Annotated in this window: 51 protein-coding genes and 1 pseudogene (1 of these 52 cut by a window edge); 24 read left to right on the top strand and 28 right to left on the bottom strand. The window is 55.1% G+C overall.

Annotated elements, in window-relative coordinates; genetic code table 11:
- The 3 genes in view from CC94_RS0111050 to CC94_RS0111040 are tightly spaced (at most 11 nt apart) and all read left to right on the top strand, a layout consistent with a single transcriptional unit that may run on beyond the window.
- Positions 1–602 carry the final stretch of a MutS-related protein gene (locus CC94_RS0111050; protein ID WP_005369806.1) on the top strand. It extends 970 nt beyond the left edge of the window, so only the last 602 of its 1572 coding nucleotides appear in the window; its start codon lies off the left edge, out of view; it ends in the stop codon at positions 600–602.
- Positions 599–1801 carry a formate-dependent phosphoribosylglycinamide formyltransferase gene (gene purT / locus CC94_RS0111045; protein ID WP_005369805.1) on the top strand — a complete coding sequence of 401 codons (1203 nt, stop codon included), beginning with the start codon at positions 599–601 and terminating at the stop codon, positions 1799–1801. Before CC94_RS0111050 ends, purT begins: the two co-directional genes overlap by 4 nt.
- A gap of 11 nt (positions 1802–1812) precedes the next feature.
- On the top strand, positions 1813–2424 hold the full coding sequence (locus CC94_RS0111040; protein WP_005369798.1) for a transglycosylase SLT domain-containing protein: 612 nt from the start codon (positions 1813–1815) through the stop codon (positions 2422–2424).
- A 228-nt stretch (positions 2425–2652) separates the two neighbouring features.
- Here the strand turns inward: CC94_RS0111040 and CC94_RS0111035 are convergent, their stop codons facing one another.
- Both CC94_RS0111035 and CC94_RS0111030 read right to left on the bottom strand, forming a co-directional pair.
- Positions 2653–3309: a class II aldolase/adducin family protein gene (locus CC94_RS0111035; protein ID WP_005369797.1), complete on the bottom strand. Its 657-nt coding sequence runs from the start codon at positions 3307–3309 to the stop codon at positions 2653–2655.
- The gene (locus CC94_RS0111030) at positions 3288–4127 is read right to left on the bottom strand and encodes a c-type cytochrome (RefSeq protein ID WP_005369796.1); all 840 of its coding nucleotides are present in this window, start codon (positions 4125–4127) and stop codon (positions 3288–3290) included. Before CC94_RS0111030 ends, CC94_RS0111035 begins: the two co-directional genes overlap by 22 nt.
- A 252-nt stretch (positions 4128–4379) precedes the next feature.
- Between CC94_RS0111030 and CC94_RS0111025 the strand changes: the two genes are divergently transcribed.
- Positions 4380–5909, top strand: coding sequence for a hypothetical protein (locus tag CC94_RS0111025; protein WP_005369795.1), 1530 nt, complete (start codon positions 4380–4382; stop codon positions 5907–5909).
- Between the two features lie 303 nt (positions 5910–6212).
- Here CC94_RS0111025 and lipA read toward each other — a convergent pair whose 3' ends face one another.
- The 12 genes from lipA to CC94_RS0110965 all read right to left on the bottom strand — a co-directional run bounded on the left by lipA (position 6213) and on the right by CC94_RS0110965 (position 17933).
- Positions 6213–7175: a lipoyl synthase gene (gene lipA / locus CC94_RS0111020; RefSeq protein WP_005369794.1), complete on the bottom strand. Its 963-nt coding sequence runs from the start codon at positions 7173–7175 to the stop codon at positions 6213–6215.
- Positions 7172–7780 (bottom strand): lipoyl(octanoyl) transferase LipB, encoded by a 609-nt coding sequence (lipB, locus tag CC94_RS0111015; protein ID WP_005369789.1) that lies wholly within the window; start codon positions 7778–7780, stop codon positions 7172–7174. Before lipB ends, lipA begins: the two co-directional genes overlap by 4 nt.
- A 33-nt stretch (positions 7781–7813) precedes the next feature.
- Complete coding sequence (locus CC94_RS0111010; protein ID WP_005369786.1) at positions 7814–8077, bottom strand: YbeD family protein; 264 nt, start codon at positions 8075–8077, stop codon at positions 7814–7816.
- Positions 8074–8916: a D-amino acid aminotransferase gene (locus CC94_RS0111005; protein ID WP_005369779.1), complete on the bottom strand. Its 843-nt coding sequence runs from the start codon at positions 8914–8916 to the stop codon at positions 8074–8076. Before CC94_RS0111005 ends, CC94_RS0111010 begins: the two co-directional genes overlap by 4 nt.
- Positions 8906–10084, bottom strand: coding sequence for a D-alanyl-D-alanine carboxypeptidase family protein (locus CC94_RS0111000; protein ID WP_005369778.1), 1179 nt, complete (start codon positions 10082–10084; stop codon positions 8906–8908). Before CC94_RS0111000 ends, CC94_RS0111005 begins: the two co-directional genes overlap by 11 nt.
- A gap of 34 nt (positions 10085–10118) precedes the next feature.
- Entirely contained in the window at positions 10119–10997 is an 879-nt protein-coding gene (locus CC94_RS0110995; protein WP_005369777.1) for a septal ring lytic transglycosylase RlpA family protein, read from the bottom strand.
- Complete coding sequence (gene mltB / locus CC94_RS0110990) at positions 10990–11961, bottom strand: lytic murein transglycosylase B (RefSeq protein WP_005369776.1); 972 nt, start codon at positions 11959–11961, stop codon at positions 10990–10992. The genes CC94_RS0110995 and mltB overlap by 8 nt, the downstream gene beginning before the upstream one ends.
- Before the next feature lie 441 nt (positions 11962–12402).
- Positions 12403–13533, bottom strand: coding sequence for a rod shape-determining protein RodA (gene rodA, locus CC94_RS0110985; protein ID WP_005369775.1), 1131 nt, complete (start codon positions 13531–13533; stop codon positions 12403–12405).
- Positions 13523–15367, bottom strand: coding sequence for a penicillin-binding protein 2 (mrdA, locus tag CC94_RS0110980; RefSeq protein WP_005369771.1), 1845 nt, complete (start codon positions 15365–15367; stop codon positions 13523–13525). Before mrdA ends, rodA begins: the two co-directional genes overlap by 11 nt.
- 13 nt (positions 15368–15380) lie before the next feature.
- Positions 15381–15869 carry a rod shape-determining protein MreD gene (gene mreD, locus CC94_RS0110975; protein ID WP_005369769.1) on the bottom strand — a complete coding sequence of 163 codons (489 nt, stop codon included), beginning with the start codon at positions 15867–15869 and terminating at the stop codon, positions 15381–15383.
- The gene (gene mreC, locus CC94_RS0110970; RefSeq protein ID WP_169740990.1) at positions 15856–16743 is read right to left on the bottom strand and encodes a rod shape-determining protein MreC; all 888 of its coding nucleotides are present in this window, start codon (positions 16741–16743) and stop codon (positions 15856–15858) included. Before mreC ends, mreD begins: the two co-directional genes overlap by 14 nt.
- Positions 16744–16886: 143 nt before the next feature.
- The gene (locus tag CC94_RS0110965) at positions 16887–17933 is read right to left on the bottom strand and encodes a rod shape-determining protein (protein WP_005369767.1); all 1047 of its coding nucleotides are present in this window, start codon (positions 17931–17933) and stop codon (positions 16887–16889) included.
- Positions 17934–18149: 216 nt separating this feature from the next.
- On the opposite strand from CC94_RS0110965, the gene gatC reads away from it, so the two are divergent.
- The 4 genes from gatC to CC94_RS0110945 all read left to right on the top strand — a co-directional run bounded on the left by gatC (position 18150) and on the right by CC94_RS0110945 (position 21890).
- Positions 18150–18437, top strand: coding sequence for an Asp-tRNA(Asn)/Glu-tRNA(Gln) amidotransferase subunit GatC (gatC, locus tag CC94_RS0110960; protein WP_005369766.1), 288 nt, complete (start codon positions 18150–18152; stop codon positions 18435–18437).
- Between the two features lie 14 nt (positions 18438–18451).
- On the top strand, positions 18452–19903 hold the full coding sequence (gene gatA / locus CC94_RS0110955) for an Asp-tRNA(Asn)/Glu-tRNA(Gln) amidotransferase subunit GatA (protein ID WP_031430855.1): 1452 nt from the start codon (positions 18452–18454) through the stop codon (positions 19901–19903).
- 12 nt (positions 19904–19915) lie between these two features.
- Positions 19916–21349, top strand: a complete 1434-nt coding sequence (gatB, locus tag CC94_RS0110950) for an Asp-tRNA(Asn)/Glu-tRNA(Gln) amidotransferase subunit GatB (protein ID WP_031430854.1) — start codon at positions 19916–19918, stop codon at positions 21347–21349.
- A 91-nt stretch (positions 21350–21440) separates the two neighbouring features.
- Positions 21441–21890, top strand: a complete 450-nt coding sequence (locus CC94_RS0110945) for an Rsd/AlgQ family anti-sigma factor (protein WP_031430853.1) — start codon at positions 21441–21443, stop codon at positions 21888–21890.
- 145 nt (positions 21891–22035) lie between these two features.
- Here CC94_RS0110945 and CC94_RS0110940 read toward each other — a convergent pair whose 3' ends face one another.
- Positions 22036–24675 carry a UPF0182 family protein gene (locus CC94_RS0110940; protein WP_031430852.1) on the bottom strand — a complete coding sequence of 880 codons (2640 nt, stop codon included), beginning with the start codon at positions 24673–24675 and terminating at the stop codon, positions 22036–22038.
- A 579-nt stretch (positions 24676–25254) separates the two neighbouring features.
- Here CC94_RS0110940 and fusA point away from each other — a divergent pair.
- Positions 25255–27339 carry an elongation factor G gene (gene fusA / locus CC94_RS0110935; protein ID WP_031430851.1) on the top strand — a complete coding sequence of 695 codons (2085 nt, stop codon included), beginning with the start codon at positions 25255–25257 and terminating at the stop codon, positions 27337–27339.
- Positions 27340–27546: 207 nt separating this feature from the next.
- On the opposite strand, the pseudogene CC94_RS23065 reads toward fusA, so the two are convergent.
- Positions 27547–27693, bottom strand: a pseudogene (locus CC94_RS23065) (transglycosylase SLT domain-containing protein); the annotation flags it as partial.
- Positions 27694–27895: 202 nt separating this feature from the next.
- On the opposite strand from CC94_RS23065, the gene CC94_RS0110920 reads away from it, so the two are divergent.
- Positions 27896–28429: a hypothetical protein gene (locus tag CC94_RS0110920; protein ID WP_031430848.1), complete on the top strand. Its 534-nt coding sequence runs from the start codon at positions 27896–27898 to the stop codon at positions 28427–28429.
- Between the two features lie 12 nt (positions 28430–28441).
- Here the strand turns inward: CC94_RS0110920 and CC94_RS0110915 are convergent, their stop codons facing one another.
- Together CC94_RS0110915 and CC94_RS0110910 are read right to left on the bottom strand one after the other, a co-directional pair.
- Positions 28442–28627, bottom strand: a complete 186-nt coding sequence (locus CC94_RS0110915; RefSeq protein ID WP_031430847.1) for a hypothetical protein — start codon at positions 28625–28627, stop codon at positions 28442–28444.
- A 2-nt stretch (positions 28628–28629) separates the two neighbouring features.
- Complete coding sequence (locus CC94_RS0110910) at positions 28630–31008, bottom strand: DNA translocase FtsK (RefSeq protein ID WP_031430845.1); 2379 nt, start codon at positions 31006–31008, stop codon at positions 28630–28632.
- Between the two features lie 214 nt (positions 31009–31222).
- Here CC94_RS0110910 and trxB point away from each other — a divergent pair, with 214 nt between their 5' ends.
- The 4 genes from trxB to infA all read left to right on the top strand — a co-directional run bounded on the left by trxB (position 31223) and on the right by infA (position 34031).
- Entirely contained in the window at positions 31223–32176 is a 954-nt protein-coding gene (gene trxB, locus CC94_RS0110905; protein ID WP_031430843.1) for a thioredoxin-disulfide reductase, read from the top strand.
- A gap of 69 nt (positions 32177–32245) precedes the next feature.
- Positions 32246–32941, top strand: coding sequence for a leucyl/phenylalanyl-tRNA--protein transferase (aat, locus tag CC94_RS0110900; RefSeq protein WP_031430841.1), 696 nt, complete (start codon positions 32246–32248; stop codon positions 32939–32941).
- Positions 32938–33660, top strand: a complete 723-nt coding sequence (locus tag CC94_RS0110895; protein ID WP_031430840.1) for an arginyltransferase — start codon at positions 32938–32940, stop codon at positions 33658–33660. Before aat ends, CC94_RS0110895 begins: the two co-directional genes overlap by 4 nt.
- 152 nt (positions 33661–33812) lie before the next feature.
- Positions 33813–34031, top strand: coding sequence for a translation initiation factor IF-1 (gene infA / locus CC94_RS0110890; protein ID WP_005369748.1), 219 nt, complete (start codon positions 33813–33815; stop codon positions 34029–34031).
- A 37-nt stretch (positions 34032–34068) separates the two neighbouring features.
- Here the strand turns inward: infA and clpA are convergent, their stop codons facing one another.
- Both clpA and clpS read right to left on the bottom strand, forming a co-directional pair.
- Positions 34069–36339 (bottom strand): ATP-dependent Clp protease ATP-binding subunit ClpA, encoded by a 2271-nt coding sequence (gene clpA, locus CC94_RS0110885; protein ID WP_005369746.1) that lies wholly within the window; start codon positions 36337–36339, stop codon positions 34069–34071.
- 13 nt (positions 36340–36352) lie between these two features.
- Positions 36353–36676, bottom strand: coding sequence for an ATP-dependent Clp protease adapter ClpS (clpS, locus tag CC94_RS0110880; protein WP_005369734.1), 324 nt, complete (start codon positions 36674–36676; stop codon positions 36353–36355).
- A 256-nt stretch (positions 36677–36932) separates the two neighbouring features.
- Here clpS and CC94_RS0110875 point away from each other — a divergent pair, with 256 nt between their 5' ends.
- The 8 genes from CC94_RS0110875 (at position 36933) to mtaB (ending at position 45760) form a co-directional block, all read left to right on the top strand.
- The gene (locus CC94_RS0110875) at positions 36933–37394 is read left to right on the top strand and encodes an NUDIX hydrolase (protein ID WP_031430837.1); all 462 of its coding nucleotides are present in this window, start codon (positions 36933–36935) and stop codon (positions 37392–37394) included.
- The gene (gene mnmA, locus CC94_RS0110870) at positions 37387–38478 is read left to right on the top strand and encodes a tRNA 2-thiouridine(34) synthase MnmA (protein ID WP_031430835.1); all 1092 of its coding nucleotides are present in this window, start codon (positions 37387–37389) and stop codon (positions 38476–38478) included. The genes CC94_RS0110875 and mnmA overlap by 8 nt, the downstream gene beginning before the upstream one ends.
- Complete coding sequence (locus CC94_RS0110865; RefSeq protein WP_005369731.1) at positions 38475–38900, top strand: hypothetical protein; 426 nt, start codon at positions 38475–38477, stop codon at positions 38898–38900. Before mnmA ends, CC94_RS0110865 begins: the two co-directional genes overlap by 4 nt.
- Positions 38897–40192 (top strand): KGGVGR-motif variant AAA ATPase, encoded by a 1296-nt coding sequence (locus CC94_RS22350; RefSeq protein WP_005369730.1) that lies wholly within the window; start codon positions 38897–38899, stop codon positions 40190–40192. The genes CC94_RS0110865 and CC94_RS22350 overlap by 4 nt, the downstream gene beginning before the upstream one ends.
- Positions 40189–41643 (top strand): hypothetical protein, encoded by a 1455-nt coding sequence (locus CC94_RS0110855; protein WP_005369728.1) that lies wholly within the window; start codon positions 40189–40191, stop codon positions 41641–41643. The genes CC94_RS22350 and CC94_RS0110855 overlap by 4 nt, the downstream gene beginning before the upstream one ends.
- 50 nt (positions 41644–41693) lie before the next feature.
- Positions 41694–43058: an adenylosuccinate lyase gene (purB, locus tag CC94_RS0110850; protein ID WP_005369726.1), complete on the top strand. Its 1365-nt coding sequence runs from the start codon at positions 41694–41696 to the stop codon at positions 43056–43058.
- A gap of 179 nt (positions 43059–43237) precedes the next feature.
- Positions 43238–44467, top strand: coding sequence for a nucleoside recognition domain-containing protein (locus CC94_RS0110840; protein WP_031430831.1), 1230 nt, complete (start codon positions 43238–43240; stop codon positions 44465–44467).
- On the top strand, positions 44468–45760 hold the full coding sequence (mtaB, locus tag CC94_RS0110835; protein WP_031430829.1) for a tRNA (N(6)-L-threonylcarbamoyladenosine(37)-C(2))-methylthiotransferase MtaB: 1293 nt from the start codon (positions 44468–44470) through the stop codon (positions 45758–45760).
- A gap of 1220 nt (positions 45761–46980) precedes the next feature.
- Here mtaB and CC94_RS0110830 read toward each other — a convergent pair.
- The 3 genes from CC94_RS0110830 to CC94_RS0110820 form a co-directional block, all read right to left on the bottom strand.
- A complete protein-coding gene (locus CC94_RS0110830; protein ID WP_031430827.1) occupies positions 46981–47352 on the bottom strand; it encodes a hypothetical protein in 372 nt (123 codons plus the stop codon).
- Positions 47353–47561: 209 nt separating this feature from the next.
- On the bottom strand, positions 47562–47900 hold the full coding sequence (locus CC94_RS0110825; protein ID WP_031430825.1) for a hypothetical protein: 339 nt from the start codon (positions 47898–47900) through the stop codon (positions 47562–47564).
- 357 nt (positions 47901–48257) lie between these two features.
- The gene (locus tag CC94_RS0110820) at positions 48258–48602 is read right to left on the bottom strand and encodes a hypothetical protein (protein WP_031430823.1); all 345 of its coding nucleotides are present in this window, start codon (positions 48600–48602) and stop codon (positions 48258–48260) included.
- Between the two features lie 394 nt (positions 48603–48996).
- On the opposite strand from CC94_RS0110820, the gene CC94_RS22345 reads away from it, so the two are divergent.
- Positions 48997–49479 (top strand): helix-turn-helix domain-containing protein, encoded by a 483-nt coding sequence (locus CC94_RS22345; RefSeq protein WP_051911467.1) that lies wholly within the window; start codon positions 48997–48999, stop codon positions 49477–49479.
- 325 nt (positions 49480–49804) lie between these two features.
- Entirely contained in the window at positions 49805–51325 is a 1521-nt protein-coding gene (locus CC94_RS0110810; RefSeq protein WP_036303917.1) for a lipopolysaccharide biosynthesis protein, read from the top strand.
- Between the two features lie 316 nt (positions 51326–51641).
- Here the strand turns inward: CC94_RS0110810 and tadA are convergent, their stop codons facing one another.
- The 5 genes from tadA to CC94_RS0110785 all read right to left on the bottom strand — a co-directional run bounded on the left by tadA (position 51642) and on the right by CC94_RS0110785 (position 57654).
- Positions 51642–52103 (bottom strand): tRNA adenosine(34) deaminase TadA, encoded by a 462-nt coding sequence (gene tadA, locus CC94_RS0110805; RefSeq protein WP_031430817.1) that lies wholly within the window; start codon positions 52101–52103, stop codon positions 51642–51644.
- Entirely contained in the window at positions 52094–53680 is a 1587-nt protein-coding gene (gene guaA / locus CC94_RS0110800; protein WP_031430815.1) for a glutamine-hydrolyzing GMP synthase, read from the bottom strand. The genes tadA and guaA overlap by 10 nt, the downstream gene beginning before the upstream one ends.
- Before the next feature lie 117 nt (positions 53681–53797).
- The gene (gene guaB / locus CC94_RS0110795) at positions 53798–55264 is read right to left on the bottom strand and encodes an IMP dehydrogenase (protein ID WP_031430814.1); all 1467 of its coding nucleotides are present in this window, start codon (positions 55262–55264) and stop codon (positions 53798–53800) included.
- 816 nt (positions 55265–56080) lie between these two features.
- Positions 56081–57457 carry a methanethiol oxidase gene (mtoX, locus tag CC94_RS0110790; protein WP_031430813.1) on the bottom strand — a complete coding sequence of 459 codons (1377 nt, stop codon included), beginning with the start codon at positions 57455–57457 and terminating at the stop codon, positions 56081–56083.
- Between the two features lie 8 nt (positions 57458–57465).
- Positions 57466–57654: a (4Fe-4S)-binding protein gene (locus CC94_RS0110785; RefSeq protein ID WP_031430812.1), complete on the bottom strand. Its 189-nt coding sequence runs from the start codon at positions 57652–57654 to the stop codon at positions 57466–57468.
- Positions 57655–57671: the final 17 nt, after the last annotated feature.

Here is a 57671-nt window from a genome sequence, read left to right as displayed (position 1 = left end):
TCGGCAAGGCGAATCCGAATTATGTTCCGAACGACTTCATGCTCGACGACGACAAGCTGGTCCTGATCACCGGCCCGAACAGCGGCGGCAAGACCGCGTTCTGCAAAACGCTCACCCAAATCCAGCTGCTCGCGCAGATCGGCTGTTATGTACCGGCCAAAGCGGCGACGCTGACCGTCGCGGACCGGATCTTTTACCAGGCGCCCGAAATCAGCCATCTGGTCGACGGCGAGGGCCGCTTCGGCACCGAACTGAAACGGACCAAGGATATTTTTCTGGCCTCGACCGCGAAAAGCCTGGTGGTACTGGACGAGATGTCCGAAGGTACTACCTTCGAGGAAAAAATGGAATCGTCGATCAACGTGTTGACCGGCTTTTACCGGAAAGGCAACAGCACCGTGCTGATCACTCACAATCATCAACTGGTCGATCATTGCATCGCCCAAGGCATGGGCATCGCCAAGCAGGTCGAATTCGCGCATGATACCCCGACCTACCGGCTGATTCCGGGCATTTCGCGGGTCAGCCATGCCGACCGGGTCGCCAAAAAAATCGGCTTTTCGAAGGAAGACATCGACAACTATCTGGCAGGATCGTCATGAAACTAGGCACCGCACTATCGAACAGCGCCACCAAGGCGCTGCTGCTCGGCAGCGGCGAACTGGGCAAGGAACTGGTCATTTCGCTGCAGCGCTACGGCGTCGAGGTGATCGCCGTGGACCGCTACCCCGATGCGCCGGCGATGCATGTCGCGCACCGCAGCCATGTCATCGACATGACCGACGGCGAGGCGGTCAAGAAAATCATCGCGCTCGAAACACCCGATTACATCATTCCGGAGATCGAAGCGATCGCGACCGACGCGCTGGCCGAAATCGAACAGGAAGGCCACAGTACGATCGTCCCGAATGCGCGCGCCATTCAACTCACGATGAACCGCGAAGGCATCCGCACGCTCGCCGCGGAACGGCTCCAACTGCCGACCTCCGCCTATACGTTCGCGGAAAGTTTTGCCGAGCTGAAACACGCCGTCGAGCAAAAAATAGGCTATCCTTGTTTCGTCAAGCCGACCATGTCGTCCTCGGGCAAGGGCCAGTCGATGGTCAAAAGCCCGGAAGAGCTGGAAGCGGCCTGGAACTACGCGAAAGTCAGCGGCCGGGTCGATACCGGCAAAGTGATCGTCGAATCCAAAATCGACTTCGACTTCGAGATTACGCTGCTGACCGTGCGCGCGCTGAATCCGAACGGCGAGATCGAAACCCGTTTTTGCGAGCCGATCGGCCACCGGCAGGAACACGGCGATTACCGCGAAAGCTGGCAGCCGCAGCCGATGGCGCCGGCCGCCATCGGGGCGGCACAGCAGATTGCGCTGAAAGTCACCGGGGCGATCGGCGGACGCGGCCTCTTCGGCGTCGAGCTGTTCGTGAAAGGCGACCATGTCTGGTTCAGTGAAGTGAGTCCCAGACCGCACGACACCGGCATGGCTACAATGATTACTCAACAGCAGAACGAATTCGAGCTGCATGCGCGCGCGATCCTGGGCCTGCCGGTCGACACCCGCCTCTTGAGAGTCGGCGCGAGCGCGGTCATATTGAGCCAAACAGAAGCTGACGATGTCGTTTATGAAGGGCTTGACGCCGCGCTGAACGTACCGGACAGCGAAATTCGCCTGTTCGGCAAGCCGCGCGCCCTGGTCAACCGGCGGATGGGCGTGGCGCTGGCCAGCGCGGAAACGATTGAAGAAGCAACGCAAAAAGCGGTGAAAGCCGCGAGTCTGGTTAGTATTAATGCAAAACAATAAAAGGGGGAGCCATGCTGAGATGGACCACAATCCTAATCACCTTAAGCGTGTCCGGCGGCGCGCTGGCCGACATTTATAAATATGTCGACAGTGCGGGCCGCACCTACTATACCAATATCAAACCCAAACCCGCCAACAGCAGCCTATACAAGCGCATCATGGAGACGAAGCCGTATCGTTATATGCGGCCCGCTCCGACGATGGCCGGTTACCGGGGCTATTTCGGCCGAAACAAGCATAAATTCAGCGATTTGATCAACCAGGCGGCCTATCGGCACCAGGTCGATCCCAAACTGGTCCATGCGGTGATCCAGACCGAATCGGCCTACAACGCCGGCGCGGTTTCCTCGGCCGGCGCGGTCGGCCTGATGCAGCTGATGCCGGACACCGCCCGGCGCTACGGCGTGGACGACCGCCGCGACCCGCTCCAGAACGTCGACGGCGGCACGCATTATCTGCGCGACCTGATCGAAATGTTCAGCCCGAATCTGGAACTGGCCGTCGCGGCTTACAATGCCGGCGAAGGCGCGGTGATCAAATACAATTACTCGATCCCGCCGTATCCCGAAACCCAAAACTACGTCAAGCAGGTTTTGGCGGCTTATAACCGGTCATCCCTGTAAGCCGCGTAATATACTCGCGCTGCAGGCAGATAATAGATTACTTTTTCCGATAACGGTATACGTCGAGCCTGAGCTGCACCCATGCCGTTAAGTTGATGGAGCGTAGGGTGGATAAGCGAAGCGCATCCACCGTATGATCGCCGGATGCGCTTCGCTTATCCGGCCTACACAATATCTTAACGGCATTGGTCGTCATCCCCATTAGACAGAACCTTACCGCCTCTCTAATTACCGGTCTTCGGATAAATCCGCCAGCGCCCAGGCGCTGGCCAAACTCCGCACCATCTGCCAGCAGGCAATCTCCGGCGTCCTGCCGTACGTCAACAACCCATCAAGGTGGCCCCGCATCACGATAATACCCTGCTCCGGATTCGTTTCAGCAATCGCGCTGACCGCCTGGGCCATTGCCGGCGTGCCGTAGGCAATCGCTTCCGCTACGCAGGTGAGCCCCAGGGTCTCGGCATGCCGCCAGATTTCCGGACTATGTCCGTGCGCGACGCAACACACCTCCGGCGCCGCACGATAGATCGCCGCATGCGTGAGAGCTTCCGAAGACGGCGCCAGCGGGCCCTCGGCCTGCAGATAATTTTCTTCGGGAAGCGCCTGGCTGACATAAGCATAATGGTCGGCCGTCAGATGCGGCAAATGGCCGGTTTGGGTGCCGGTCACCGTAAAACTCTCGCCTTTCAGCCGCAGGCTGAGATTGCCGTAGCCCAGACCGTCATAGCGGGCATCATCCTGCCCGATCAGGCCGATCCTCCACAACAGACCGCGCCAGGCGTTCAGCTCGGCAAATCCGGCGATGGTTCGGGAGGGTGCAACCCGGTAATCCAGGCGGTATTTGATCACGCCTTCCCGTTCGCTCATGGCGCCGGTCTTGCGCATGCTTCCGGAGATTCAACTTTCATCGCACCCAAATACCCCACGATGCGCCCGATCATCCGCTGACGTTCCGCTTCCGGCAACAGGCGGGCCAAAGGCGGCATGGCCGTGCCGGGCTTGACGCGGCTCGGCGAATCGATCCAGGCTTTCAAATCGGGCTCCTGCCAACGGCATAGGGCGCGGATCAGATCGACCGGATATTTTTTACCGCCGATACCGCGAATGTTATGGCAGGTCAGGCAATATTCCTTGGTTTCCGCAAAACCTTGCTCCAGCATGGGGGAGGCGCGAGCCGGAAGCAGTGCCCGATCCTCGCTTTTACTGTGCCATTCGACCGCGGTAACCTGGTAAGGCCAGCCATAGGCTCCCTGGCGCAAGAGCTCCGGCTCCTTCTTATTGTCCCAGACGAGATAATACGGGCTGAGCGGGATTTTACGCTCGTTCTGGCTGCTGTTGTCGACGGTGAAAGGCGCGCCGTCGGAGCGGGCAAAGGCCAGAAAAGCGCGGTATTTTTTCAGTTTCGGGCCGGGAACGACCGAGCGGTAGCCGTCCTTGGCGAGAAACACGATCTCCGCCTCTTCCGACGTCCAGCGGTCGCCGAACCAGCGCGTCAAAAGCCCGTCGATCGGTAGCGCCGTATATTCGACCCGCTTCTGCCGCTCGTTCGTCGATTCATGCGGCTCGACGACGATCACCTGTCGGCTCGGAAGCGCATATTGACTCGACAAATCGGCCGGCGGCGGCAGTTCCACGGCTCCGGCCTTTCCGAAAACGGCCATTGCCAGAAAGACTGGCAGAATGCATTTCAAACAGTACGCCATCGGTTATTCACCCTCAAAAATAAGAAATTTGTGCACGCTATCGTACAGAACTATCCCTGATTTATGGGTACAGTCATTATTCGACTATACGCGAGAATGTTGATTTTGTCTTTTCACCGTTGCGAATGCATCGTTTCCATTAATTGAAACATAAATTAGATGCCCGGCTGAGTAAATGTTCTGCCGCTTATGGCCTCAAAGCGCCACGCGGCGATTTTGAAACGTTTCTTAAGCCTCATTAAGGAGAAGACCATGACGTCCAAAAGGATAATGAAAATATCGTCGGGCCTGTTACTGCTGGGCGGTTGTTTCGCCGCGACAGCCCAAGCTCAGGGAGAGAAACGGCTGTTTGACGCCATCGCCGAAGCACAGACGCCGCGCACGGTTCGAAGCACCAGGCCTGAACAGCAAAAAACCGAGCACGACCGTTCGGAAAGGTTCACTCCGAACCAGCCTTCGCCGCTGTCGCCGGCAGTCAAGAACCAGCCCAAAAGCGGCAGGATCTCGGGCTTCGATTTTTACCGCGACCCGTTGAACGCGGACCAGCCCATGCAAAAGCCCGAAGACATCATGAAAAAAGAAACCGCCGGCAAAGCCGACGTCATGGCTGCGCAAAAACAGCTGCTGGAGCAACGCTATGACCTCAACGTCAAGACCGATCCGTCGGCCAAAATGTCGCGCGGCAAACCGCTGGCGGTGGGACCTACGGCAAGGCTGCCTTCCGGCATGACCTGGGACAAGCTCGGCGAAGCGGCTCCCGAGGAAATCAGGGCACAAGGCATTTTCCCTTACCCGTCACTGCCGCATCCGTTACAGTCGAACGGCGGCCAAGTATTTCCGAAAATGCAGATCGACATGTTTCCGCGGCTTGAGCGTTTCGATGTCGATTTCGACCTGCCCGAAGCGTTCCTGCCCGAGTTCCCGCCGGCGCTATTCCTGAACAACCGGCCGGAGCTGGGCGACGTATCGCGCGGCGAGGTGATCTCGATCAACAATTATTATCGCCTGTTCAAAGACATTCTGACGCCGATACAACTGGATGGATTAAGGCTGCTGGTGACGCCGTTTCCGCAAGAGGAGTTCAACCCGACCGACGACCGCAAAAGCAAAGAACCCAGCCTCGGCGTCACCTGCTTCGACTGCCACGTGAACGGCCATACCACCGGCCAGTTCCATTTGAGTCCGGATATCCGGCCACAGGAGCGGCGCTTCCGGCTCGATACCACCAGTCTCAGAGGCGTGTTCAACCAACAGATTCACAGTTCCAAACGCAGCCTGCGTTCGGTCGAGGACTTTACCGAGTTCGAGCAACGCACCGCATATTTCAACGGCGACGAGATTCACGCGATCAAAAAAGGCATGAATGTTCTCGACCGCATCCCGGTCAGCCACATGGCGCAGATGCAGAACATGCTCGACTTCCCTCCTGCGCCCAAGCTCGATCCGGCCACCGGCAGGCTGGACCCGGCCAAAGCCACCGAAAGCGAGGCGCGCGGCGAAAACATCTTTTTCGGCAAAGGCCAATGTTCGAACTGCCATATGCCGCCGACTTATCTCGATCACCAAATGCACGATTTGCATCTCGAACGTTTCGTGAACGAGCCGGGCGACGGCACGATCAAGACCTTTACATTGCGCGGCATCAAGGATTCGCCGCCCTACATGCACGACGGCCGCGCGCTGACGCTGGAAGATACCGTCGAATTTTTCAACATCGTGCTGCAACTGAAACTGAACGCACAGGAAAAACAGGATTTGGTGGCGTTTATGAGGCAGTTGTAGAGTGATGCAGAATCTGAGGGGAATGGCATTAAACTGTAGGGTACGCTGTGCGTACCATTGGAGGGTGAAAAGGTACGCACAGCGTACCCTACCGCGGTTTGTGCCTTTTGGGGCGTAACAGCTGAGCACAAAGGGTATCACGATAGGCGCTCGGCGGGGAAACGAGAGGAAGAAGCTATGATCGACCCAATCTCCTTAAGTTAAACCGTTCGCCCTTCTGACAGGCTCAGAACGAACGGTTAAGCGTTAACTTAACGGCATTGACCTGAGGAGCGAGCGCTTCTACAGCGGGGGAAACGGGGGTCAATCGCCTATCACGCCTTTCGCCTGCGCGTCGGCATGATAGGAGGAGCGGACCAGCGGCGCGCTGGCGACCTGTTCGAACCCCATGCGTCGGGCTTTTTCGCCGAATTCGCCGAATTCGGCCGGCGACACATAGCGCTTGACCGGTAGATGCGCCTTGCTGGGCTGCAGATATTGGCCGAGGGTCAGCATCGTGCAGCCATGATCGAGCAGGTCCTGCATCACCCGGTGCACTTCTTCCGATTCTTCGCCGATCCCGAGCATCAAGCCGGATTTGGCCGGCGTCTCGGGCCGGGCTTTTTTATAGCCTTCGAGCAATTTCAGCGAACCCGCGTAATCGGCGCCGGGGCGGGCCTGCTTGTACAGCCGCGGCACCGTTTCGAGGTTGTGATTGAACACGTCGCAAGGCTGAGCCGCGAGGATTGCGATCGCTTTGTCCATCCGTCCCCGAAAATCGGGCACCAGGATCTCGATCTTGGTCTTCGCGGATCGCTCTCTGATTTCTTTAATGCAATCGGCGAAATGCCCTGCGCCCCCGTCGCGCAGATCGTCGCGGTCGACCGAAGTGATCACCACGTAGTTCAACGCCAGCGCCTTGATCGCCTCGGCCAGACGACCGGGTTCGTTCGGGTCGAGCGGCAAAGGCTTGCCGTGCGCGACGTCGCAGAACGGGCAGCGGCGCGTGCAGAGGTCGCCCATGATCATGAAGGTCGCGGTGCCGTGCTGGAAGCATTCGCCCAGGTTCGGGCAGGCGGCCTCTTCGCAGACCGTGTGCAGATTGTGCTCGCGCAGCAGCCGTTTGACCCGGGTCACTTCGTCGCCCGCGGAAAGCTTGATTCGGATCCATTCCGGCTTGCGCAGCGGCGCATCGCCCGTTTCGACTTTGACCGGAATCCGCGCGAGTTTTTCGGCATTGCGTTGATGCGTTTCCGGCGTAGCCCGGGAAGGCGCTTGGTAAGTCATGATGGCAATTTTTCCGTCAGTATTTGGAGAAGCCGTTCGGCCAGCTCATCAAGATCGACCGCAACACCGAGGTCGGCCAGTTGCGTAACTTCGAGCCCGGCATAGCCGCAGGGGTTGATGAATTTGAACGGGGCCAGATCCATCGCATTATTCAAACTGAGCCCATGATAACAGCAGTTGTTCCGGATTCGTATTCCGATCGAGCCGATTTTTTTGCCTTCCACGTAAACGCCCGGCGCTTCGGGCCGTGCGAGGGCATGAATGCCGTAGTGTGCGAGCACGGCGATCATCGTTTGTTCGAGCAGCGTCACCAACGGGCGGACGCCGAGTTCGCGGCGCTTGAGGTTCAGCAAGGGGTAGACGACCAGTTGGCCGGGACCATGGTAAGTCACCTGCCCTCCCCGATCGCTCTGCACGACCGGAATCGGGCCGGTGTTCAGCAAATGCTCGCGTTTGCCGTTCAATCCGAGCGTATAGACGGGCTGATGTTCGACGATCCAGATCTGGTCGCCGGTCTCCGGCGTCCGGTCCAGCGTGAAACACTGCATGGCCTGCCAGACCGTTTCGTAGTCCTGTAAGCCGAGCTGTCTGATCGTGATCGCCATAAAATAAGAACGAAGACTCTCCCTGCCCCCGGCTTACAACGTCATCAGAATGTGCGGGCTGCGGTTCAGGTCCAGGTAAATCGCGTCCAACTGCTCGCGGCTGTGCGCTTCGATCGTGACCGTGACTGCGGTATAGTTGCCGCCCTTGCTCGGACGCGAGGAGACCGCGCCCTCGCCGATGTTCGGGCTGTGCCGGCGCACGATTTCCACGACGAGCAGGTCGAGTTCCGGACTGGTCTTGCCCATCGCCTTGATCGCGAAGGTGCAGGGAAAGGTTAAGAGGGATTCTTCGTTCATGAGACGGATTGTTTGTAAGCCTGAAACAGGCGGTTGACCTGTTGCCAGGCGGGGCCGGGTTCACCGCCGCCGACGGCTCGGCCGTCGAGGTCGACAACCGGCACGACTTCCCGGACCGAACTCGCGATCCATATTTCGTCGGCCTGTTTCAGATCGTCGATCGTCATCGATTGTTCCCGGCATGAGACATGGTTTTCCCGGCAGATTTTCAAGATCACTGCGCGCGTGATGCCGGGCAGAATGTCCCGGCTCAGCGGCGGCGTGACCAATACGCCGTTCAGCACCGCAAAGACATTGCTTGAGGAACCTTCGGTCACGAAGCCGTTTTTGACCAGAATGGCTTCCGCGCCGCCGCGCTCCGACGCTTCCTGTCTGAGCAGCACATTGGCCAGCAGGGTGATCGCTTTGACATGGCAGTTATCCCAGCGGCTGTCTTCAAGGCAAACGGCCCTGATGCCGGTATCGCGCTCCGGATAAGGGGGAATCGGCGAACTCATCGCGAAAACGGTCGGGGGAATATTTTCGGGGAACAGATGGTCCCGTTTCGGCGCGGCGCCGCGGGTAATCTGCAGATAGACGTATTGGTCGGTTCCGCCCTTCAGAAGCGGAACAAGAATGCCGCGCCATTCGTCCAGGCTGTGCGGATTGCCGATCAGAACAGCGGCCAAGCTGTTGTCGAGCCTTGCCATGTGGGCTTCGAATTCGAACAGCCGGCCGCGGTAGGCGGGGATCACTTCATAGACCCCGTCGCCGAACAAAAAGCCGCGATCCAGAACCGAGATATGGGCTTCTTCGACAGGTAAATAACGGCCGTTCAGATAAACGGGGTTATTGGCCATCCGCTTTTGCAAACCGCATCAAAATCCCGTCGAAGAGACGGCGGAACACGCTCCCCTCGCCGACTGCCTTCAAGGCGATCAGGTCTTTTTGGTCGACCACCTGATCCTTGTAGGTGACTTCGACCGTACCGAACTTGTCGCCTTCATTGAAAGGCGCCACGATTGGCGCATTGACGCGAATGGCCGTTTTCACGTCGCCCGCACTGCCGCGCGGCACCGTGACATAAAGGCTTTCCGCCAATCCCAAAGGTACGGTCCGAACGTCGCCTTTCCAGGCTTTCGAATCGGATAGGGAAGTCTTGCCCTCGTAGAGGCGAGGCGATTCGAAAAAGCGGAAACCGTAGTTCAATAGATTCTGATTCTCGACAGCCCTGGCATTGGCGCTTTTGGTCCCCATCACCACCGATATCAGGCGCATGTCGTTCCGGAGCGCGGACGCAACCAGGCAATAACCCGCATCCTCCGTATGGCCGGTCTTGACGCCATCCACGGTGCCGTCCCGTGACAACAGCAGATTGCGGTTATGCTGAACGATGTTGTTGTAGGTAAATTCTTTTTGCGAAAACCAGGGATAGTACTGCGGAAACTCCTTGATCAACGCAGTCGTCAAAATCGCCAGATCGCGCGCCGAGGTGTAATGGTCTTCGACCGGCAAGCCGTCCGCATTTTTAAAATGGGTGTTTTTCATGCCCAGCCGCGCGGCGTGCTGGTTCAGCATATCCGCGAAGGTGGCTTCGTCGCCAGCGAGATGTTCGGCCAATGCCACGCTGGCATCGTTGCCGGACTGGATGATCACGCCTTTGAGCAGGTCTTCGACTTTGACCTGGGCGTTGACTTCGACGAACATCCGCGAACCGGAGGTGCTCCAGGCTTTTTTACTGATCGTGGCGAGATCGTCCAGCTTCAAATGGCCGTTCGCAAGTTCCTTGAACACCACGTAAACCGTCATGATTTTGGTCAGACTGGCCGGAGCGAGCCTCTCGTCGGCGTTATTTTCCGCCAACACCTTGCCGGACTGGAAGTCTTGCAAAATAAACGCTTTCGCATCGATAGCCGGAGGCGCGGGCGTTTGTATCTCCAGCGATTCGGCATTGGCCTGCAGCGCAAGCGCGAGCAGTACGATCATGAAAAAACTGGGAGTCAGCTTTGATTTTCTCTTAAAAAACATTGCGCCACAAGACTAACTGAAAGGAACGTAAGCGCTATTGTATCATGACGCTTTCGTTTGGGTCGTTTTCCGTCACGTATTGAGCCCCGGTAATGCCGAGCCTAGCCAACCGGACATTCAGCTTGTCCGCCTTGGATTGACTGTCGACCGGACCGACCTGAACAGTGTAGAGCGTGGCTTTGTGATGACGTGAAGCGAGCACTTTGGTTCTGGCCAGATGCTTCGCGGCAATTTTGTATTTCAGTTTGTGCGCCTGGCTGGCGCTCTTAAAAGCGCCGACCTGCAGATAGATGCCCTGCTTCCGCTGTTCTTTCGCGACTTCCCGCATTTTGCGGATCGCCTGCTTGTCCGAAATCGGCTTGATTTGGACCGGCGCGGTGCCGTTCATTTCAAGCTCCTGGGCAGCGGCATAGGATAAATCCATCTCACGGTTGGCAACGAAAGGGCCGCGATCGTTAATCCGCACGATCACCTTGCGATTGTTTTCGAGGTTGGTCACCTCGGCATAAGAAGGAATCGGCAGCGTTTTATGCGCGGCAGTCAGCGCATACATATCGAAAATTTCGCCGGTGGCGGTTTTTTTACCGTGGAAGCGGGGACCGTACCAGGAAGCGACGCCTTGCTTGATATAGCGGGCGAGGCGCGGCAGCAAGGCTTCATCCTGTCCAGGCTCCTCCTGTCCGGCATCGGAAGAAGACGTTTGGGATTTGCCGATGTTGAGTACGGTATGATGGCGGAATTGGTGGTTGGCGGTCAGGTGCCGCCTAGGTCGCTCTTCGGCCTGCGAGGCCGCCGCTTCAGCGGTGGAGGAAGATACTGCGGTAATATCGGTAGCGAGTGAAGAGGTCTTGACTTGAGTGGCTGAGCAACTGCAAAGCACAGTAATAGAGAGAGCCGGTATGATTTTATTCATAGGGAGACGAGTTTCGATAATTTAAGAGGGCCTGGCTGAGCTGGTAAACGGCCATGGCATAGAAGGAACTTTGGTTATAACGCTTGATAACCGAGAAATTGTCTAAAACAGCCCAAAGTTCGTCGCCACGTTCTTGCTCGAACGCCAGAAGTTTTACTTTACTTTCTAAAGGTAGCGGTCTTGAAAATTCAACACGGGCCGATTCTAACTCATCAATTCTTAAATCTCTATTAATTTTGTCATTTAACAATGCTTTATAATCTTCGCTTTTGGCAAAAACCCGCACCGCAACCGGCTGATTCCTGGCCCATCCATGAGCCTTGAAATAGCTGGCAATACTGGCGATCGCGTCTTTCGGGTCGCGCCATAGATCGCGTTTGCCGTCCCGATCGAAATCGGCCGCAAAAATACGGAAACTGCTCGGCATGAATTGCGGCATACCCATCGCACCGGCATACGAGCCGGACGGCTGCAGCGGGCTGACTTTTTCTTCACGGCACAAAAGCAGGAATTGCTCCAGTTCTTTGCTGAAAAAAGGGCTGCGCGGCGGATACGCGAAAGCGAGCGTCGACAACGCGTCGATGACGCGGTAATAGCCGGTACGGCGGCCGTACAGCGTTTCCACGCCGAGTACCGCGACGATGATTTCCGGCGGCACCCCGTATTGTTCCGAAACCCGCTTCAGCGTATCCGCGTGGAGGCGCCAGAATACCGCGCCTTCCTTGATTCGGGCATCGGTCAGGAAAATTTTCCAGTATTTGTGCCAGGGCATCGCTTCCGCCGGAAACGCGATCTTCTTCAGCACATCGTCCCTGATTTTGACTTGAGCGAACACATCCTCCAGTTCATCTTCGGAAAACCGATGCTTGGCGACCATCGCATCGATGAAGGCGCTTTTCTCGCGCTGCGCGGCGCAGGAAGCGAGTGCAACCAGAGAACAAAGCAGAGCGGCGCGAACAGGCATGGACAGGCTCCTTAGGATTTCATCAAAAATAATTTCCTCTTTTGAAAAAGGGGAATTCCGTCAAAAACAACTTCCCCCCTTTGAAAAAGGGGGATCGAGGGGGATTTATTCGATCAATCTCCCCCGGCCCTCGGCAATCGCTCCTGCATTGCCACCTGCCTCCCTGCAGTCGTCGGTAACGGCTTCCTGCGTTATCCTCGATCGCGTGTTCCCGACACGATCTACCTCGCCCTTCCTTGGGCTCGTATCTCCCGCATGAACGCCAGGGATGGCGTGAATGCAGAGATTGCACGACTGCAGGGAGGCAGGAGGTGGGGCAACACAAGGAGCGGTTGTCGAGGAGCAAATCGCTGCCCATGCGGTCTTCTTTTTCAAAGAGGGGGGTGAATCATCCGCTTTTCGAAACAATCAACATTCGGGAAGTTATCTTCTACCAGATCCTCAACCAATCGAAAATTTTTGATGCGTGTGGATCGACATCAGCATGCCGAAACCGGCAAGCAGTGTGACGATCGAGGTACCGCCGTAGCTGATCAAGGGCAAGGGCACCCCGACAACCGGCAGAATCCCGATCACCATGCCGATGTTCACGAACACATAGACAAAAAAAGTAAAGGCCAGCGCGCTGGCCAGCAGACGGTTGTAACTGTCGCGCGCCTGCGAGGCGATATAAAGGCTGCGCGCGATAATCAATAAATAAAGAGTCAACAGCGCGATGCAGCCGAACAGCCCGAATTCTTCTGCGAACACCGCAAAAATAAAGTCGGTCGAGCTTTCAGGCAGAAATTCGAGCTCGGACTGCGTACTGCCGAGCCAGCCCTTGCCGTAAATGCCGCCGGAACCGATCGCGATCTTCGACTGGATGATATGGTAGCCCCTGCCCAAGGGATCGGCTTCAGGATTCAGGAAAGTCCGCACCCGGTCGCGCTGATAGTCGTGCATCAAATGCCAGATGACCGGCGTCGAAGCGCCGACCAGCCCGACGATCGCGCCGATAAACCAGTAGGAAATGCCGGCGAAGAACAATACCGCCGCACCGGCCGAAGCGACCAGCAGCGCGGTCCCGAGATCGGGCTGTTTGGCGATCAGCAAAGTCGGCAGGATGATCAGAAAACCGGCAATTCCCAGTTGTTTAGGCTTCGGCGGCAGATGGTGCTCGGCCAAATACCAGGCAACCATCATCGGGGTGGTGATTTTGATCATTTCCGACGGCTGGAAACGGAAAAAGCCGAGATCGAGCCAGCGTTGCGCGCCTTTCCCGATTTGCCCCATGATCAGCACGGCAATCAACAAAAAAATGCCGATCCCGAACAGAGTGGCCGAATAGCGTTTGAACTGAATCGGATTGACCTGCGCCAGCACGATCATCAAACAAAACGCGAGCCCGACGCGCGCCGCCTGGCGCAGCAAGACTCCGAAGTCCTGACCGCCCGAACTGTAGAGGATCACGAAGCTCAACAGCGCGGTCAGAAACAGGCAAAGAAACAACGGAATGTCGATGTGCATCCGGCGCAGCAATTTGCCGATCATCGACGAAGGATGAAAATGTTCGCGCCGAGTCTCAGTTTTCATGAAGGTTTTGTAAATATTGCTTGATCACTTTGCCTGCAATCGGCGCCGCCACCGAGCCGCCGTGCCCGCCATGCTCGATGACGACCGCGACCGCGATTTTCGGGTCGTCGGCCGGCGCGAACGCCACAAACAGCGCATTATCGCGCAATTTGAAGTCGATTTGGCTCTCGTTGTATTTGGCGCCCTGTTTGATCCCGAACACCTGGGCCGTGCCGGTCTTGCCCGCAATCTGGTAAGGAATGCCGTAGCCGATCCGTTTCGCAGTGCCGGAAGCGCTGTGCACGACGTTGATCATGCCGGCCACGATCGGATCGAGATTCTGCGCTTTCAGCGGAATGATGCGGGCGGGCTGTTCCGGACTCTTCTGGACGCCCTGAGCCGTAACGATTTTATCGACCAGGAACGGAGTGACGACCTGGCCGTGGTTGGCCAACGTCGCGGTCGCCCGCGCCAGTTGCACAGGCGTAACCTGATGATAGCCCTGGCCGATCCCGGTAATCAGCGTCTCCCCCTCATACCATCGCTGCTTTCTCTTCGCCTGTTTCCAGGCAGGCGACGGCAGCAACCCCGCCACCTCGCCGTAAAGATCGATGCCCGTTTTTTCGCCGAAACCGAATTGCTGTAGAAAGTCGTGCATTTTTTGAATGCCGAGCATTTGCGCCAGCCGGTAAAAATACACGTCACAGGATTCGGTAATCGCGCGGATCATGTCGACCGTGCCGTGGCCGCCCCTGCGCCAGTCGCGGTAGCGGTGATCGACGCCGGGCAAGGTGTAATATCCCGGACAATACAAACCCTGCGGCGCGCGGACCTTGTCGTATTCTAGCCCCGCCAGCGCGATGAACGGTTTGATCGTCGATCCGGGAGGATAGAGGCCGCGCAATGCGCGGTTGTACAGCGGCTGGTTTTCCGATTCGTTCAGTGCCTTATAATCTTCGGATGGAATGCCGACCACGAATGGATTCGGATCGAAGCCGGGGCGGCTGACGAACACCAGCACGCCGCCGGTTTTGATATCGATCGCGACCACGGCGCCATTGTAAAAGTCGAGCGCGTCGTAAGCGGTTTTTTGCAGATCGATATCGAGCGTCAGGTAAAGGTTCGCGCCAGGAACCGGCTTGACCTCGTTCAGCGTATTCAGCGCCCTGCCCTGTACGTTGGTTTCGATTTCCGCATAGCCGGTCGTGCCGTGCAATTGTGTTTCATACGTTTTTTCGATGCCGAGTTTACCCATATGAGTAGCGCCCTGGTATTCTGGCATCGGCAATTCCTTCAATTCGGTTTCGTTGATGCGGCCGACGTAACCGACCACATGCGAGGCAAGCTCGTAATACGGATAATGGCGCACCTGGTGCGTCTTGATTTCGACGCCCGGAAAAAAAGGCATCGATACCGCGAACTTCGCAAGTTCCTCGTCGGTCATCGCAGGCAGCAATACCACGCTGTTGAAGCGTTTTTCGCGTTTGCGCTGCCTGTGGAACTGTTCGATTTTCTCGTCCGGCAGACCGAACAACGCCTGCAGCCGTCTCAATGTATCCTCCATGTCCTCGATCTGCTCGGGAATCAGTTCGAGACTGTACGACGGCGTATTTTCGGCCAGAATCCTGCCGTTGCGGTCGTAGATGATTCCCCGGGTCGGGGGCACCGGCGTCAGCTTAATGCTGTTTTCCTTCGCCAGCGTCGCGTAATGTTCGTGACCGACGATCTGCAGATACATGAGACGCACGACCAGTCCCGCGCTCATCAGCCCGATAAACAGCATGGCGACATAGATGCGGCGCAGAAACAGGCGATTCTCGGCCAAGTCGTTTTTGATCGAAAACACGCGGTCCATGGTCCGGCCCGGATTATTTGACGCGTCTGGCCAGGCGGACGAAACGCAACGTCGTATACACCAGCGGCCAACACAACGTGCCGGTCAGAATCGGCACCCAAAAAGTCGCATGCAATTGCGCGGGATGCTGCGCATTCTTGATGAAGAATAGGAGCAACTGCGACAATAGCAGACAGAAAAAAATGAACAGCGTCTGCTGTATCAGCGGAAACAGGCGCAAGCGTTTGTGCAGCTTCAGGCAAAGAAAGATCACCAGCGAATAGGCCAGCGCATACTGGCCGAACAAGCGGCCGAACAACACGTCGGTCAACAGCCCGAACGACCAGGCGTAAAAAATGCCTACCCTTTCCGGCACCGCCAGCGACCAGTAAATCAGGCTCAACAACACCCAGTCCGGGTTCAGGAACGCCCAATCGCCGGGCAGCGGCACGATTCTGAGGGCCATCGCCAACCCTAGAGTGATCACGATACGCCCCCAGGCGTACTTGTTATTCAAGAGCATCCTGGAGTACCTGGTTCTGTTCGGCGGCCTGCTTGGAGACCAAAGGAATCGGAGTCGAATTGCTCCACACGATCATCAATTCGCGGCTGCGGTCCAGAAACGCCTTGGGCGTGGCAGTCACGGTCGCGAACGGCTTGTCCGACTCCGAGGTAAATTTATCGACGACCGCGACCGGATAGCCTTGCGGAAATACGCCGCCGAGCCCGGAAGTGATCAATAAATCGCCGGGCTTGATGTCGGCGTCATTCGGCAGGAACGGCAAGATCAGGCGATTGGTCTGGCCACTGCCGACCGCAATCGTCAGCAGCCCGTTCCGGTTGACCTGCACCGGGATCGCATGATTCGGATCGGTGATCAGCATCACTTCCGACGTCATCGGGAAAGACCGGAACACCTGTCCCACCACGCCGTTTTCGTCCATCACCGGCTGCTGCGGATGCACCCCGAAACGGGTACCCTTGTTCACGACCACGATATGTTCGTAAGGGGCCATTTTGACCGACAACAGCTCCGCGATCATCACCTGCTCGCCGAGCTTGAACGAGTTTTCGAGCAGCGCGCGCAGGCGAATGTTTTCCTTTTCGAGCACATCGAGTTTCAGCAGCCGGGTTTGCTGCATCAAATGGTCTTCCCGCAAGCGCTCGTTTTCTTTTTTCAGGGCCGCGTACGAACTGACCGAATCGGCGGTATGCCGGAACACGGTGGTGGGCATGTCGACCAGATATTTGATCGGGTCGGTCAACAGCGAAAGCGTGGTGCGCAGAGATTCCAGGTGCCGGGTTCTCTGATCGGCGAACAGCAGCGCAATCGAGGCGAGAACGGCGAACAGCAAGCGGGTATGGATCGATGGGCCGGTGGCGAATAACAGTTTGATGGCAAAATTCCTCTGCGATTGGCCCCGGCCGCGGCAAACCGACCGGTGACCGGGAATAATCTTAACGAATTAAACAAACAGCGAATTGAAACCGGCCGCCCGCACTGCGGTCCGCAACGCCGGGCAGAAGCGAGGAAGCCCGGTCATTCCAGAGAAAACGCGGAGACGCCTTTCTTGTCCATCATTTCGAGTACCATGCCGCCGCCGCGGGCCACGCAGGTCAACGGATCGTCCGCGATGAATACCGGCAAGCCGGTTTCTTCCGCGATCAGCCGGTCGATGTCTTTCAGCAGCGCGCCGCCGCCGGTCAGGTAAATGCCCCGGTTCGCGACATCCGCGCCCAATTCGGGCGGCGTCTGTTCGAGCGCGGCCTTCACGGTGCTGACGATGCCGGACAAAGGCTCCTGCAGCGCTTCGAGAATTTCGTTGCTGTTCAGCGCGAAACTGCGCGGCACGCCTTCGGCCAGATTGCGGCCCTTTACTTCGATTTCCTTGACTTCGCTGCCCGGATAGGCGGTACCGATTTCCATCTTGATTTTTTCGGCGGTCGCCTCGCCGATCAGCGTGCCGTAATTGCGGCGCACGTAATTGATGATCGCGTCGTCGAAACGGTCGCCGCCGATCCGGACCGAGGACGAATAGACGATGCCGTTGATCGAAATCACCGCGACTTCGGAGGTTCCGCCGCCGATGTCCAATACCATCGAACCGCAAGCTTCGTCGACCGGCAGCCCCGCGCCGATCGCCGCCGACATCGGTTCTTCGATCAGATACACTTCGCGCGCGCCGGCCATCGCCGCGGATTCGCGGATCGCGCGCCGCTCGACCTGGGTCGAGCCGCAAGGAACGCAGACCAGAATACGCGGGCTCGGCCGCAAAATTTTACTTTTATGCACTTTTTCGATAAAAAAACGCAGCATCCGTTCGGTGACCGCAAAATCGGCGATAACCCCGTCCTTCAGCGGACGGATCGCGGTAATGTTGCCGGGCGTTCGGCCGAGCATGCGTTTCGCGTCCGCGCCGACGGCCGCAATCGTCTTGGCCCCGCGGATCTTGTCTTCCTTGATCGCGACGACCGAGGGCTCGTTCAGGACAATGCCCTGCCCCGGGATATAGATCAAGGTATTGGCGGTTCCAAGGTCGATAGAGAGATCGTTGGAAAAAATTCCACGAATTCTTTTGAATAGCATTGAGGATGGTTCCTGACGGGAAATAAATGGGACTACTTTATCAATCGAGCCGGTATTCGAGCAAGATATAGTATCATATCTCAAGGACCGGATTCTGAATACCTGTTGGCGCTTTTCGCATGCGGCTAGCGGGGGGAATGATGATGAGCATCCCTAATTCTGCGAGACGCTGCATTTATCCGGCCGCGATTTTAAATTTTCTCATGGAGTCATTCAATGTCGTTAACGGCAGACGAAGTAAAAAAAATCGCGCATCTGGCGCGTCTGGGAATCGACGAACAGGATGTGCCGCATTACGCGGAAGATTTGTCCGGCATGCTGGAACTGATGGCCGCGATGGGCGCGGTCGACAGCGCAAATGTGCCGCCGATGGCGCATCCTCTGGATCTGCAGCAACGGCTCAGAAACGATAGGGTGACCGAACGGAACGAACGCGAAAAATTTCAGGCGATTGCGCCGCAAGTCGAGGCCGGGCTGTATCTGGTCCCGAAAGTGATTGAATAAAGGATAAACCGGGAATGTATAACAAGACCATCGCGGAGTTGGCCGAAGGGCTCCGCAGCCGGCAGTTTTCCAGCCGCGAATTGACACTGGCCTATTTGGAGAGAATCGGGCAGCATCAGGCATTGAATGCCTTCATTACGGCGACCGAAGATCTGGCGCTCAAGCAGGCCGAGGCGGCCGATGCCAGGCTTGCCGCAGGCGATGCGGAACCTTTGACCGGCATTCCGATCGCGCACAAGGATATTTTCTGCACCGATGGGATCAGGACCAGCTGCGGCTCGAAAATGCTCGACAACTTCATCGCGCCGTACGATGCGACCGTGGTCGCCAAGCTGCAAAAGGCCGGCGCGGTGATGCTCGGCAAGCTGAACATGGACGAATTCGCAATGGGTTCGTCGAACGAAACCAGCTTTTACGGCCCGGTCAAAAACCCGTGGGATCTGAACGCGGTGCCGGGCGGCTCGTCCGGCGGTTCGGCCGCGGCGGTCGCGGCCCGGCTCGCGGCGGGCGTGACCGGCACCGATACCGGCGGCTCGATCCGCCAGCCCGCCGCGTTTTGCGGGATCACCGGGCTGAAGCCGACCTACGGGCGGGTGTCGCGTTACGGGATGATCGCCTATGCGTCCAGCCTGGACCAAGGCGGACCGATGGCCCGGACGGCCGAGGATGCGGCGATTCTGTTGCAATCGATGGCGGGATTCGACGGGAAGGACTCGACCAGCGTCGACCGGCCGGTTCCCGATTACCGGGCCGGTTTAACGCAGCCCCTCGACGGCCTGAAGATCGGTTTGCCGAAGGAATTCTTCGGCGAGGGCCTGTCTTCCGAAGTCGCGTCGGCGATCGAGGCCGCGCTCGCCGAGTACCGCAAACTGGGCGCGGAAACCGTCGAGGTCTCGATGCCGAACCTGAAGCTCGCGATCCCGGCCTATTACGTAATCGCCCCGGCCGAATGTTCGGCGAACCTGTCCCGCTTCGATGGCGTGCGCTTCGGCTACCGCTGCAGCAACCCGGCCGACCTGACCGACCTTTACACCCGTTCGCGCGGCGAAGGCTTCGGGCGCGAAGTCAAGCGGCGGATATTGATGGGCACCTATGCGCTGTCGGCCGGCTATTACGATGCCTATTACATCAAGGCGCAGAAAATCCGCCGCCTGATCAGCGACGATTTCAAAAACGCGCTGTCGTCGGTCGATGTGCTGATGGGACCGGTCGCGCCGTCCGTCGCGTTCGGAATCGGCGAAAAAATCGGCAACCCGATCGAAATGTATCTGTCCGACATTTACACGATTGCGGTCAACCTGGCCGGCCTCCCGGCGATGTCGATCCCGGCGGGACTGGCTTCCGGCAAACCGGTCGGCCTGCAGATCATCGGCAATTATTTCGCCGAAGACCGTTTATTGAATGTCGCACACCAATATCAGCTTGCAACTCAATGGCATCGACTGACGCCGCCGGGTTTCGAATAGAGAGATTAAGAAATGGAATGGGAAACCGTCATCGGCCTGGAAATTCACACCCAGCTTGCCACGAAATCCAAAATTTTTTCCGGCGCCGCCACCGCCTACGGCGCCGAACCGAACACGCAGGCCTGCGCGGTCGATCTCGGCCTGCCCGGCGTCTTACCGGTATTGAACCGGGAAGCGGTCAATATGGCGGTCAAATTCGGCCTAGCGATCGAAGCCGAGATCGCGCCTTATTCGGTGTTCGCGCGTAAAAACTATTTTTACCCGGACCTGCCGAAAGGCTACCAGATCAGCCAGTTCGAATTGCCGATCGTCGGCAACGGCCATCTGGACATCGAGGTGGACGGCGTGACCAAACGGATCGGCATTACCCGCGCACATCTCGAAGAAGATGCGGGTAAATCGCTGCACGAGGATTTCCACGGCCTGACCGGGATCGATTTGAATCGGGCCGGTACGCCGCTGCTCGAAATCGTCTCCGAACCGGACATGCGTTCGGCGAAGGAAGCGGTCGCTTATATGCGCAAGCTGCACGAGCTGGTGCGCTACCTGGGCATTTGCGACGGCAACATGCAGGAAGGTTCGTTCCGCTGCGACGCGAACGTCTCGGTGCGCCCGAAGGGCCGGAAGGAGTTCGGCACCCGCGCCGAGCTGAAAAACATCAACTCGTTCAAATTCGTCGAAAAAGCGATCAACTATGAAGTCGAACGCCAGATCGACCTGATCGAAGCGGGCGGCGCCGTCGTCCAGGAAACCCGCCTTTACGATGCGGTAAAAGACCTGACCCGCTCGATGCGCAGCAAGGAAGAAGCGAACGACTACCGCTACTTCCCCGATCCCGACCTGCTGCCCGTGTACATTTCCGAAGCATTCAAGGCGCAGGTCCGGACCACGATGCCGGAACTGCCGGACGCGAAAAAGCAGCGCTTCAAGGACCAGTTCGGCCTCGACGACGAGAGCACGACGATTCTGACCTCCTCACGCGAAACGGCCGATTATTTCGAGGCGCTGCTGGCAGCCTCGGCTTGCGAGGCGAAGTTGTGCGCGAACTGGGTCACTGGCGAGCTGTCGGCCGCATTGAACAAATCGGGACTCGAAATCGCCGCTTCGCCGGTCGGTTATCAGCGCCTGGCCGGACTCCTGAAACGGATCGACGACAATACGATTTCCGGCAAGATCGCCAAGCAGGTGTTCGAAGTGATGTGGCAAGGCGAAGCCGAAGCGGACGAAATCATCGAAACGCAAGGCTTGAAGCAGATCACCGACACCGGCGCAATCGAAGCGATCATCGACAAGATCATCGCCGACAATCCTGGCCAGGTCGAACAATACCGCAGCGGCAAGGACAAAGTGTTCGGCTTTTTTGTCGGCCAGGTCATGAAAGCGATGCAAGGGAAAGCCAGCCCCGAGGAAGTCAACCGCATGCTGAAAGACAAACTGCATGGCTGACCGTTGATTTTACAAAAAAACGTTGCGGATTAGCAGCATCCGGCATACAGTTAAGGCAAAATATGGGAAATCCATTTGAGAGGAAACCGCTATGGCGACGACAGTAGAACCGGCGCGGCCGGAAAGACGACAGCGCACCGCTCAGCTGATCGATGAACTGCAACATGAAAGACGGGACTTGTGGTCCCTGTATTGCCAGATCGGCGAACTGAAGCCGTTCAACGACGTCGAACCGGTCAAGAGCAAGCTGATGCGATTTGCGGAAGTGCTGGTCGACTACGTTTCGCTCGGGCATTTCGGATTGTACGAAAGAATCCTGTCCGGCACCGAACGCCGCGAAAGCCTGATCGCGGTAGCGACCGACATCTATCCGGAATTTTCCGAGGTCACCGAGTTGTCGGTTTCTTTCAACGACAAATACGAAAACGCCGACGAGGCCTCCGCCTTGACGAACTTGGCGGACGATTTGTCCGCGCTGGGCGAATCGCTAGCCAGGCGGTTCGAACTGGAAGACCGGCTGTGCGGATTAATGCGGCGCTGAATTGCCAAGCTTGCTGCTTCGCTTGATGAAGGCCTAGACCCGCCAGGTTTTTAAAACCTGGCGGGTCTTTTTATAAACCCCATTCTACGCGAGAGACCCGATTTCCCGGAATCGGCTCCTGGTCCGTTATTGGCTTCGCCCCGCCTTACTGAGCGGTAGGCGCCGCGGTGCCCGACCCATTGCTTTCCGAGGCTTCTTTTATAAACGTCTGCTTCAGTCGATTGAGTGCCGCCCAAAGGGTTTTTTCCATCACCACTTCATTGCCGATCGAGACGATCACCCTCCGCAATTCCGGTATCTTGACCTTGGTCGACACCAGATAGACCGGCTGCACGTACAACACCGTATTGCCCATCGGCAAAATCACCATGCGCCCCAGTTCGACCCGCGAACCGCCCTGATTCCACAAGGTAAACTGCGCGGAGATTTCCGGATTTTGATTGATTAACGCTTCGACCTGGGCGGGACCGTTCACCTGCACTTCCTTCCGGAAGCGGTAAACCGTAATGCCGGGCTTGTAACTGTTGCCGCAGGCTTCTTTGTCCAGAATACTGGCGACCCCGATCATGCTCAGGTTGTCTCGATTGATCGGAGTCATCGGGTTGATCATCACGAATTCTTCCTTGTCGTTGCAGTTCCCGAAATCCATGGTCTGATAATAAGGCTTGACCTCTTCACCGCGAACATTCGCAAACTGCCAGGTTTCGGCCTGTTCGTAAAACAGTTCCGGTCTCGTCTGATGGTACTTGGCGAATACCTTCATCTGCATGTAATAGAGGTCGCGCGGATAGCGTAAATGTTTTTGCAGTTCGAGCGGCATTTCCTCCATGTTCTTGAACAGGCTGGGATAGGCCCGCGCATAGGCGTTGATCAACACATCCGACGGATCGGCAATATAATAGTCGACCGCGCCGTCATAGGCATCCACGACAATTTTGACCGAATTACGGATGTAATTGAAAGGTTGGTCGCCTTCGAGATATTCATCGGCGGCCGGTTTCGAAGCCGGATACCATTTCGATAGGGTGTAAGCGTCCTGAATCCAATAGAAGCGGTCCTTGGCCACAACCAGATACGGATCCTTGTCCAAATGCAGAAAGGGAGTCATCGCATTGATCCGTTCGGTGATATTCCGGCGGATTAACATTTTGCTTTTGTCGGTAATCGAGATCGAAAAGAAAATCTTTTCATCTTTGAAATAAAACGCGAACAGCGCCTTTCGGAACCAGGACGGAATCGGAATCCCCCCTTCGCCTGTATACTGACGTTCGATGCTGGGATCGGCAGGCTCAAGCCCGACCACGTTGAGCGTGTTCGGCACGACGGCATAATCGTAACTTCCCTCGCCGTAATAGATATCCGGATTTTTGGTGGTCAATCCGACCGGCGAGTACAGATTCAGGTCGCGCAGATACCAGACCAGCGGAATATCGGCATCCTGGGCGGCAGGTGTCGCCACCGCACCGCTTCCGTGCGTATAGCGCAAATGCGTGTTCTCCCACGTATGCGCCGCTTCGGGCAGTTTGCCGATGTTCACTTCGCGGGCCGCCAAGTTTACCTGACGGGTATGGCCTAACAAAAAGTAGCGGTCTTCGTCGACCGAGAAAAAGGCGTAATAGGGCCGGATCTCCTGCAGCTGCTGATAACTGTTGATCAAATATTCCCGGTCCCAGACCGGAATATTCTCGAAACGCTTTTGCGTGCTCCAGGTCGCGATGTCTTCGGCCGCATTCAAATTGATACGCTGATCGACAATCTTGATGTTTCTCAGGTCATAAGCGTTCAGCGTCGCGTCGATATTATGCTGCATGAACGGTTTTTCGGCTTTGACCGGATTCGGATTGACGATGTATTTCTGGATAGCCGCGGGAATCGAGTCGACGTTCGGCAAAAACCACACAAACAGAAATGCGGCCGACGAAATGAAAAACGGCCCTTTAACGCGGTGTTCCTTCGAGAAAATGAACAGCAGACCGGTTATCGCGACCGCCACAAAGGTGAAGATGCCGAGCCAGATCAGCGGCAGCTTGTAATTGATTTCGACGAACCCCGGCCCGAAGAAAACCGGCTCGTGCGAATGGTTGTAAAGCAGCGCAAACCGATCCAGCATAAAGCCCCAGACCACGAACAGCACGACAAAGCCGATCAGCACGGTCAGATGAATCTTCGCGCCGATGTGATATTCCTTGTTCTGGTTGGGGATGAAGATATGCTCCAGCCAATACAAAATGCCGACCGCGATAAAAATGACGATCGCGGCCGTCAACAATTCTTTTTGAATCAGCAGATAAATCGGATAAGACAACAAATAGAAACTGATGTCGTTACCGTAAACGGTATCGGTGGCGCCCGACGGCTGGCCGAAAAAATACAGTAATGCCGACTCCCATTGCCGATAGAACGGGATCGCGATAAAGACGGCCAAAATCAGCGAAATGGGCGTATAGACCTTGGCCGAACCGCTCATGAAGACATCGGCAAAGCGCTGGAAACGGCGGCGTTTATCCAGGTCGGTCAGAATTTCGTCGGGCGGATTCAAGCCCAGATAGCGGGAGGCAACCCAGAAATGAAAGAAGAAAATCAGGAAAAAAGCCAGCGTGACCCCGCCCGACAGGAAAAACCGGTAAAGCAGCCGGAGCCAGAAGTACGGCTCCTGTTTCAGCGACTGGAACCACCATAAATCAACGAATAGGTCGAGGAAAATGAAATAGAAGGCAACATAGATAATGACCGCGATTCCCAGGATCGCTCCGATCAACGCGGGTAAGAACTTCAGATTCCGCATACTATCCTCATGTTTTTAAAATTGGTATATGACTTAATACTGCTGTACGAGCCCGGAGGACTGTAGCCGGCGCAATACCGATCCGGGCCGTATTTTAACATCCAACCACCGAACCGCCGCCGCTTTTATCCTCCGCGTTACCGGGCACTTTCGCTTGATATCGCCATATTCCCCGGTACTATTGCGTACATTCTCCCATATTGCAAATGCTCCGGCGCAAAATCGCAAAAGGGATCGAGTTGACGTCCGCCGGTCCGGAACGGCCGAAGACGAAAAGCCGGGCGGTACGTATTTGATGTTTTTATATATTTTTATAAAGAATTTAGGTTAAAATACCCGGCTATCGAAACTGGGCGCGTGCCGGTCCGGCCTTTGCCGAAACCTGCGCTCGACGTGACTCCATCCTCCAGACTTCGATGCGTTCCGTCCAACCCTTGGTTACCCTGACTGCGGTCTACGGCATCAGGCAGCAGGTCATATTTTGCGCCGTTCAAAACTCCGGTCGAATTTGCTTGAGTAAATACTCGCGGGGACGGTTTTTGCAAAAAGATTTTTATGCCCAACATTTAGAGTAACAACATGACTGATTTAAGCCTTTACAGAAACATCGGCATATTCGCGCACGTGGATGCCGGCAAAACCACCACGACCGAGCGTATCCTGAAGCTCACCGGCAAGATCCACAAGCTGGGCGAAGTGCATGAAGGGGAATCTACCATGGACTTCATGGCGCAAGAAGCCGAACGCGGCATCACCATCCAGTCCGCGGCGACGACCTGTTTCTGGAAAGACCATCGTTTCAATATCATCGACACCCCGGGCCACGTCGACTTTACCATCGAAGTATATCGTTCGCTGAAAGTGCTCGACGGCGGTATCGGCGTTTTCTGCGGTTCCGGCGGCGTCGAACCGCAATCGGAAACCAACTGGCGCTATGCGAACGACTCCAAAGTCTCCCGCCTTATCTACGTCAATAAATTGGACCGGATCGGCGCCGATTTCTTCCGCGTGGTCAAACAGGTCGAAGACGTGCTGGGCGCAGTCCCGCTGGTGATGACTTTGCCGATCGGCATCGAAGATCAATTCTCGGGCGTCGTAGACCTGCTGACCCGCAAAGCGTGGATCTGGGACAACTCCGGCGACCCGATGAACTACCGCATCGAAGATGTTCCTGCCGATATGGCGGATAAAGTCGAAGAATGGCGCGAAAAGCTGATCGAAACCGCGGTCGAGCAGGACGACGATGCGATGGAAAAATATCTGGAAGGTGAAGAGCCGGATATGGAGACCGTCAAGCGCTGCATCCGCAAAGGCACGATCAACATGGCGTTTTTCCCGACTTATTGCGGTTCGTCCTTCAAAAACAAAGGCGTGCAACTGGTCCTGGACGGCGTTGTCGATTACCTGCCGAACCCGACAGAAGTCAAGCCGCAGCCTGAAACCGACATCGAAGGCAACCCGACCGGCGAATTTGCGATCGTCGATCCGAGCCGTCCGCTGCGCGCATTGGTATTCAAAATCATGGACGACCGCTTCGGCGCGCTGAACTTCATTCGGATTTATTCCGGCCGCCTGAAGAAAGGCGACACCCTGCTGAATACCTATACCGGCAAGAACGAACGGGTCGGACGGATGGTCGAAATGCATGCCGACACCCGCACCGAAATCGAAACCGCCCAGGCTGGCGATATCGTCGCCCTGATCGGCCTGAAAAACGTACAGACCGGCCATACCTTGTGCGATCCGGACAAGCCGGCAACGCTTGAGCCCATGGTTTTCCCTGACCCGGTCATCTCGGTGGCGGTTACCCCGAAAGACAAAGGCTCCAACGAAAAAATGGGCATCGCGCTGGGCAAAATGGTCGCGGAAGATCCGTCTTTCCACGTTTCAACCGACGAAGAAAGCGGCGAAACGATCCTGAAAGGCATGGGCGAGTTGCACCTCGACATCAAGGTCGACATCCTGAAACGGACGCACGGGGTTGAAGTGACCGTCGGCAAGCCGCAGGTGGCCTACCGCGAAACGATCACGCGCCGCGTCGAAGACGAATACACGCACAAGAAGCAATCGGGCGGTTCCGGCCAATACGCAAAGATCAGCTATGCGATCGAACCGGGCGAACCAGGCAGCGGCTTTGCGTTCGAATCGGCCGTTACCGGCGGCAACGTGCCGCGCGAATACTGGCCGGCGGTCGAAAAAGGCTTTAAGAGCATGCTCGATCAAGGCGTGCTGGCCGGCTATCCCTGCTTGGACTTCAAAGTGACTCTGCTGGACGGCGGTTTCCACGCGGTCGACTCGTCTTCGATTGCATTCGAAATTGCCGCGAAAGCCGCGTTCCGCCAATCGATTCCAAAGGCTGCGCCGCAGTTGATCGAACCGATCATGAAAGTGGATGTCTTCACCCCGGCAGATAACGTCGGCGACGTGATCGGCGACTTGAACCGTCGCCGCGGCATGATCAAATCGCAGGATCCGGGCGTTACCGGTGTTCGCGTAAAAGCGGATGTTCCGCTCAGCGAAATGTTCGGCTATATCGGCGACCTGCGCACGATGACTTCAGGCCGCGGCCAGTTCTCAATGGAGTTCTCACACTATCTGCCATGCCCGAAAAACGTGGCCGAAGAAGTGATCAAGGAAGCCATAGAACGCAAAAAAGCAAAATAATCCACTCTTGACGGGATGATGAAAAAGGCCGGTCGGCATTGCTGACCGGCCTTTTTTTGTACCCGCCTGATCAAAAAAAAGTTTCGAAGCGAATAACCCAACCTCGCCGTTCGGGCACTCCCCTGGCCTTAATCGGACCCATAACGCTCATTCCATTCAAACACTTGAATCCCGCCTCGCCTGAGTGGCGCTTCGCCATTTTACCGATCAGCTCCGGATGCTGGTGTTCCGTAGCGATCGCCCCAGTCCGAACCTTACGGCAGCCCCTGACATCAAATACATCAAGCCCACCGCGCCGGCCGAGGGAACCGCCGCCGGGTTAGAGGCGGATTCTGCCTGAATCATCGCACATGCAAGAACTTTGGATCGACGTGATGCTTATCGCCGAAGCGGCCGGGCAGGCCGCATCAGGAGTTTTGGGCTCCGCGCGCATTCAAGCCGATGCGACGAAATGTCCTCTCTGCAAATGCCGGCCAAACGGTATAATTCTCAAAAGCCGGCTTGACTTTTTTCGTTTTTATGGTGTGATCGGCAAGTCGGCTGGATGGAGGTATATATGAAACAAGACTATCATTACTTACAGGCATCGTTCGACAACCCCGTGATGGCCATTGTGCAGGGGATCGACCGCGATGTCGAACACGGCGAAGACCTGTTGATGCTGGGGCTCGGGATCGTGATGCTGTCCTCGACGTTTGCCCCGGTTGCCCCGCCGATCGTACTCTTGCCGCTGGTCGCCTTGACCTTTGCGATTACCGTGACCCTGGCGCACCGGAATTACCGGAAAATGGAGAGCAAACTGTTCGCCTCGATGTCCCGCTTAAGCAGCCGGGACATCGCACTGCTTCGCCCGATCGCGGCGATTTTTGCCGAAGTTCCCGCAGACTCCCTGGCCGAGTCGTTCAATCCGGCCAAAAACCTCAAGAGGACGCTGAAAAGCGCGCTCGGCGGCGTATTGATCAATCCTCTCTGGATGCCGATTTTCTATATGATGGGTCTTCAGATCAATGCGGAAAAACGTTTGAGTTCATTGAATCGAGCGATTATCGGGGTCGAGCAAAAGATCAATCCCCCTTCCGCCTGGGTTTGAGCAAGGAGCGGATTATTTCTGAAAGGAATAAAACAAGGCAGCGAGGATCAACTGCAAAAAGACCAGACCCCAAAAATAGAGTCCGAAGAGCACCGCCTTGACCTGGACCGCATGCTCTTTGGAATGCCGCCGGACCAACAGCCAGCCGCCGCCGGTGGCAGCCGTCAGAATCAGGATACCGACGATCGCCAACCGCACGGTCAGTCCCTGACCGGCGCAGGCGCCAGCACGACGCGGGAACCGTTGGATTCTGCCGGACTCACCACGCCCGCCGCTTCCATCGTCTCGATCATCGTCGCGGCCCGGTTATAGCCGATCTTGAAACGCCTCTGCACGCTCGATATCGAGGCTTTGCGCGTCTCGGTCACGAACTGTACGGCCTGGTCGTACAAAGCATCGGCCTCGGGATCGCCGGAATTGCCGCCCCCGCCGCCATATGCGCCGTAGCCTTCGCCCGTGTCGGATGCCTCGCGGGTGATTTCTTCGAGATAATTGGCCGGTCCGGTCAATTTCAAGAACTCGACCACGCGGTGCACTTCATGATCGTCGACGAAGGCGCCGTGCGCGCGAATCGGAATACTGGTGCCCGACGGCAAAAACAGCATGTCGCCGTTGCCGAGCAGCGCTTCCGCGCCGCCCTGGTCGAGAATGGTCCGGGAATCGATCCGCGAAGAGACCTGGAACGAAATACGGGTCGGCACGTTGGCCTTGATCAATCCGGTCAACACATCGACGGAAGGCCGCTGAGTCGCGAGAATCAAATGAATGCCGGCCGCGCGGGCTTTTTGCGCGAGCCGCGCAATCAACTCCTCGACTTTCTTGCCCACGATCATCATCATGTCGGCCAATTCGTCGATCACGATCACGATGCTCGGCAAGGTCTCCAGCATTGGAGGCTCTTCGCCTTCGGCCAGCGGATTCAGCGGCTGGAACATCGGATCCTTGATTTTTTCCCCGCGCGCATCGGCATCCGCGACCAGTTGGTTGAAGCCCGCCAGATTCCTGACGCCCATCTTCGACATCAGCTTGTAGCGCCGCTCCATTTCGGCGACCGCCCAACGCAGGGCGTTACTGGCTTCCTTCATATCGGTGACGACCGGCGTCAGCAAATGCGGAATGCCTTCATAGACCGACAATTCGAGCATCTTCGGATCGATCATGATCATCCTGACCTGCTCCGGGGTCGATTTGTAAAGCATACTCAGAATCATCGTATTGATCGCGACCGACTTTCCCGAACCGGTGGTTCCCGCGACCAGCGCATGCGGCATTTTGCCGAGATCGGCGACCAACGGCGCGCCGGAAATATCCTTGCCCATTGCCAACGTCAAGTTCGACTTCGACTTGACGAAAGCACCGGAAGAAAGTAACTCCTGCAGGTTGACCATTTCGCGTTCGCGGTTCGGAATTTCGAGACCGATCACCGACTTACCGGGAATCACTTCGACGATCCGGACGCTGGTCACCGACAAGGCTCTGGCCAGATCCTTCGACAGGGAGCTGATCCGGCTGACCTTCACGCCGGGCGCCGGCTGCAGTTCGAAACGGGTAATCACGGGTCCCGGCAGAAAACCGACGACTTCCACGCTGACGTTGAAATCCTGCAGGATGTTCTCGACCAGCCGGGACATTTCCTCCAAATCGGTCTGCGTATAACCTTTTACGCGGGTATCGCGGTTGTCCAGCAGATCGATCGACGGCAGCGCGCCTTTGTTCCGATAGCGCACGGCGGCGGCTTTTTTCGCAACCCGCTTGGCGACCGCTTGTTGCGCATCGGCCAGTACCTTTTCGAGAACCGGCGACATTTTGGCCGCCGCCTTCTTGACCGATTCGGCTTCGCTTTCGAGAACCGGCAACGTTTTGGCGAGGGCTTTTTTGACCGGTTCGGTTTCGCTTTTAGAGAAAGGCGCCGGCTCAGGCTCATCGGCGATGAACGAGCCGAAAAATTCTTCAGGCTCTTCAAACTCGTCCTGCATATTAAATTTTCTTTCGCTATAACCCGCCACTCGTTCGAACAGCAGCCTGAACAATAACACGGTATATTTGCCTATCAAATCCAGTACGGACAGCCATGAAACTTTGGTCGCCAAGGTAATTCCGCCGAGCAGGCCGACCATCAAAAATAAGGTAGCCCCGGAGTTGCCCAGCTTAACGACCAGCGTATTGCCGATTTCCTGGCCGACGATTCCGCCGGTGCTGTTCGGCAGGTCGACGCCAGGACGCAGTAAATAAAGATTCAGCAATGCCGTCGCCGAAACGATCGTGGCAAAGATGCCGGCCGTATTTACGGCCATGGGAAGGATCTTGGGAGCCTCCTGCAGTTTATGCAGCCTGTAGCCGGCCCAGAAAATAAGCAGCGGGAGGGGATAGGCCAAGAGGCCGAAAAAGCTGAAACTCACATCCGCCAGCCAGGCGCCGAACACGCCGCAGGCATTCGCGATCGCCTTGGCCGTCCCGCTATGGGTCCAGCCGGCGTCGTCCAGGCTGAAAGTCGCCAAGGCGATTAAAAAAAACAGGCCGAAGGCAAAAAAAACCAAAACGGCGATTTCACGCAAGCCACGAACAGTTTTTTCTTCCATCACAGCAGACCTAATATATCTTGGTGAAAAATAATACCGATAAAACATGATTATAGAACATGCACCCAAGAGATTACATGAATAATTTCGCGGCGAACACTTGGTTTTCGCAGATCCAGCCCCTATTTCATTTGTAAATTTTTCCGGTTTACGAACTTTGTATTCATCTGCATAATTGATTGCATAAATTTTGTTTATCCCTGAAGAGGTCCGAATGAGCGACACCAAACACTGCCGACTGTTGATTCTCGGCTCCGGCCCGGCCGGTTATACCGCTGCGGTCTATGCCGCAAGGGCGAATCTGAATCCGGTCATGATCACCGGCCTGCAGCAAGGCGGTCAATTGACTACCACGACCGAGGTCGATAACTGGCCGGGCGATGTCGAGGGACTGCAAGGTCCCGATCTGATGGAAAGGATGCGCAAGCATGCCGAGCGTTTTGCGACCGAAATCATCTTTGATCATATTCATACCGCCGATTTGTCGGCAAGGCCGTTTGTGCTGACCGGCGACGCCGGACGCTATTCGTGCGATGCGCTGATCATTGCAACCGGTGCATCCGCCCGCTATCTGGGGCTGGAGTCCGAGGAAGCCTTTACAGGCCGGGGCGTTTCCGCTTGTGCGACCTGCGACGGTTTTTTCTACAAAAACAAACCGGTTGCAGTGATAGGAGGCGGCAATACCGCCGTTGAAGAAGCGCTGTATCTGGCGAATATCGCTTCGCACGTAACGGTCGTGCACCGCCGGGACAAATTCCGCGCCGAAAAAATCCTCTCCAATAAGTTACTCGAAAAAGCCGCCCACGGCAATGTGACGATCGAATGGGGCCACACGCTGGATGAAGTGCTCGGAGACGACATGGGCGTTACCGGAATCCGGATAAAACAGGCACAATCCGGCGAAACGCGAGAGATCGACGTGCACGGCGTCTTCATCGCAATCGGCCACACCCCGAACACCGAGATTTTCGAAGGGCAACTCGAAATGGAACACGGCTATATCAAGGTCAAAAGCGGCATCGCCGGCAACGCGACCGCCACCAGCGTACCGGGCGTGTTCGCAGCCGGCGACGTGATGGATGCGGTCTATAAACAGGCAATCACCTCCGCGGGTGCGGGCTGCATGGCAGCGCTCGACGCAGAAAAATATCTCGATGAATTGACCTAAAGCCGTACGGTCTGACTGCGCGAAGCTCGATCAAAAACCGACTCGCGCTTTTGAGCCAATCCCAAACGGATGAAGATAGCGATACTCGACCCCCACCGGCCGGACCAACCCTTCCCGCCGCTGAATACCGCCTTGGCGGAGCCGAACGGTTTGCTCGCGGTAGGAGGTTGCCTGTCGGCCACCCGTTTGTTGAATGCCTACCGGCACGGGATATTCCCCTGGTACAATGCCAACGAACCGATTCTATGGTGGTCGCCCAATCCCCGGCTGATCCTGTTTCCCGAACAATTGCAGGTCTCCCGCAGTCTAAGCAAGACTTTACGTAAAAATACTTTCACTGTGACTTTCGACACCGCTTTCGACAAAGTAATCGCCGCCTGCGGAGAGTCCCGGCAACACCGGGAGGGTACCTGGATCACCCAGGACATTATGCGCGCTTACCGCGAACTGCACCGCCTGGGCTTTGCGCACTCGGCCGAAACCTGGCGCGAAGGCGAGCTGGTCGGCGGATTATACGGCGTCGCGATAGGCCGCGTCTTCTTTGGCGAGTCGATGTTTCATACGGAGACCGACGCCTCGAAAACCGCATTTGCGGTGCTGGTCCGGCATCTCAGCGACTGGCATTTCGAATTGATCGACTGCCAGGTTTATACGCCCCACTTGGCCAGCCTTGGCGCCGAATTGATCGGCCGCAACGACTTCATGCGTCTGCTCGACCGCTACTGCACGCGGCCGGCCGCCGCGTGCGCCTGGCAGGACGCATGACATCGATCCCTTTATTCATTACCGGCGACCATTCGTGCAGTTATCTGGACCGGGAGACCGCACGGTCGGCGTTCGTGCATCCGGCGTTCCGGATCACGCCGGCGATCTACGCGGAATTGCTAAAACACGGCTTTAGGCGCAGCGGCAACGACGTCTATACTCCGCAATGCCCCCAATGTTCGGCCTGTATCCCGGTGAGAATCCCGGTGGCCCGTTTCAAACCGAACCGGCAACAAAAGCGCTGCCGGAAAAAAAATGCCGATACCCAGGTGGTCATCAAACCGGCAGTGTTTGAACCAGCCCATTACGATATGTATCTGCGTTACCAGAACAGCCGGCACCCGGACGGCTCGATGGCGCGCACCGGCCCTGAGGATTATATCGATTTTCTCGGCAGCGAATGGTGCGATACTCTGTTCGCCGAATTTTCCATTGCAGGAGAACCGGCGGCCGTTGCGGTGATAGACCGCTTCGCGCATGCCTGGTCGGCGGTCTATACTTTCTTCGATCCCAAATTCAACGCATTCAGTCCGGGAATGTATGCGGTGTTGTGGCAGATCGAAGAAGCGCGAAAACAGCAGAGCGAATTTCTGTATCTGGGTTACTGGATAAAAAACTGCCGGAAAATGGTCTATAAAAGCGCTTACCAGCCGTTACAGCTCTATATCGAACAGGAGTGGCGGGAATTCTCGGATTACGAAGAAGTAGACGCCACGTAACGTATGGCGGCCCTCCTATACGGAACGGCTTCCGCCATGCCCGTCTTTTTCAGGTTAAAGGTGAGGAATACCCGGCGATTGTTCGTCTCGCCTTTTGTCGTGAAGGAACGGCTTATGGTATGATTACCGATTTTAATAACCAGGACCCAAAAATGGCAAAAGAAGATCAAATTGAAATGGAAGGCAAGGTGATCGATACCCTTCCGAACACGATGTTTAGAGTCCAGCTGGAAAACGGCCATATCGTGACGGCTCATATTTCGGGCAAAATGCGCAAGCATTATATTCGTATACTGACCGGCGACACCGTCAAAGTCGAAATGACACCTTACGATTTAACCAAAGGCCGGATCATCTTCCGGATGCGCTGATTCCGGACTCCGGGCCCGGAATCGCGCATTCCGACTCCTAAATGCTTTCGGGCACGATCAAATCCTTGCTTTCAATCGCAAAAGCCAGCTCGTCGTTTTCCATATAAATCCTGACGTGGCCGCCCTGGACCAGCTTGCCGAACAACAGATCGTTCGCCAGCGGCTTCTTGATTTTTTCCTGTATCAACCGCGCCATCGGCCGGGCTCCCATTTTCGGATCACAGCCGTTTTCGGCCAGCCATAGGCGGGCATCGGCATCGAGCGTCAAAGTCACATGCCGGTCGGCCAGCAGCGCCTCCAGCTCGAAAATAAATTTATCGACCACATGCCCGACAACCGAAATATTCAGCGGTTTGAACTGAATGATCGCATCCAGCCGATTTCTGAATTCCGGCGAAAAGCCCCTTTCGATCACCTTCATACTGTCGCCGGCATGATCCTGCTGGGTAAAGCCGATCGATGCGCGGCTGCCCTCTTCGGATCCCGCATTGGTCGTCATGACCAGAATGATGTTCCGGAAATCGGCTTTCCGGCCGTTGTTGTCGGTCAGCGTGCCATGGTCCATCACCTGCAGTAACAAGTTGAACACGTCCGGATGCGCTTTTTCGAGCTCATCCAGCAGCAGCACGGAATGCGGATGCTTGGTCACCTGCTCGGTCAGCAGTCCGCCCTGATCGAAACCGACATAACCCGGAGGCGCGCCGATCAGCCGGGAAACGGTATGGCGCTCCATGTATTCGGACATGTCGAAACGGATCAGCTCGACGCCCAGAATCTTGGCCAACTGCCGCGTCACTTCGGTCTTGCCGACGCCGGTCGGTCCCGCGAACAGGAACGAACCGATCGTTTTTTGCGTTTCCCGGAGCCCGGCCCGCGACAGCTTGATCGCGGAGGCCAACGCGGCAATGGCTTCGTCCTGGCCGAACACCAGCATCTTGAGATTCTTTTCCAGATTCGCCAGCTTGTCGATGTCGTTCGACGAAACCGTCTTGGCCGGTACGCGAGCGATCTTCGAAACGATTTCTTCGATTTCGCCCGCATCGATCACCTGTTTGCGCTCGTCTTCGGGCAGCATGCGCTGCCGGGCACCGGCTTCGTCGATCACGTCGATCGCCTTGTCCGGTAGATGCCGGTCGGTAATGAAACGATCGGACAACTCGGCGGCCAGGCGCAGCGACTCGGTCGAGTAAACCACGTCGTGGTGTTCCTCGAAGCGGGCTTTCAAGCCCTTCAGGATCAGCACCGTGTCTTCGACGGACGGCTCCAGAATATCGACTTTCTGGAAGCGGCGCGCCAATGCATGATCCTTTTCGAAGACGCCGCGGTATTCCTGGAATGTTGTCGAGCCGATGCAGCGCATCTGCCCCGAGGCGAGCAGCGGCTTGATCAGGTTCGACGCATCCATCACGCCGCCCGACGCGGAACCGGCGCCGATGATCGTATGAATCTCGTCGATGAACAGGATCGAGTCCGGTTCCCGCTTGAGCTGGTTGACCAACGCCTTCAGGCGTTTTTCGAAGTCGCCCCGATATTTGGTGCCCGCCACCAATGCGCCCAGATCCAGGGCATAGATGACGCTGTTCTTCAGCACGCGCGGCACATTTTCCTCGACGATCCGCTTTGCCAGGCCTTCGGCGATCGCGGTCTTCCCGACTCCGGCCTCGCCGACCAGCAGCGGATTGTTTTTCCGGCGCCGACATAGAATCTGAATCGTCCGTTCGACTTCCGGCTCTCTACCGATCAACGGATCGATCCGTCCGCGGCGCGCTTCCTCGTTCAAATTGGTCGTATATTTATCCAACGGGCTTCCGGAGGGTTCGGCATCCGGATTCGAAGCGTCGGAACTCCGGTCCTCGGACGCCTGATTTTCCTGATCGATTTTCGAAATGCCGTGCGCGAGATAATTGACCACATCGAGTCTGGAAATGTCCTGTTTGTTCAGCAGATAAACGGCATGGGAATCCTGTTCACTGAACAACGCGACAAACAGATTCGCGCCGGACACTTCTTTTTTATCGGAAGCCTGAACATGAAAGACGGCCCGCTGCAGCACCCGTTGAAACCCCAATGTGGGCTGCGTTTCCCGCTGTACGCCTTGAGGAATGAGAGAAATGGTCTCGTCGATGAATTGCGTCAACTGGCCCCTCAAAAGTTTAATGTTGCAGCCGCAGGCTTTCATGATCGCCTCCGCGGAAGGGTTATCCAGCAGCGCCAGGAGCAAATGTTCGACCGTTATAAACTCGTGCCTTTTCTCATGCGCATTCTTAAAGGCATTGTTCAGAGTAACTTCAAGTTCTTTACTTAACATAAGCTCACCAAATTTACGCTTCTTCCATTGTGCACATTAACGGATGCTGATGCGCACGTGAATATTCATTGACCAGATAGACCTTGGTTTCCGCCACATCCTTGGAGTAAGTCCCGCATACGCCGACTCCCTGCATATGGACCTGCAGCATCACATGAGTCGCTTTCTCATGGGGCATGCCGAAAAACTCCATCAGAATCTCGACCACAAAATCCATCGGCGTGAAATCGTCATTCAACAAAATAACCTTATAAAACGGCGGTTTTTTCAGCTTCGGCTTGGCTTCCTGCAAAACGAGGCCGCTTTGGTTATCATGCAATGGATCAAAATCAGACATAGAAATCGCGGTGAAAAATCTTTACAGACTTAACAATAATACCAAACGGCAGTTGATTTCAAGCTCATACTCATTGTATTTCCCCCCACTTTCGCCCAACTGAAGTATAGCGCTTTTTCAACGCTATAAAACGGACAAATATCAGCATTCGCTTCTACTCGTTCCGTTTGACACGATTAATGCAAAGAGTTCAATTCGTTCCCCGCTGCCGCCCCAAATCGAGTAAAATAGCCGTTTTGTAATACGAGGAAAATGAATGGTTTGGAAGCCGCATGTGACTGTGGCCGCGATCATCGAGCGCGAACAACGATTCCTGCTGGTAGAAGAGGAAACCACTGACGGAATCAAACTGAATCAGCCGGCCGGGCACCTCGAAGAAGGCGAAGACCTGCTTGCGGCAGCGCGACGCGAGGTGTTCGAAGAAACCGCCTGGCGTTTCGAACCGGAACATCTCGTCGGCATCCAGCTCTGGCGGCGCAATCCCGACTCGCCGAGCTTCCTGCGCCTTTGCTTCTCCGGCAGTTGCCACAGCCACCAACCGGAACGTGCGCTGGACGACGGCATCATCGCGACCCATTGGCTCACGCGCGACGAAATGCTGTCCGATCCCCAACGGCTGAGAAGCCCGCTCGTCGCCTTATGCGTGGACGAATACCTCAAAGGCGCCCGTTATCCGTTATCCTTAATCCAATCCCTGCTTGATCTGAACCATGTCTAAAAATATTATCGTCGGCATGTCGGGCGGCGTCGACTCCTCGGTCACCGCGCTGCTGTTGCTGGAACAGGGCCATCGGGTAACCGGCCTGTTCATGAAAAACTGGGAGGAAGACGACGGCACCGAATACTGCACCGCGATGCAGGATCTGGCCGACGCCCAGCAGGTCTGCGACAGGCTCGGCATCGAACTGAAAACGGTCAATTTCGCGGCCGAATACTGGGACGAGGTGTTCGAAGTGTTCCTGTCCGAATTTGCGAAAGGCCGCACCCCGAACCCGGACATCCTCTGCAACAAGCACGTCAAGTTCAAGGCATTCCTGAATTACGCGATCGAAGACCTGGGCGCCGAATATATCGCGACCGGCCATTACGCGCGCGTCGAAGCGCGCGGCGGCGAATATTTTTTATTGAAAGGACTCGATCCCGGCAAGGAACAGAGCTATTTTCTGTACACGATGGGCCAGAAGCCGCTGTCGCGCACCTTGTTTCCGATCGGCCATCTGCACAAAAGCGAAATCCGGGCGATGGCCGAGAAAGCCGGCTTCGCGAACTCCCGAAAAAAAGACAGCACCGGCATCTGCTTTATCGGCGAGCGCAAATTCCGGGAGTTCCTGCAGCGCTACCTGCCGACCCAGCCCGGCGACATCCGCACCCCGGAAGGCAAAACGATCGGCCGCCACCACGGCCTGATGTACTACACGCTCGGCCAGCGCCAGGGGCTCGGCATCGGCGGGGTCAAGGATACGCCCGACGAACCCTGGTACGTGCTGGAAAAAGACCCCGACAACAACGTGCTGGTCGTCGGCCAGGGCCACGACCACCCGCTGATGCTGCACAATGTGCTCGAAGCCGGCCAGTTGGACTGGTGCAGCGGCCGCCCGCTGGCTGGAACGATCCGTTGCGCGGCCAAAACCCGCTACCGGCAGACCGACCAACCCTGCAGGTTGATTCCGTTGCCGGAAAACCGCTGCAAGGCGGTGTTCGACGAGCCGCAGCGCGCGATTACGCCGGGACAATCGGTGGTGTTTTATGATGACGAAGTCTGCTTAGGCGGTGGCATTATCGAGTCTAAGACAAACAAATGAAAGCCGACTTTAAGAATGCTTACGAGCGACATCAGCAAGACGCCGATTCATTGTTCGATGGTAAACGTTATGCCAATGCCGATCATCTTTATGGCCTAGCTGCTGAGTGCGCTTTAAAAGCCGTAATGAAAGGACTTGATCCTAGCCTAGTTGATAAAAACGGCGATTTCTTAAATCAAACCGATAAAAAGCATATAGATAAATTATGGGATCATTTCAGATGTTTTCTTCAAGGGCGAAATGCTTCTTCACTCTCAGCGCATATACCAGGTCCTAACAATCCATTTAACAAATGGACGGTTAATTCACGCTACGCCCATCACAAGAACTTTAATAAAGGTAATGTATTACCCCACAAGCTAGTTGTGAATAACTCAATTGTCAACTTAATGATCGAAGCTCGTGCAAGAGGTATTCTATGAACAAAGTATTTTTTCATGAGGCATTAGAAAAAACCATTGAATTCATAGAAGAAAACCACTCTCACTTCGGGAAAGAGCCCATTTTATTACGCGATATTTACGGTCGAATTAGCGTTATAGTACAAACAAAAAAAAGCAATAAACACAAAAAATTAGCAAAAAAGCTGTTCAATTTATTAGGTAACTTTGCATATTCAGAAGATTCTATTTTTATATATTCTGAAGAACTGATTGCAATCGATAGCCTAATAAAATCCCCTGACAAAATTCTTATCCAAGGAATCTCCCATCCGATTTATTTATTAGACAGACAAATCACCGGCCAAGACTGGTTACGCCAACCTATTGAAGAAGCCCCTCATCCCCCTAGAGTCACATTATTCGGCATTAAAGGAGGCGTCGGACGATCGACTGCACTCTCCATCTGGTCGTGGTATCTGGCCAAGCAAGGCAAAAAAGTCTTGGTTATCGATCTGGACTTGGAATCGCCCGGCATAGGCCAAATTTTGTTGCCACACGAAAGAGCCGCAGACTTCGGCGTGGTCGATTGGTTGGTGGAAGAGGCAGTCGGCCAAGCCGACGAATGGCTGTTACGCGACATGGTTGCCACCAGCCCATTGTCGGAATCGACCGAAGGCACGGTACGGGTAGTATCCGCTGCTGGAGGCAAGGAGCAAGATTACATAGCAAAGCTATCCAGAGTTTATATGGACATCAATCAGGACGGTAGAATACTGGACTTCGCTCATCGACTCTCCGAATTGTTACAAAAACTAGAAACTCAAGAAAAACCTGATATTGTTCTATTGGATAGTCGTGCCGGCATTCACGATATTGCCGCAATCGCCATTACCCGCCTGACAGACATGGCCTTGTTGTTTGCTGTCAATACCCCGCAAACATGGCAAGCTTACCGTTTTTTGTTTAAGCATTGGCAAAAATGGAATGTCAATTTAACGGCATTTAGGGAAAACCTTAAAATAGTCGCCGGCATGGTGCCTGAATTAAGTAGGGAGGATTATTTTTCCAGATGCCGTGAATCCGCTTATAACTTATTTCTGGAAACCATTTACGAAGAATCCGACCCGGAAGACCTGGATACTTTTAATTATCCTCTGACTGACGACACAGCCCCGCATTTTCCTCTTGAAATATTTTGGAACATTACGTTTCAGGAGTTTAATCCGCAATCGGAAGAATATTTTCGTAGCAATAGTAATCAAATAATTGCTTGCTACGGTAATTTTCTGCAAACAGCCAGCCGTCTTGCCTTAGGTGAATATTTCGCATGAAAGCTTTTCCAATCGAAACTCTGCGCAAAGCATTTCTATCACTACCCGAACAACAACAGCAATCGGGTGACAAGGCTATCGACATGCGTTTTTTTTATGTCCCTCCCATTCATACCAAAGCACTGCATCCCGACAATATGTTGGTTGAGGGTATTCGTGGCGCAGGAAAAAGCGAATGGTGGCTGGAGTTGCAAGACCCGGAGCGCCGCCGATTAGTATCTGACCTATCTCCTCGTTCAGAACTTACCAATATTGAATGCTATACCGGGTTTGGCCAGACACCTTCTACGCACTATCCTACAAAAAAGGTCTTGGCCAGTTTATTAAAAAAAAACATATCGACTCAAGACATTTGGAATACCGTTATTACATGGGCGATTCTAGGCTCAGAGAAATTCGGCATATCCGATCAATCTTTATGGTCGGAACGAGTAGAGCACTATCAATCAAATTTTGAAACCCTAGATAATCAACTACTCAAAATCGACAATCAGCTAGTCAGCGACAATAAAAAATCTATCGTTTTGTTCGACGCACTTGACCGCACAGCCGATGACTGGCGGTCCTTAAAAGAACTATTAAAAGGTTTACTACAAGTCGCTTTAGAATTCCGTTCTTTTCGCGCCATTCGTTTAAAAATATTTGCACGCCCGGATATGTTGGAAGATCCTTATGTGACGGATTTTCCTGATAGTTCTAAACTCATTAACAATCCCGCCAGATTGGAATGGAATAAATTAGAGTTGTTTAATTTGCTATGGCAATATTTGGGCAATGCACCGGAAGGCGGCGAGGAATTTCGAAACAATTGCTCTCAACACTTTCAACAGCACTGGACCAAGCATTCTGATTTCGATGTCTGGATTATCCCAGAAGAAATGCAAAAAAATGAAGTAGTGCAACGGAAAGTTTTTCACGCACTTGCTGGTGAATGGATGGGAACCGACGCGCGCCGTGGTTTTCCTTATACATGGCTACCCAATCATTTGGGCGATAGCCGTGGCAAAGTTAGCCCAAGAAGCTTTCTAGCCGCTTTAAGAGAAGCGGCCACCGATAACTTGGTTAGAGATCAAAAATTTGCACTTCACTATCAAGCTATCAACAAGGGCGTACAAAAAGCATCCAATATCCGAGTCAATGAACTAAAAGAAGATTATCCGTGGGTACAACTTTTGATCAACCCATTGAAAGGCATTAGTGTCCCCTGTCAATTCGATATAATTGAAGAAATTTGGAACAAACATAACATCGTCAATAGCTTAAACAATATTGACAGCGAAACGGTAAGACTCCCTCCTAGCCGTTTAGATCAAGGCCCAGAAGGCATCAAACAAGATTTAGTCGATTTAGGTATCTTTGAGGTCATGCGCGATGGTCGCATCAATTTACCGGATGTATATCGAGTGGGTTATGGCTTAGGAAGAAGAGGCGGCATCAAACCAGTCAAATAATCGACCCACTATCCCAACTATCATTTTTCTTAAAAAATCACCCATCGAACATGACTAATACAAGCTTAACCGCCATTTCCCCGATCGACGGCCGCTATGCCCGCCAAGTCGAAAAACTGCGTCCGATCTTCAGCGAATACGGCCTGATCCGCTTCCGTGTGCTCGTCGAAGTGCGCTGGCTGCAGGCCTTGGCTCGCGAGGCGAAAATCGCCGAAGTGCCGGCATTCAGCGAGGCGGCCCTGCTAGCCTTGAATACGATTGCGGACGAGTTTTCAGAAGCGGACGCGGCGCGGGTCAAGGAAATCGAACGGACCACCAACCACGACGTGAAAGCGGTCGAGTATTTCCTGAAGGAAAAAATCGCCGGCAATGCGGAACTCGAAAAAATTTCAGAGTTTTTCCATTTCGCCTGCACCTCCGAAGACATCAATAATCTGTCTTATGCGCTGATGCTGAAAGAAGGTCGCGCGGTCATGCTCGAACAGATCGATGCCTGCATCGCGGCGATCAAGAAGATCGCGATTGACACGGCCGGCCAGCCGATGCTGTCGCGCACTCACGGCCAGTCCGCGAGCCCGACCACCGCCGGCAAGGAATTCGCGAACGTCGCGGCACGCATGCAGCGCCAGCGCAAGCAACTGGCGGCGGTCGAACTGCTGGGCAAGATCAACGGCGCGGTCGGCAATTACAATGCGCACAGCGTCGCCTATCCCGAAGTCGATTGGGAAGCCTTCGCACAAAATTTCGTCGAATCGCTGGACCTGACTTTCAATCCTTATACGATTCAGATCGAACCGCACGATTACATCGCCGAGTTTTTCCATGCGCTGTCGCGCTTCAACACGATCCTGCTCGATTTCGACCGCGACGTCTGGGGCTACATCTCGCTCGGCTATTTCAAACAAAAAACGGTCGCCGGCGAAGTCGGCTCGTCGACGATGCCGCACAAGGTCAATCCGATCGACTTCGAAAACTCCGAGGGCAATCTCGGCATCGCCAACGCCCTGTTCGGCTTCCTAGCCGAAAAACTGCCGGTCTCCCGGTGGCAGCGCGATCTGACCGATTCGACCGTACTGCGCAACATCGGCGTCGGGATCGCGCACACCAGCATTGCGATTCAATCGACCCTGAAAGGCATCGGCAAACTACAGATCAACAGCGAAGCGATCGAAGCCGATTTAAACGCGAACTGGGAAGTGCTCGCGGAGCCGATTCAAACCGTGATGCGGCGTTACGGGATCGAAAAGCCCTACGAAAAACTGAAGGAGCTGACCCGCGGCCAGCGCATTTCGCCGGACGAGATGCGCGCGTTCATCGAGAAACTGGAGATTCCGGCGCACGCCAAAGCCCGCCTCTTGGCCCTGACGCCGCGCGGTTATACCGGCTACGCCGAAGCCCTGGCAAAAAAAATCTGATCCACCCTTGAAAACTGCGGGTTTTATCCTAGACTCCAATATAACGACTTGCCATGGTTAATGCGTATTCATTGGACTTCTCCCCCGCTTCGAGAGTTTGGTATTTCCTCTCCCAGGCTGCGTCATCCGGCGCAGCCTTTTTTTGCCTGCGCGGCCTGTCCACAAAACATAAAACCATGCTGCTCAATCTGATCTGGAGCGGCTTTTTCCTGATCGCCTTGCTCACGGCCGCGGTCAAGCTGGTATTTCTCGGCGACACGCAGATCTTTGCCGGCCTCATGTCCGCGCTGTTCACCCAGGCGAAAGCCGCGTTCGAAATTTCCCTGGGCCTGACCGGCGTGCTATCGCTCTGGCTCGGCATCATGCGGGTCGGCGAAAAAAGCGGCTTCGTCCAATTGCTGACGCAGGGCCTGACGCCGCTGTTCAGCCGCCTGATGCCGGACATTCCGAAAAATCATCCGGCGCTCGGCGCGATCGTGATGAACATTTCCGCCAACGCGCTCGGCCTCGACAACGCCGCCACCCCGCTCGGGATCAAGGCGATGAAGGAATTGCAGACGCTAAACCCGAATCCCGAAACCGCCAGCAACGCGCAAATCCTGTTTCTGGTGATCAATACTTCCTCGGTAACGCTGTTCCCGGTCACCATCTTTACCTACCGCGCCCAACTCGGTGCGGCGAATCCGACCGACGTCTTCATCCCGATCCTGATCGCCACTTATTTCTCGACGCTGGCCGGCCTGCTGGCGGTCGCATTCATGCAGAAGATCAACCTGTTCGACAAAGTCGTAATGGCCTATCTGGCCGGGATGACCCTGCTGATCGGCGGCCTGCTCGCGTACTTTACCTCGCTGCCGCAGGAAGCCATGCTCGCGCAATCGGCATTGATCAGCAATGCGGTCCTGTTTTTGCTGGTGGTTGTATTTATCGCCGACGCGTTCTATAAAAAGGTCAATGCCTACGAAGCGTTCGTCGAAGGGGCCAAGGAAGGCTTCCAGACCGCGATCACGATCATTCCGTATCTGGTCGCGATGCTGGCCGCGATCGGCGTTTTTCGGGCCAGCGGCGCCCTGGACATCCTGAACGACGGGATGCGGTTTTTAACGAGGTGGTTTCAGGTCGACAGCCGCTTTATCGACGCGCTGCCGACCGCCCTGATCAAACCCTTCAGCGGCAGCGGCGCCCGCGCGCTGATGATCGACACGATGAAAACGCTCGGCGCCGACTCGTTTGCGGGCCGCCTGTCCTGCATCATCCAGGGCAGCACCGAAACGACCTTTTACGTGCTGGCGGTTTACTTCGGCGCGGTCGGGATCAAAAATATCCGCCACGCCGCCGGTTGTGGGATAATGGCGGATTTTGCGGGCGTGATCGCCTCCATTTTGATTGCTTATCGGTTTTTCGGATAGATGTTAGTTCATTTGCAAACCCTCGGCTGCCGACTCAACGAAGCGGAACTCGAAACCTGGGCGCAGGATTTCGAGCGCGCCGGCCATCGGATCACCGCCCGGCCGGAAGCCGCCCAGTTGATCGTGCTGAATTCCTGTGCGGTGACCCGCGACGCGGCCCGCAAATCGCGCCAGTCGATCCGCCGCATCCACCGCGACAACCCGCAGGCGAAACTGGTCGTCAGCGGCTGCTACGCGACGCTGAATCAGCAGGAAGCCGAGGCCGAAATGGGCGTCGACCTGGTGATCGGCAACCGGGACAAGGACAAGCTGGTCGAAAAAGCGCTGAACGAACTGAACCTGGACAGCATGCCCGCGCAGGCGACCGAACCCGGCGAATTTTCGCTGTTTACCCGCGGCCGCCAGCGCGCGTTCGTGAAAGTCCAGGATGGCTGCCGCTACCGCTGCACGTTCTGCATCGTGACCGTGGCCCGGGGCGAAGAAAAAAGCCGGCCGATCGAGGCGGTGATCGAGGAAATCCACGCACTCTACAACCAGGGCATCTCCGAAATCGTGCTAACCGGCGTGCATCTCGGCGGCTACGGCAGCGACCTGAATTGTAACCTGACCGACCTCATTAGAGCGATTCTTGCCGAAACGGACATGCCGCGCATCCGTCTCGGCTCGCTCGAACCCTGGGAATTGAACGACGGCTTTTTCGAATTGTTCGACAATCCCCGGCTGATGCCGCATTTGCACCTGCCCTTGCAGAGCGGCTCGGACAGCGTGCTGCGACGGATGGCGCGGCGCTGCAAAACGCAGGAATTCACTGAAATCGTGCATCGCCTGCGCCGGCAGATTGCGCATTTCAACGTCACGACCGACATCATCGTCGGCTTTCCGGGCGAAACCGAGCAGGAATGGCAGGACAGTGTCGATTACATTGCCGCGACCGGCTTCGGCCACCTCCACATCTTCACCTATTCCCGGCGCGAAGGCACCAAGGCCGCCACGCTGCCGGGCCAGGTCGGCAATGCGGTCAAAAAGCAGCGTAGCGCCGACCTGCACCGTCTGGCCGAAGAAATGAAGCTGAAATTCTACCGGGACAATCTGGGCCGCGAGTTTCCGGTGTTGTGGGAAGGCTACAGCGAGCCTTGCGGCGATAACCGGCAGCGAGTCTTCGGCTACACCCCGAACTACCTGAAAGTCGGCTGCATTGTAAATCAAGACAAATCGGTCGAAAACCGGGTGATCGATGCCCGCCTGACCGAAGCCGGACAACACTGGATCGCCGGCGAATTGGCCGAACAGTAGGACGACAGGCGGACGGATCTTTCCGCGCAAGCCACTGCGACACTGCTGGCTTGAGAGAAAGACGTTTCAAAACGCGAAACGCCCATCTTGATGCGCAATCCCGATGCGCTATGAACCAGATATACCAGGAGTAGGGCGGTTTCGCGCCAGCAAACCGCCATGCCAAACGAAGCGCCGGTGCGCCGTTCCGGTGGATTGCCTAACGGCGAATCCACCCTACAATTCATCCACCTTACGAGCCGAGTAGGTCGGGCACGCTTTTTGTGCCCGACACTGCAGGGTTTCAATTGGGTAGCGGCTTCAGATTATCGCACTAGCAAAGTGAGATTGACCCTTAACGTCGGGCAACGATGAAGCTGTTGCCCGACCTACCCGGCTAACGGCGAATTTACCCTACAATTCATCCATCTTATGGGTTTGTTGGTGCAGCAAAAAATTGTTTTTATTAAGCATAATTAAAAATTCTGCATTTACTTTGAGCCGAGCCCTTTAAGAAATATGGAAACAAAAGCAACAAAAATTTTAACTATTGCTGAAATCAAACTAAATATAATTTTAGGGCTCACTACCAATAATATACCAAATACTACAGCTACTATAAATACAATTGCCATTTTAAATTCACTTTTTTATTGTCGTATATGCAAGATTTCAATTTGGTAGCGGCTTCAGATTGCCGCAATAGCAAAGTAAGATTACCATCTAACCACCTAACTATGGCTCTAAGGGGTGCGTAGCGAAACGGAACGCCCCTCTGAGCAAAATGTTACTGCACCACAAGTGGAACAATACTAGTATTCTGGCCTTTGTTCATGCATCGTCCAATTGCCACAATTTGGACATTTCTTACCTTTTGCCATGAATGGTCCTCTAACCTTATACATTTTCACTCTTTATCTTGGGGTTGAAATTTATTGGTTTTGATTTCCATAGCCTCTTTCTTTGAGAACTATTGAGGCTGCTATTTTTTATGTCATAGAGCCATTCTTTAAGGGCCGTAAGTGCGATTAGTGAAGGAAGCTGTGAAAGTATTCAGAAATTTCAGATCAGCACCCATTTATTGTGGATATTGTAAATTTTGAGTACTACATATTGTGCTAAAAATCTCAAAAAACGAATACTTCCACAGCCTCGAAGCGTAATCGCACACATGCGGGGTAGCAACCGATGCTGCATCGAAACTACCATCAACTCAACATGCTACGCGGGCTGTTTTTTATTCAAGCTTTAGGCTTACGGCGCCTCAAAACAAGTCTTTCCTTTGAATACTCAATCTCCTCATAGCCTTTGAATAAAGCAATTATTAAGCTAATTCCTAAAGATGCCGCGACAATGATAGTGGCGATTTCAAGCCCGCTAAGTGCCGCAGCAGGCGCCGCAACAAAATAGGACATACCACCTGTAACGGGCGCTGTAATAGTTGCTGTGCCCAGCAAAGCTGTAATTACCGCTAAAGTACCAGCGCTAAGCAGTGTGACTTTTTGGGCTCGTTTCAGCTTATTGGCAAGTTCACCTATAACGACAATTTCGCTCGCATTCGAGTTCTTTGCTTGTGATAACTCTTCTTTGGTGTTAACAGTAACGCTATCCATTGATACCTCTATTGCATCAAGGTAGGACAGCCAGTTGCCCGACTGCCCCCTCACAAATCCCGGCAAGCAGAATTACCGCACCGGGCTTTTCAACGTTGTTTGTTTCGCACTGGGGTCCACCCGGTTTAGAAAGCATAACAAATCCTAGGTCTGGCGATGTTGAAAAGGGTGGCATTCCCTTTGTCCAAGAATTAGTGATTAGAACCAGATTAACCCTTCTCGAAATTCCTAATTGCCTCACGGATTTCTTCAAATTCCCTGCCATTTTCCAACTCAATAGTGCGCTTTATTCCATTAATCGTCCGCTTCCAACGCTCTTCATTCCCAACTGCACTAACAGAAGAGTAAGGGGCATTTCGGTAGAGAGCAAGAATGGCCAGCGCACCAACTATATCGTATTGATTTGACTCTCTCCGTTCTTTATATATTTCTTCAAGCCTATCCGGAGATATTGAACGGATTTTCTCCCAACTCAAGGCAATCCCTTTAATCGCAGCATTCTGCGTCGCATCACCAAGACCCTTCATAAGGCTGCCAAAGAAACTCATAGATCAACTCCTAACGTTTTAAATTGAGGGCCATAGCGCGCATGCGAGGCAGCAACCGACGCCGCATCGCGATCACTAACATGCGTCCGATTATGCTTCGAGGCTGTGAAAGTATTCAGAAATTTTCAGATCAGCACCCACTTATTGTGGATATTGTAAATTTTGAACACTACATATTGTGCTGAAAATCTCAAAAAACGAATACTTTCACAGCCTCCTTCGCTAATCGCACCTACGCGGGCTAGTAGCCAGTCATATTGAAGTAAAAGTAAAATCAGACCTACACAGTTTACAAAACCTCGTAGGTCTTTTAGCGCGGTAATCTTCGCTGGCAATACAAAATATGTTAACTGGCTACTAGTTGCAGTTGCGTAACTCTTGAAAATCAAAATCTGATAACTTAGCCCAGCCAATTAATTTTCCTGCATTTTCATTCGGCGGTGTATCCCAGCCAGGCGTTGCAATAAGTTGAATAAAACCACCTTTAGCTTCTGCACCGATAGTGAATGCTTCAAAAGTAGTTAAGGCTACTTTATCACTCCTGCTATTCGGGTTGCGAAAAATATATACCGTGTTTTTGAACTTGAGAGAACCGTCTTTCGCTTGTGTCGTTTTCGGGTAGACACATTGTCCGATATTACCTGCTGCGATAGCAGAGAAGCTGAAAAGAAGACCGAGTACGGTAGTTGCAAAACTCTTCATCTAAAGAATACTCCTACGGGTTAATTGTTAATGCCTAATGCCTAATGCCTTGTAAAAATAAAACTCTTTTATATTCATGATATGAAAAATTTAGTACATCCTAAACGCCATACCAAACCCGTCAAACAACAAATCTAGCCAAACGCCTAAGAAGAATAGACGTGACGTGCTTTTTGTGCTCGACATTGCAGGGCTTCAATTGGTAGTGGCTTCAGATTGTCGCAATAGCGAAGCAAAATTACCATCTAACATCGGCAACGATGAAGCTGTTGCCCGACCTACTCGGCTGACTCGAAACCACCCCACTCGCTACCAGATGGTTCAATTATGATAGAATCAGCAAGAAAAGTCGTCATACTTAAAATCTACATTTTGTCAACGAATTCCCTACACTATGAACACTCAAGAACTACAAATTAAAATTGGCAAAAAGATAAAAGAGTTGCGTCTAGTTAATGGATGGACCCAAGAACAAACCTCTGAAAAGCTGCATGTTTGCCGCAATACTTACAGCGATATTGAATTAGGTAAAACGGATATCTGCCTTTCTCGTTTAGTTCAATTGGCGAATTTTTATAGTGTTGACGTTAACTACTTCTTAGACGACAAAGAGAGAGTTGTCTTCTATTTAACAGGAAATCAGAACACCCAAGCTAACCAAAATATAGAAAAGCAATGTAATGAGTACCATCGTAGCCCGGAAGACGAAAAATTACGCGATAAGCTGGAAGAGATGCAAGCTAAACTCGACGAAGTAAAAGCGGTAGAAAATCAACTTTTAAAAGAGCAAATTTCTCAACTGAAAGAGCAAATTAGCCAATTAAAACAAATCAATTCCTTATCCTCTGCCCTCGATAAAAGCACGAACGCTGGATAGGGCATATATCAACGCCGTGGAAGTTTGTGGGAAACCCGTAAAGTGAATGAATTGTAGGATGGATTCGCCGTTAGCCAATCCACCGAAACGGCGTACCGGCGCTTCGTTTGGCATGGCGGTTTGCTGGCGCGAAACCGCCCTACTCGCTATGGTCCTTATCATCCTCTTATCTGAACTCAGCCGGATGATCCGCTGAGCAAAGCTATTGAGCTGGCGAATAGCCATGCCGCTCAAGCGACTCCAGGATTAAATCTTGATAAATCCGCAATGAAGCGATTGAAAGCATTCCTGTATAATTTCAGCTTCAAATACGACATTACATCGAATGGGCATCATCAAAAAACTCGCCTCGCAAACCGCCATCTACGGCCTGAGCAGCATTTTCGGGCGGTTTTTGAATTACCTGCTGGTGCCGCTTTATACCTACCATTTCTCGGCCGCGGAATACGGGGTGGTGTCGGAGTTTTACGCCTATGCCGGATTCTTTGCGGTATTGCTGGTGTTCGGCTTCGAGACCGGCTATTTCCGCTTCCGCGACAAAAGCAATCCGCAGCGCGACAGCGCCTATTCGACCGCGTTGTGGTTTGTGCTGGGGGTCAACCTTGCTTTTCTGCTGCTGATAGGGCTTATTCGGACACCGCTCTCCGAGGCGCTGCATTATGCCCATCACCCCGAATATGTGGAGTGGTTTGCGATCATTCTCGGGCTCGATGCGATCGCCTCGATTCCGTTCGCAAGGCTTCGGGCCGAAAACAAGGCGTTCCGGTTTGCGGGGATCAAGATCATCGAAATTGGGGTCACGGTCGGCCTGAGCCTGTTTTTCATCGCCTATTGTCCGCCGCTGTACGCGAAGAACGAGCACGTCTGGTTTGCGCCGATCTATGACCCCGGCATCGGCCTCGGCTACGTGTTCATCGCGAATCTGGCTGCGAGCGGGGTCAAATTCGTGCTGTTGACGCCGCAACTGAAAGGGTTGATTTGGGGCTTCGACAGCGTTTTATTCAGAAAGATGGTCGGTTATTCGCTGCCGATGGTGGTGATCGGTTTCGCCGGCATCGTCAATGAAATGCTGGACCGGGCCTTGCTGAAATATCTGTTGCCGCACGACCCGCTGACCAACATGCGCATGCTCGGGATCTACAGCGCCTGTTACAAGCTGTCGATCCTGATGTCGCTGTTCATCCAGGCATTCCGTTATGCGGCCGAGCCGTTTTTCTTCGCCTACGCGGACAGGAGCGATGCGCGCCGGGTCTATGCGGACGTGATGAAATATTTCGTGATTTTCTGCATGGCGATCTTTCTGCTGGTCACCCTGTACATCGATTTCTTCCAGTATTTCATCGGCCGGGAATACCGGGCAGGGCTCGGCGTGACGCCGATCCTGCTGCTCGCGAACCTGTTTCTGGGCATTTATGTGAATCTGTCGATCTGGTACAAGCTGACCGACCGGACGCTGATGGGCGCGTTCGTTTCGCTCGGCGGCGCACTGATCACGGTCGGCCTGAACCTGTGGTGGATTCCGCTGTACGGCTATGTCGGTTCGGCCTGGGCGACGCTGGCCTGCTATGCAGCGATGGCTGTCGTTTCGTACCTGTTGGGGCGAAGATACTACCCGGTCGCCTACGATCTGAAACGGATCGCTTTTTATATCGCTTTCGGGCTTGGCCTGTATTTCGCCCGTGAGCCGTTGCTGACTTACGGCTTCAGGAACTGGCAGGCAGGTACTTTATTGATGGGAAGCTATTTGCTGAGTGCCGCACTGTTCGAGTTTCGCGGCTTGTTCCATTTTCGAAAAAAATTGCCGGCTGGTGATTCCGGCAAATCTTTAGGTCCCGGTAGGAAATAACTTTCCGAATGCGATTGTGATGAAAAGCGGATGATTCATTCCCCTCTTTGAAAAAGACGACTGCATGGGCAGAGATTTGCTCCTCGGCAACCGCTTCTTGCGTTGTCCTACCTCTTGCCTCCCTGCAGTCGTGCAATCGCTGCATTCACGCATCCCTGGCATTCATGCAGGAGGTACGACACCACGGATGGGGAAGGTGGAACACGCGATCGAGGGCAACGCAGGAAGCAGTTGCCGAGAGGCGCCAGCCGAAACCCATCGATCGAAAACCATCGCGGAGCTTCATGTTGGGCTACGGCTGATGCCTACGATTTATTCAGCGCCTGGCTTTAAAAAAGCTTTTCAGCAGCTCGGAGCATTCGGCTTCCAGCACGCCGCCCTGCCATTCGACGCGGTGATTCAAAAAGCTCGCATCGCTCAGGCTCAGCGCATGGCAGACCGCGCCGCGCTTCGGATCGAAAGCCCCGAACACCAGTCTTTTGATCCGGGCATGGCTGATCGCGCCCATGCACATCACGCAGGGCTCCAGCGTCACATAGAGCGTCGTATCGACCAGACGGTAATTACCGACCGCCCTGCCCGCCTCGCGCAGCGCGACGATTTCGGCATGCGCGGTCGGATCATGAGCGACTATCGGGCTGTTCCAGCCTTCGGCGATGCAGCGGTCGTTCTTAACCACGACCGCGCCGACCGGCACTTCGCCCAGCGCTTCGGCGCGTTCGGCGAGCCTCAGCGCATGCCGCATCCAGGCGGCATCGTCCGTATCGCTTACTCCCATTCAATCGTTGCGGGCGGCTTGCCGGAAATGTCGTAGGTAACGCGCGAGATGCCCGGCACTTCATTGATGATCCGCCGCGACACCAAGTCGAGAAACTCGTAAGGCAAATGCGCCCAGCGCGCGGTCATGAAATCGATCGTTTCGACCGCCCGGAGCGCGATCACGTAATCGTAGCGGCGGCCGTCACCCATCACGCCGACCGATTTGACCGGCAGGAACACCGCAAAAGCCTGGCTAACCTTGGAATATAAATCGTGCCGGTACAATTCCTCGATGAAAATCGCATCGGCCCGGCGCAATAGATCCGCATAGTCCTTTTTCACTTCGCCCAGGATACGCACGCCGAGGCCCGGCCCCGGAAACGGATGGCGATGGATCATATCGGCGGACAGTCCCAACTCTAAACCCAGCTTTCTGACTTCGTCCTTGAACAGTTCGCGGAGCGGCTCGACCAGCTTCAAAGCCATATTTTCGGGCAGGCCGCCGACATTGTGATGCGACTTGATCAGGTGCGCCTTGCCGCTTTTCGCGCCGGCCGATTCGATCACATCCGGATAGATCGTACCCTGCGCCAGCCATTTCGCATCGGTCAGCTTGGCCGCTTCCTCGTCGAAGATCTCGACGAACAGACCGCCGATGATCTTGCGTTTCCGCTCGGGATCGGTCACGCCGTTCAGCGCGGCCATGTAACGCGCTTCCGCATCGACCCGGATCACCTTGATGCCCATGTGCTCGGCGAACATCGCCAGCACCTGGTCGCCTTCGTTCAGCCGCAACAGGCCCGTATCCACGAACACGCAGGTCAATTGGCCGCCGATCGCCTTGTGCAGCAGCGCCGCGACCACCGACGAATCGACGCCGCCGGACAGGCCCAGGATCACCTGGTCGCTGCCGACCTTCGCTCGCACCGCCCGGATGCTGTCCTCAATGATGTTGTCTGCGGTCCACAGCGCTTCACAACCGCAGATCTCCAGCACGAAGCGGGAAAGAATCCGGCCGCCCTGCTTCGTGTGGGTCACTTCGGGATGGAACTGCAGGCCGTAAAAATGCCTTTCCTCGTTCGCGATGCCGGCGATCGGCGCGCCGTCGGAGCTGGCAATCCGCTTGAAGCCTTCGGGCAACTCGGTAACCCGGTCGCCGTGGCTCATCCAGACATCCAGAAGGCCGTAGCCTTCCTGCGAAACATGGTCCTCGATGTCGAGCAGCAGTCGCGAATGGCCGCGCGCGCGGATCTGCGCATAACCGAATTCGCGGTGATGCGACGATTCGACCTTGCCGCCGAGCTGCTCGGTCATCGTCTGCAGGCCGTAGCAGATGCCCAGCACCGGCACCCCGGCTTCGAAGACGACCTGCGGCGCGCGCGGGGTGTCGTCGCTGGTCACCGTTTCGGGACCGCCGGAGAGGATGATCCCTTTCGGCGCGAAGCGCTTGATCTCGTCGGCATCGCAATCGCAGGAAAAAATTTCCGAATACACGCCGATTTCGCGAATCCGGCGCGCGATCAGTTGGGTGTACTGCGAGCCGAAATCCAGGATCAGGATCTTGTCGGTATGGATGTTCGCGTGCGTGTGTTGCATTTTTAAAACTCTTGATAAGGTCTAAAAAAACAAAGGGCTCGACAGAGCCCTTTTGCAGATGGTACGGTAATCAAACCGGCTTGGCCGTAAGGTACGCACAGCGTACCCTACCGAAATCTAATCCAGCCGGTAGTTAGGCGCTTCCTTGGTGATCGTCACGTCGTGCACATGGCTTTCGCGCATGCCGGCGCTGGTCACGCGCACGAACTGCGCTTTCTCGTGCAGCGTGGCAATCGTCTGGCTGCCGGTGTAGCCCATGCTGGCGCGAATGCCGCCGAGCAATTGATGAATCACCGCAAGCAAGCTGCCTTTGTAAGGCACGCGACCTTCGATACCTTCCGGCACCAGTTTTTCGGCCGAGTCGGTTTCTTCCTGAAAATAACGGTCGCTCGAACCCTGAGTCTGGGACATCGCACCCATCGAACCCATGCCGCGGTACGATTTGTACGAACGGCCCTGATACAGTTCGGTTTCGCCCGGCGCTTCCTCGGTGCCGGCAAACAGGCCGCCGAGCATCACCGCATACGCGCCGGCGGCCAGCGCCTTCGCCACATCGCCGGAATAACGGATGCCGCCGTCGCCGATCAAAGGCACGCCGGTGCCTTTCAGCGCCAGCGCGACATTGCTGATCGCGGTGATTTGCGGAACCCCGACACCGGCGACGATCCGGGTCGTGCAGATCGAGCCCGGACCGATGCCGACCTTAACGCCGTCCGCGCCGGCCTCGACCAGCGCCAGCGCCGCCTCGGCGGTCGCGATATTGCCGCCGATCACCTGCACGTCCGGATAATGTTTCTTGACCCAGCGCACCCGGTCCAGCACGCCCTGCGAATGGCCGTGCGCGGTATCGACCACGATCACATCGACCCCGGCCGCCACCAGCGCCTCGACACGCTCTTCGGTGCCGTGCCCGGTGCCGACCGCCGCGCCGACACGCAGCCTTTCCAGATCGTCCTTGCAGGCCTGCGGATAATCTTTCGCCTTCTGGATATCCTTGACCGTGATCATGCCGCGCAAATGGAAATCGTCGTTCACGACCAGCACTTTTTCGATCCGGTGTTTATGCAGCAGCGCGATCACCTCCTTGCGGTCCGCATTTTCGCCGACCGTGACCAGCCGCTCTTTCGGCGTCATGATTTTATTGACGGCTTCGTCGTAGCGGGTTTCGAAGCGCAAATCGCGGCTGGTCACGATCCCGACCAGTTCGTCGCCGTCCACGACCGGCACGCCGGAAATGCTTTTCGCCCGGGTCAATCTGAGTACGTCGCGAATGCTGGCGTCCGGCGTTACCGTAATCGGGTCCTTGATCACGCCACTTTCGTATTTCTTCACGCTTTGCACTTCGCGCGCCTGCTGCTCGGCGGTCATGTTCTTGTGGATGATCCCGATGCCGCCTTCCTGCGCCATCGCGATCGCGAGCCGTGCCTCGGTCACCGTATCCATCGCCGCGGAAACAAGCGGAATGTTCAGGGTAATCCCGCGCGTCAGTTGCGTTTTCAATTCGACTTCACGCGGCAACACGGTCGAGTGCGCGGGCACCAGTAACACGTCATCGAATGTGAGCGCTTCTTGAACTATATGCATAAACCGCACCTGCAGATAATAAATTAACCGATTATATTACCATACCCGGTCAGTTTTTGTAAGCGTCTTTATATTACCGACCGTGTATGCCGAAAACTTTGCACGCTTTGCACGAACACTCCCGCCTCTCCCCAAATATTATTGTATTGAATGACTCAAATTTTCACTGTATCAGGCCGGCGTAACTTTGAAAATTTCTTTGCTGCACATAAACAATACAGAGTCGTAGGATGCGGTGAGGAACGAACCGCATCAATCGCGAACGATGCGGTTCGTTCCTCACCACAATCCTACGGCCCTGATTCGTTCGGAAACCGCACCGGAATCGGTCGATTTGGCCGGAGTGTTTCCTATTCACTTCGAATCCCGGCATTTCCAGAAAAACCGATCTGAACCGCCAGGATTGAAGCTAGAGCATTTTCGTTTCGGGTTTACGTTCATAAGCCATGCCGCTTAAGGATTGGGCTCCCAATCACTTCCCGGCACAAGACCTGCCAGGTTTTAAAAACCTGGCAGGTCTACCCCCACATCGGGAAGTTAATATCGGCCAAATCCTCAGTTGAGGGAAAGTCGTTATTTCGGCAAGGATCGCCGGACGATCTGTAAGGATACAGGCGTTAGAGCAACGCCGGGAGCGGTTGCCGAATCCAGAAGCCAAGGATGGCGGGTGCTAATACATCCCTGTCATCTGGATCTCGGCAATCCCTGCCGAGATGACGGCTTGACTTAACGGTATTATGCCTCCTACACGCGATATGAAAATGCTCTAGGATTGCATCATCGGGCTTTGAACAAAAGAGGCCCGCCTGACGCTATTTATTTTTTCGCCAGCACGCCTTCGGCATTGTCCGGCTTGTTCGCGCTGTACAGGGAATAGGCATTGAACACCATCTGATGCGCCCGGCCCAGTTTTTCCTGGGTAAAGTCGATCGCGAACTTTTGGGTCAATTGCTTGCCGTCCCAAGCATAGCCTTTCAGGAACTGCTCGTTGTCCGCGCCTTTCTTATCCCAGTTCGCGAGTAAGGATGAGGTGTAATACAGGCGCTTGCCGTCCCAGCTCGACGACACCATGTTCACCTGCGCGCCGATTTTTTGCTCGTACACCGGTTTCGGCTTGAACGGATCGGTGATGTCGAACGCGCGCGTCTTGCCGTCCATGAAGGTGTTGACCCAGAGCATCCTGTCGTCGCTCGAAATCGAGATGTCCACCGGCAGCGGCACCTTGGACGGATCGCCGACATCGGCAACTTCCTTCGCCTGCCATTCGCCTTGGTCATCCTCGTAGATCAGCCAGATTTTCGAAGTCAGCGCGGTGCTGGTAAAGCAATAGTTGTGATTCTCGCCCCAGGCGCAGCGGATTTCGAGCGGCGCGCCGGGCACGTCGAAGACCTTTTTCGGCTGCTTGCTGTGCAGGTTCCACTGCACCACCGTATTGCCGAAGCGCTTCATCGCTTCCGGATCGTTCAGCATCTTGCCGAAATCCATCATGTAGTTCGACCAGCCGGTAAACGACGAAGTCAGCATCAGGTTGCGCCGCGGCAAAACCCGCACGTCGTAGCCGTAGCCGTCCGCATATTTGCCGGACTTGAGCGCGCCTTCGAGGTCGCTGTCGGTGGGCGTCCAATGCGTAGCGATATATTCGCCGTCATTGGTATATTCGACCAGGCCGGTGCGGCCGCCGTGATCTTTATTATTCGACAGGCCGGTAATGATCATCCGGCCCGGCAGTGCGTAGGTCGAATGCGGGCCGACCACGCCGCCGCTGTTCGCGACGAAATCGGTGATCGTCTTGACCAGTTTCGGTTTGGCCGGATCGGTATGCACGTCGAAAATGAACATCTTGCTGGTGTCCAGCGACGCGGCCCAGAGGAACTGGCGGTCGTCGGTAAAACCGGAGTGGTGCGCTTCGTTGCGGCCACCGACCGACAGCGTGCTCACAACCTTGCCGTAAGTCGGCGATTTCGGATTCACGTCGACCGTGACCAGTTTATCCTGTTCGTCCCCGACGCCTTCCAGCCCCAGTGTCCAAACATAGACGAAATCTTCCTGGCCGACGATCTTGGCCATGTAAGGCGATTGGCAGGTTTCGTCGGCAAGCGCGCCTTCCGTGCCCAGACTCGCCACGGCAAGCGTAGATGCCGCGAAGGCGCAGGCCCTCGCCAGGGCGCGCAGTGGATGTGTGTAGTTCATCATGACATTCCTCAATTGTTATTCGCCAACCTATTGCAGCACCCGGAAGAGCACTGGTCGACTGTGTTTTTGATTGTTTCTTCGCTCGCCTTCTCCGCATCGATCACGAACCGGCCGTCCTCGATTTTGAATACTTCGGGCAGCGAGCCGACACATACGCCGGCATGGCAGCATTTATCCTGATCCCATGTAACGCACATGGCGGCTTCCTTGCCAG

The sequence above is a fragment of the Methylomicrobium agile genome, from assembly GCF_000733855.1.
In the GTDB taxonomy this organism is placed as follows: Bacteria; Pseudomonadota; Gammaproteobacteria; order Methylococcales; family Methylomonadaceae; genus Methylomicrobium; species Methylomicrobium agile.
Note: the sequence above shows the minus strand (reverse complement) of the source record. Positions and strands in the feature narration are given on the sequence as shown.

Excerpts from the sequence above, each read along its gene's own strand:
- guaB (WP_031430814.1), bottom strand. The coding sequence starts at position 55,264 with ATGCATATAGTTCAAGAAGCGCTCACATTCGATGACGTGTTACTGGTG.
- CC94_RS0110920 (WP_031430848.1), top strand. The coding sequence starts at position 27,896 with ATGAAACAAGACTATCATTACTTACAGGCATCGTTCGACAACCCCGTG.
- gatB (WP_031430854.1), top strand. The coding sequence starts at position 19,916 with ATGGAATGGGAAACCGTCATCGGCCTGGAAATTCACACCCAGCTTGCC.
- CC94_RS0110855 (WP_005369728.1), top strand. The coding sequence starts at position 40,189 with ATGAAAGCTTTTCCAATCGAAACTCTGCGCAAAGCATTTCTATCACTA.
- mrdA (WP_005369771.1), bottom strand. The coding sequence starts at position 15,367 with ATGGACCGCGTGTTTTCGATCAAAAACGACTTGGCCGAGAATCGCCTG.
- gatC (WP_005369766.1), top strand. The coding sequence starts at position 18,150 with ATGTCGTTAACGGCAGACGAAGTAAAAAAAATCGCGCATCTGGCGCGT.
- clpA (WP_005369746.1), bottom strand. The coding sequence starts at position 36,339 with ATGTTAAGTAAAGAACTTGAAGTTACTCTGAACAATGCCTTTAAGAAT.
- trxB (WP_031430843.1), top strand. The coding sequence starts at position 31,223 with ATGAGCGACACCAAACACTGCCGACTGTTGATTCTCGGCTCCGGCCCG.
- lipB (WP_005369789.1), bottom strand. The coding sequence starts at position 7,780 with ATGGCGATCACGATCAGACAGCTCGGCTTACAGGACTACGAAACGGTC.
- mtaB (WP_031430829.1), top strand. The coding sequence starts at position 44,468 with ATGTTAGTTCATTTGCAAACCCTCGGCTGCCGACTCAACGAAGCGGAA.
- aat (WP_031430841.1), top strand. The coding sequence starts at position 32,246 with ATGAAGATAGCGATACTCGACCCCCACCGGCCGGACCAACCCTTCCCG.
- CC94_RS0110820 (WP_031430823.1), bottom strand. The coding sequence starts at position 48,602 with ATGAAGAGTTTTGCAACTACCGTACTCGGTCTTCTTTTCAGCTTCTCT.
- CC94_RS0111030 (WP_005369796.1), bottom strand. The coding sequence starts at position 4,127 with ATGGCGTACTGTTTGAAATGCATTCTGCCAGTCTTTCTGGCAATGGCC.
- CC94_RS0110785 (WP_031430812.1), bottom strand. The coding sequence starts at position 57,654 with ATGTGCGTTACATGGGATCAGGATAAATGCTGCCATGCCGGCGTATGT.
- mtoX (WP_031430813.1), bottom strand. The coding sequence starts at position 57,457 with ATGATGAACTACACACATCCACTGCGCGCCCTGGCGAGGGCCTGCGCC.
- CC94_RS0110995 (WP_005369777.1), bottom strand. The coding sequence starts at position 10,997 with ATGAATAAAATCATACCGGCTCTCTCTATTACTGTGCTTTGCAGTTGC.
- CC94_RS22345 (WP_051911467.1), top strand. The coding sequence starts at position 48,997 with ATGAACACTCAAGAACTACAAATTAAAATTGGCAAAAAGATAAAAGAG.
- guaA (WP_031430815.1), bottom strand. The coding sequence starts at position 53,680 with ATGCAACACACGCACGCGAACATCCATACCGACAAGATCCTGATCCTG.
- CC94_RS0110940 (WP_031430852.1), bottom strand. The coding sequence starts at position 24,675 with ATGCGGAATCTGAAGTTCTTACCCGCGTTGATCGGAGCGATCCTGGGA.
- CC94_RS0111040 (WP_005369798.1), top strand. The coding sequence starts at position 1,813 with ATGCTGAGATGGACCACAATCCTAATCACCTTAAGCGTGTCCGGCGGC.
- CC94_RS0110895 (WP_031430840.1), top strand. The coding sequence starts at position 32,938 with ATGACATCGATCCCTTTATTCATTACCGGCGACCATTCGTGCAGTTAT.
- CC94_RS0110825 (WP_031430825.1), bottom strand. The coding sequence starts at position 47,900 with ATGAGTTTCTTTGGCAGCCTTATGAAGGGTCTTGGTGATGCGACGCAG.
- fusA (WP_031430851.1), top strand. The coding sequence starts at position 25,255 with ATGACTGATTTAAGCCTTTACAGAAACATCGGCATATTCGCGCACGTG.
- clpS (WP_005369734.1), bottom strand. The coding sequence starts at position 36,676 with ATGTCTGATTTTGATCCATTGCATGATAACCAAAGCGGCCTCGTTTTG.
- CC94_RS22350 (WP_005369730.1), top strand. The coding sequence starts at position 38,897 with ATGAACAAAGTATTTTTTCATGAGGCATTAGAAAAAACCATTGAATTC.
- purB (WP_005369726.1), top strand. The coding sequence starts at position 41,694 with ATGACTAATACAAGCTTAACCGCCATTTCCCCGATCGACGGCCGCTAT.
- lipA (WP_005369794.1), bottom strand. The coding sequence starts at position 7,175 with ATGACTTACCAAGCGCCTTCCCGGGCTACGCCGGAAACGCATCAACGC.
- mltB (WP_005369776.1), bottom strand. The coding sequence starts at position 11,961 with ATGCCTGTTCGCGCCGCTCTGCTTTGTTCTCTGGTTGCACTCGCTTCC.
- CC94_RS0110865 (WP_005369731.1), top strand. The coding sequence starts at position 38,475 with ATGAAAGCCGACTTTAAGAATGCTTACGAGCGACATCAGCAAGACGCC.
- CC94_RS0110965 (WP_005369767.1), bottom strand. The coding sequence starts at position 17,933 with ATGCTATTCAAAAGAATTCGTGGAATTTTTTCCAACGATCTCTCTATC.
- CC94_RS0111010 (WP_005369786.1), bottom strand. The coding sequence starts at position 8,077 with ATGAACGAAGAATCCCTCTTAACCTTTCCCTGCACCTTCGCGATCAAG.
- CC94_RS0111035 (WP_005369797.1), bottom strand. The coding sequence starts at position 3,309 with ATGCGCAAGACCGGCGCCATGAGCGAACGGGAAGGCGTGATCAAATAC.
- mreD (WP_005369769.1), bottom strand. The coding sequence starts at position 15,869 with ATGCTCTTGAATAACAAGTACGCCTGGGGGCGTATCGTGATCACTCTA.
- infA (WP_005369748.1), top strand. The coding sequence starts at position 33,813 with ATGGCAAAAGAAGATCAAATTGAAATGGAAGGCAAGGTGATCGATACC.
- CC94_RS0111005 (WP_005369779.1), bottom strand. The coding sequence starts at position 8,916 with ATGGCCAATAACCCCGTTTATCTGAACGGCCGTTATTTACCTGTCGAA.
- CC94_RS0110910 (WP_031430845.1), bottom strand. The coding sequence starts at position 31,008 with ATGGAAGAAAAAACTGTTCGTGGCTTGCGTGAAATCGCCGTTTTGGTT.
- CC94_RS0110810 (WP_036303917.1), top strand. The coding sequence starts at position 49,805 with ATGGGCATCATCAAAAAACTCGCCTCGCAAACCGCCATCTACGGCCTG.
- CC94_RS0110830 (WP_031430827.1), bottom strand. The coding sequence starts at position 47,352 with ATGGATAGCGTTACTGTTAACACCAAAGAAGAGTTATCACAAGCAAAG.
- CC94_RS0110875 (WP_031430837.1), top strand. The coding sequence starts at position 36,933 with ATGGTTTGGAAGCCGCATGTGACTGTGGCCGCGATCATCGAGCGCGAA.
- CC94_RS0111025 (WP_005369795.1), top strand. The coding sequence starts at position 4,380 with ATGACGTCCAAAAGGATAATGAAAATATCGTCGGGCCTGTTACTGCTG.
- mnmA (WP_031430835.1), top strand. The coding sequence starts at position 37,387 with ATGTCTAAAAATATTATCGTCGGCATGTCGGGCGGCGTCGACTCCTCG.
- CC94_RS0111000 (WP_005369778.1), bottom strand. The coding sequence starts at position 10,084 with ATGTTTTTTAAGAGAAAATCAAAGCTGACTCCCAGTTTTTTCATGATC.
- rodA (WP_005369775.1), bottom strand. The coding sequence starts at position 13,533 with ATGAAAACTGAGACTCGGCGCGAACATTTTCATCCTTCGTCGATGATC.
- CC94_RS0110945 (WP_031430853.1), top strand. The coding sequence starts at position 21,441 with ATGGCGACGACAGTAGAACCGGCGCGGCCGGAAAGACGACAGCGCACC.
- gatA (WP_031430855.1), top strand. The coding sequence starts at position 18,452 with ATGTATAACAAGACCATCGCGGAGTTGGCCGAAGGGCTCCGCAGCCGG.
- tadA (WP_031430817.1), bottom strand. The coding sequence starts at position 52,103 with ATGGGAGTAAGCGATACGGACGATGCCGCCTGGATGCGGCATGCGCTG.
- purT (WP_005369805.1), top strand. The coding sequence starts at position 599 with ATGAAACTAGGCACCGCACTATCGAACAGCGCCACCAAGGCGCTGCTG.